This is a genomic window from Brevundimonas denitrificans (genome assembly GCF_030160755.1).
Classification (GTDB): Bacteria; Pseudomonadota; Alphaproteobacteria; order Caulobacterales; family Caulobacteraceae; genus Brevundimonas; species Brevundimonas denitrificans.
Genome location: NZ_BSOY01000002.1, coordinates 1 through 57671, shown reverse-complemented (window position 1 = coordinate 57671; position 57671 = coordinate 1). Strand labels below are relative to the sequence as shown.

Annotated in this window: 49 protein-coding genes, 1 pseudogene and 1 riboswitch; of the genes and pseudogenes, 18 read left to right on the top strand and 32 right to left on the bottom strand. The window is 64.4% G+C overall.

The window, feature by feature from the left end:
* Nucleotides 1–39: 39 nt before the first annotated feature.
* The 5 genes from QQJ79_RS01005 to QQJ79_RS00985 all read right to left on the bottom strand — a co-directional run bounded on the left by QQJ79_RS01005 (nt 40) and on the right by QQJ79_RS00985 (nt 6799).
* Nucleotides 40–261: a hypothetical protein gene (locus QQJ79_RS01005; protein ID WP_284220161.1), complete on the bottom strand. Its 222-nt coding sequence runs from the start codon at nt 259–261 to the stop codon at nt 40–42.
* A 130-nt stretch (nt 262–391) separates the two neighbouring features.
* Nucleotides 392–1588, bottom strand: coding sequence for a tetratricopeptide repeat protein (locus QQJ79_RS01000; protein ID WP_284220159.1), 1197 nt, complete (start codon nt 1586–1588; stop codon nt 392–394).
* A 44-nt stretch (nt 1589–1632) separates the two neighbouring features.
* A complete protein-coding gene (locus tag QQJ79_RS00995; protein WP_284220158.1) occupies nt 1633–3831 on the bottom strand; it encodes a GumC family protein in 2199 nt (732 codons plus the stop codon).
* A 237-nt stretch (nt 3832–4068) separates the two neighbouring features.
* Nucleotides 4069–4695, bottom strand: coding sequence for a polysaccharide biosynthesis/export family protein (locus tag QQJ79_RS00990; protein WP_284220157.1), 627 nt, complete (start codon nt 4693–4695; stop codon nt 4069–4071).
* 196 nt (nt 4696–4891) lie between these two features.
* Nucleotides 4892–6799, bottom strand: coding sequence for a polysaccharide biosynthesis protein (locus QQJ79_RS00985; protein WP_284220156.1), 1908 nt, complete (start codon nt 6797–6799; stop codon nt 4892–4894).
* A 423-nt stretch (nt 6800–7222) separates the two neighbouring features.
* On the opposite strand from QQJ79_RS00985, the gene QQJ79_RS00980 reads away from it, so the two are divergent.
* From QQJ79_RS00980 to QQJ79_RS16045, 6 genes and pseudogenes are all read left to right on the top strand, one after another.
* A complete protein-coding gene (locus QQJ79_RS00980; protein ID WP_284220154.1) occupies nt 7223–8119 on the top strand; it encodes a TylF/MycF/NovP-related O-methyltransferase in 897 nt (298 codons plus the stop codon).
* A 48-nt stretch (nt 8120–8167) separates the two neighbouring features.
* Nucleotides 8168–9127 (top strand): aldo/keto reductase, encoded by a 960-nt coding sequence (locus QQJ79_RS00975; protein ID WP_284220153.1) that lies wholly within the window; start codon nt 8168–8170, stop codon nt 9125–9127.
* A gap of 41 nt (nt 9128–9168) precedes the next feature.
* The gene (locus QQJ79_RS00970; RefSeq protein ID WP_284220151.1) at nt 9169–9918 is read left to right on the top strand and encodes a sugar transferase; all 750 of its coding nucleotides are present in this window, start codon (nt 9169–9171) and stop codon (nt 9916–9918) included.
* 88 nt (nt 9919–10006) lie between these two features.
* A complete protein-coding gene (locus tag QQJ79_RS00965; RefSeq protein ID WP_284220149.1) occupies nt 10007–10870 on the top strand; it encodes a transketolase in 864 nt (287 codons plus the stop codon).
* Nucleotides 10863–11774, top strand: a complete 912-nt coding sequence (locus QQJ79_RS00960; RefSeq protein ID WP_284220148.1) for a transketolase family protein — start codon at nt 10863–10865, stop codon at nt 11772–11774. Before QQJ79_RS00965 ends, QQJ79_RS00960 begins: the two co-directional genes overlap by 8 nt.
* A gap of 672 nt (nt 11775–12446) precedes the next feature.
* Nucleotides 12447–12605: pseudogene (locus QQJ79_RS16045) on the top strand (integrase core domain-containing protein); the annotation flags it as partial.
* Between the two features lie 180 nt (nt 12606–12785).
* Here the strand turns inward: QQJ79_RS16045 and QQJ79_RS00955 are convergent.
* Nucleotides 12786–13595: a 3-hydroxyacyl-CoA dehydrogenase family protein gene (locus QQJ79_RS00955; RefSeq protein WP_284220146.1), complete on the bottom strand. Its 810-nt coding sequence runs from the start codon at nt 13593–13595 to the stop codon at nt 12786–12788.
* Nucleotides 13596–14127: 532 nt separating this feature from the next.
* Between QQJ79_RS00955 and QQJ79_RS00950 the strand changes: the two genes are divergently transcribed.
* Together QQJ79_RS00950 and QQJ79_RS00945 are read left to right on the top strand one after the other, a co-directional pair.
* On the top strand, nt 14128–15207 hold the full coding sequence (locus QQJ79_RS00950; protein ID WP_431307558.1) for a glycosyltransferase: 1080 nt from the start codon (nt 14128–14130) through the stop codon (nt 15205–15207).
* A 421-nt stretch (nt 15208–15628) separates the two neighbouring features.
* The gene (locus tag QQJ79_RS00945) at nt 15629–16582 is read left to right on the top strand and encodes a UDP-3-O-(3-hydroxymyristoyl)glucosamine N-acyltransferase (RefSeq protein WP_284220144.1); all 954 of its coding nucleotides are present in this window, start codon (nt 15629–15631) and stop codon (nt 16580–16582) included.
* On the opposite strand, the gene QQJ79_RS00940 is transcribed toward QQJ79_RS00945, so the two are convergent.
* The 13 genes from QQJ79_RS00940 to QQJ79_RS00880 form a co-directional block, all read right to left on the bottom strand.
* On the bottom strand, nt 16559–17716 hold the full coding sequence (locus tag QQJ79_RS00940; protein ID WP_284220142.1) for a glycosyltransferase: 1158 nt from the start codon (nt 17714–17716) through the stop codon (nt 16559–16561). The genes QQJ79_RS00945 and QQJ79_RS00940 overlap by 24 nt on opposite strands.
* Nucleotides 17713–18924 (bottom strand): N-acetyl sugar amidotransferase, encoded by a 1212-nt coding sequence (locus QQJ79_RS00935; RefSeq protein ID WP_284220140.1) that lies wholly within the window; start codon nt 18922–18924, stop codon nt 17713–17715. The genes QQJ79_RS00940 and QQJ79_RS00935 overlap by 4 nt, the downstream gene beginning before the upstream one ends.
* A gap of 68 nt (nt 18925–18992) precedes the next feature.
* On the bottom strand, nt 18993–20195 hold the full coding sequence (locus QQJ79_RS00930; protein ID WP_284220138.1) for a glycosyltransferase: 1203 nt from the start codon (nt 20193–20195) through the stop codon (nt 18993–18995).
* Complete coding sequence (locus QQJ79_RS00925) at nt 20192–21367, bottom strand: N-acetyl sugar amidotransferase (RefSeq protein WP_284220137.1); 1176 nt, start codon at nt 21365–21367, stop codon at nt 20192–20194. The genes QQJ79_RS00930 and QQJ79_RS00925 overlap by 4 nt, the downstream gene beginning before the upstream one ends.
* A gap of 46 nt (nt 21368–21413) precedes the next feature.
* Nucleotides 21414–22715: a lipopolysaccharide biosynthesis protein gene (locus QQJ79_RS00920; RefSeq protein ID WP_284220135.1), complete on the bottom strand. Its 1302-nt coding sequence runs from the start codon at nt 22713–22715 to the stop codon at nt 21414–21416.
* A gap of 9 nt (nt 22716–22724) precedes the next feature.
* Complete coding sequence (locus QQJ79_RS00915) at nt 22725–23477, bottom strand: AglZ/HisF2 family acetamidino modification protein (RefSeq protein WP_284220133.1); 753 nt, start codon at nt 23475–23477, stop codon at nt 22725–22727.
* Nucleotides 23477–24097: an imidazole glycerol phosphate synthase subunit HisH gene (gene hisH / locus QQJ79_RS00910; protein WP_284220132.1), complete on the bottom strand. Its 621-nt coding sequence runs from the start codon at nt 24095–24097 to the stop codon at nt 23477–23479. The genes QQJ79_RS00915 and hisH overlap by 1 nt, the downstream gene beginning before the upstream one ends.
* Nucleotides 24094–25335 carry a hypothetical protein gene (locus tag QQJ79_RS00905; protein ID WP_284220131.1) on the bottom strand — a complete coding sequence of 414 codons (1242 nt, stop codon included), beginning with the start codon at nt 25333–25335 and terminating at the stop codon, nt 24094–24096. The genes hisH and QQJ79_RS00905 overlap by 4 nt, the downstream gene beginning before the upstream one ends.
* Before the next feature lie 151 nt (nt 25336–25486).
* Nucleotides 25487–26206: a polysaccharide deacetylase family protein gene (locus QQJ79_RS00900; protein ID WP_284220130.1), complete on the bottom strand. Its 720-nt coding sequence runs from the start codon at nt 26204–26206 to the stop codon at nt 25487–25489.
* A gap of 19 nt (nt 26207–26225) precedes the next feature.
* The gene (locus QQJ79_RS00895; protein ID WP_284220129.1) at nt 26226–27566 is read right to left on the bottom strand and encodes a nucleotide sugar dehydrogenase; all 1341 of its coding nucleotides are present in this window, start codon (nt 27564–27566) and stop codon (nt 26226–26228) included.
* Nucleotides 27567–27575: 9 nt separating this feature from the next.
* Nucleotides 27576–28706 (bottom strand): DegT/DnrJ/EryC1/StrS family aminotransferase, encoded by a 1131-nt coding sequence (locus QQJ79_RS00890; RefSeq protein ID WP_431307557.1) that lies wholly within the window; start codon nt 28704–28706, stop codon nt 27576–27578.
* A gap of 12 nt (nt 28707–28718) precedes the next feature.
* Nucleotides 28719–29567, bottom strand: a complete 849-nt coding sequence (locus QQJ79_RS00885) for a UDP-3-O-(3-hydroxymyristoyl)glucosamine N-acyltransferase (RefSeq protein ID WP_284220127.1) — start codon at nt 29565–29567, stop codon at nt 28719–28721.
* Nucleotides 29568–29608: 41 nt separating this feature from the next.
* Nucleotides 29609–30745, bottom strand: a complete 1137-nt coding sequence (locus QQJ79_RS00880) for a Gfo/Idh/MocA family protein (protein WP_284220125.1) — start codon at nt 30743–30745, stop codon at nt 29609–29611.
* A gap of 148 nt (nt 30746–30893) precedes the next feature.
* Here QQJ79_RS00880 and QQJ79_RS00875 point away from each other — a divergent pair, with 148 nt between their 5' ends.
* Nucleotides 30894–31283 carry a class-II aminoacyl-tRNA synthetase family protein gene (locus QQJ79_RS00875; RefSeq protein WP_284220123.1) on the top strand — a complete coding sequence of 130 codons (390 nt, stop codon included), beginning with the start codon at nt 30894–30896 and terminating at the stop codon, nt 31281–31283.
* Nucleotides 31284–31314: 31 nt separating this feature from the next.
* Here the strand turns inward: QQJ79_RS00875 and acs are convergent, their stop codons facing one another.
* On the bottom strand, nt 31315–33264 hold the full coding sequence (gene acs, locus QQJ79_RS00870) for an acetate--CoA ligase (RefSeq protein ID WP_284220121.1): 1950 nt from the start codon (nt 33262–33264) through the stop codon (nt 31315–31317).
* A gap of 314 nt (nt 33265–33578) precedes the next feature.
* On the opposite strand from acs, the gene QQJ79_RS00865 reads away from it, so the two are divergent.
* Nucleotides 33579–33770 carry a hypothetical protein gene (locus QQJ79_RS00865; protein WP_284220119.1) on the top strand — a complete coding sequence of 64 codons (192 nt, stop codon included), beginning with the start codon at nt 33579–33581 and terminating at the stop codon, nt 33768–33770.
* A gap of 75 nt (nt 33771–33845) precedes the next feature.
* On the opposite strand, the gene QQJ79_RS00860 is transcribed toward QQJ79_RS00865, so the two are convergent.
* Complete coding sequence (locus QQJ79_RS00860; RefSeq protein ID WP_284220117.1) at nt 33846–35504, bottom strand: MFS transporter; 1659 nt, start codon at nt 35502–35504, stop codon at nt 33846–33848.
* A 127-nt stretch (nt 35505–35631) separates the two neighbouring features.
* On the opposite strand from QQJ79_RS00860, the gene QQJ79_RS00855 reads away from it, so the two are divergent.
* Complete coding sequence (locus QQJ79_RS00855; protein WP_284220115.1) at nt 35632–35928, top strand: hypothetical protein; 297 nt, start codon at nt 35632–35634, stop codon at nt 35926–35928.
* A gap of 85 nt (nt 35929–36013) precedes the next feature.
* Here the strand turns inward: QQJ79_RS00855 and QQJ79_RS00850 are convergent, their stop codons facing one another.
* From QQJ79_RS00850 to QQJ79_RS00825, 6 genes are all read right to left on the bottom strand, one after another.
* On the bottom strand, nt 36014–36238 hold the full coding sequence (locus QQJ79_RS00850; protein WP_284220114.1) for a hypothetical protein: 225 nt from the start codon (nt 36236–36238) through the stop codon (nt 36014–36016).
* Between the two features lie 205 nt (nt 36239–36443).
* Nucleotides 36444–37538: a sugar kinase gene (locus tag QQJ79_RS00845; RefSeq protein WP_284220112.1), complete on the bottom strand. Its 1095-nt coding sequence runs from the start codon at nt 37536–37538 to the stop codon at nt 36444–36446.
* Nucleotides 37535–38815, bottom strand: coding sequence for a TRAP transporter large permease (locus QQJ79_RS00840; protein ID WP_284220111.1), 1281 nt, complete (start codon nt 38813–38815; stop codon nt 37535–37537). The genes QQJ79_RS00845 and QQJ79_RS00840 overlap by 4 nt, the downstream gene beginning before the upstream one ends.
* A 2-nt stretch (nt 38816–38817) precedes the next feature.
* Nucleotides 38818–39345, bottom strand: coding sequence for a TRAP transporter small permease (locus QQJ79_RS00835; protein WP_284220109.1), 528 nt, complete (start codon nt 39343–39345; stop codon nt 38818–38820).
* Between the two features lie 40 nt (nt 39346–39385).
* Nucleotides 39386–40378 carry a TRAP transporter substrate-binding protein gene (locus QQJ79_RS00830; protein ID WP_284220108.1) on the bottom strand — a complete coding sequence of 331 codons (993 nt, stop codon included), beginning with the start codon at nt 40376–40378 and terminating at the stop codon, nt 39386–39388.
* Nucleotides 40375–41187: a 2-keto-4-pentenoate hydratase gene (locus tag QQJ79_RS00825; RefSeq protein ID WP_284220106.1), complete on the bottom strand. Its 813-nt coding sequence runs from the start codon at nt 41185–41187 to the stop codon at nt 40375–40377. The genes QQJ79_RS00830 and QQJ79_RS00825 overlap by 4 nt, the downstream gene beginning before the upstream one ends.
* A 129-nt stretch (nt 41188–41316) precedes the next feature.
* Between QQJ79_RS00825 and QQJ79_RS00820 the strand changes: the two genes are divergently transcribed.
* From QQJ79_RS00820 to kduD, 6 genes are all read left to right on the top strand, one after another.
* Complete coding sequence (locus tag QQJ79_RS00820; RefSeq protein WP_284220104.1) at nt 41317–42684, top strand: pectate lyase family protein; 1368 nt, start codon at nt 41317–41319, stop codon at nt 42682–42684.
* A gap of 59 nt (nt 42685–42743) precedes the next feature.
* Nucleotides 42744–43787 carry a LacI family DNA-binding transcriptional regulator gene (locus QQJ79_RS00815; RefSeq protein ID WP_284220103.1) on the top strand — a complete coding sequence of 348 codons (1044 nt, stop codon included), beginning with the start codon at nt 42744–42746 and terminating at the stop codon, nt 43785–43787.
* A gap of 102 nt (nt 43788–43889) precedes the next feature.
* Entirely contained in the window at nt 43890–45395 is a 1506-nt protein-coding gene (locus QQJ79_RS00810) for an ATPase domain-containing protein (protein WP_284220101.1), read from the top strand.
* A gap of 4 nt (nt 45396–45399) precedes the next feature.
* Nucleotides 45400–47091 (top strand): response regulator, encoded by a 1692-nt coding sequence (locus tag QQJ79_RS00805; protein ID WP_284220099.1) that lies wholly within the window; start codon nt 45400–45402, stop codon nt 47089–47091.
* An 83-nt stretch (nt 47092–47174) separates the two neighbouring features.
* Nucleotides 47175–48008 carry a 5-dehydro-4-deoxy-D-glucuronate isomerase gene (kduI, locus tag QQJ79_RS00800; protein WP_284220097.1) on the top strand — a complete coding sequence of 278 codons (834 nt, stop codon included), beginning with the start codon at nt 47175–47177 and terminating at the stop codon, nt 48006–48008.
* Nucleotides 48005–48760, top strand: coding sequence for a 2-dehydro-3-deoxy-D-gluconate 5-dehydrogenase KduD (gene kduD, locus QQJ79_RS00795; RefSeq protein ID WP_284220095.1), 756 nt, complete (start codon nt 48005–48007; stop codon nt 48758–48760). The genes kduI and kduD overlap by 4 nt, the downstream gene beginning before the upstream one ends.
* Here kduD and QQJ79_RS00790 read toward each other — a convergent pair whose 3' ends face one another.
* The gene (locus QQJ79_RS00790; RefSeq protein WP_284220090.1) at nt 48761–50062 is read right to left on the bottom strand and encodes a pectate lyase; all 1302 of its coding nucleotides are present in this window, start codon (nt 50060–50062) and stop codon (nt 48761–48763) included.
* Nucleotides 50063–50281: 219 nt separating this feature from the next.
* Here QQJ79_RS00790 and QQJ79_RS00785 point away from each other — a divergent pair, with 219 nt between their 5' ends.
* A complete protein-coding gene (locus QQJ79_RS00785) occupies nt 50282–53275 on the top strand; it encodes a TonB-dependent receptor (RefSeq protein WP_284220088.1) in 2994 nt (997 codons plus the stop codon).
* A gap of 11 nt (nt 53276–53286) precedes the next feature.
* On the opposite strand, the gene QQJ79_RS00780 is transcribed toward QQJ79_RS00785, so the two are convergent.
* The 4 genes from QQJ79_RS00780 to QQJ79_RS00765 all read right to left on the bottom strand — a co-directional run.
* Nucleotides 53287–54576 (bottom strand): homoserine dehydrogenase, encoded by a 1290-nt coding sequence (locus QQJ79_RS00780; RefSeq protein WP_284220086.1) that lies wholly within the window; start codon nt 54574–54576, stop codon nt 53287–53289.
* An 11-nt stretch (nt 54577–54587) separates the two neighbouring features.
* Nucleotides 54588–55772, bottom strand: coding sequence for a cystathionine gamma-synthase (gene metB, locus QQJ79_RS00775; protein WP_284220085.1), 1185 nt, complete (start codon nt 55770–55772; stop codon nt 54588–54590).
* A complete protein-coding gene (gene metX / locus QQJ79_RS00770; protein ID WP_284220083.1) occupies nt 55769–56755 on the bottom strand; it encodes a homoserine O-succinyltransferase MetX in 987 nt (328 codons plus the stop codon). The genes metB and metX overlap by 4 nt, the downstream gene beginning before the upstream one ends.
* Before the next feature lie 103 nt (nt 56756–56858).
* Nucleotides 56859–56980: riboswitch (SAM riboswitch) on the bottom strand.
* A 66-nt stretch (nt 56981–57046) separates the two neighbouring features.
* Nucleotides 57047–57671: TolC family protein (locus QQJ79_RS00765; RefSeq protein ID WP_284220080.1), on the bottom strand; the 625-nt coding region annotated here is incomplete at its 5' end.

Genomic DNA, 57671 nt, shown 5'->3' with positions numbered 1-57671 from the left:
GTCAGTTGGTTGGAGAACGCGGCGCGACCGCAGTCCGTCTTAGTCGCTTTCACCGTCGTCGGTCGCAACCACGACCGTCGTGACCAGAACGGCCGCGCCGATCAGAAGCACGAAAATCGGCACACCGGCGAACTCGGAATTGGCTTCGGCGCTGGCGCCGACGCGGTCACCGACGCGGGTGACGGCTGAATTATTGGCGGCGGCAGCTTGGCCGGCTACGAGCAGCAAGCCCGCCGTGACGGCAGCAATGGTCTTACGCATGCGTTGATCCCCTGGATTCTATTGGTACGACGGGCGGACCCGCGAGCTATCGAGAATGTGTATAGGGGGCGAAGGTTCCAAAAGCAATACGGATTCAAGCCGAACACCCGGCTACTGAATGGTGCGGAATTCAACTGGCAGGGGAAATGACTATCCGATCGAACCAGACCGCGTTCGGGGCCCGGCTGTCGCCCGACCGGGTCTCCAGCCTCAGCCATTGCGCCGGACAGCTGGCCTGGACTTCGAACCGTCCCGACAGGTTCGTCCAGGTGTTGGCGGTTGCGTCAGGAATTGCAGTGGGAACTGAGACCTTCTCACCCCCCCCGGTGGCGCATGAGAGAGTCCATGCCAGTCGGACGCTGGGGTTCCCGGTCTCGCTCCTGACGGCGGCGGTAAGACGGTAGGCACCTGGCGTCAGGTAGGTTAGCTGCTCGGCAATCGTGCCCGTGGCATAGCCGTCGTAATCGACCCGCAGGGCCGCGTTGGACGGGTTGAGGTCATCCGCGGCGATTTCCGCTACAATCCCCGCGTTCTCATAGAGCCGCCACTGGAAGGGCGCGGGATGGTCCGCCTCGTCGAAGCCGCCATTGGTTACTGCAGTATCAATCGGAGGGCGATTCAAGCGCCGTCGGATAGTCTGTACGCTCTCAATACTCCCCGCATTCCCCAATGCGCTGTAGAATTGGTGTAACTCATCGTTGGTGAAGGGCGCGGCGCCAGCCTGAAGCAGGATCGCCAAGCTCGCGGCCACCTGGAGACCTTGCGGCGTCTCGTTCAGGCTGTTGAGGTAGGCCATGCGCCACGGGGGGCGCGCGGCGAGCAATCGGGCGACAACCGGCAGGGATCGCTGCGGATCCGCGGCGCCGGCGGCGGTGAACAGCCGGAAGACCTGGGGCTGAATGTCCTCCCGTCGCCGAACCAGCGTATCGGCGTGGGCGAAGGATGAGGCGTAGTCGCCGCGCCGAAGGCGGCGGTCGACCAGCCAGGCATGGGTGGGGTCGTCCCGCAGGCTCCAGTTTCCGGCCAGCGTCAGGATGTCGTCCGCCGCATCCTCGCGCCTTGCCCGGGCTTCGGTCAGGCCGAGGACGCGAAGCGCCCGCACGTCAAAGGGCGACCGGATGAGGGCGTCACGGCTGAGGGCCGCGGCGTTGTCGACACGCCCGGCGGTCAGCTCGGATTCCGCCGCCCGCCGCAAGACCATCGGCGATCCGGGGGCGAGGCGGACCGCGATCTCGACGGGCGCCCTCTGGATCAGGGGCTGGATCGCGATCTGCCAGCCCAGGACCATCGCGCCGACCACCAGGCCATAGGAGGCGATGTCCCCCAAGCCCGAAAGCCGGCGAGGGGCGGCGGACGTGTCCGCCCGGTCCCTCAACCCCGCTTGCCCTTCTTGCCGCCCTTGGCTTCAGGTTCGGCGCCGTAATGGTAGTCGTAGGCGTAATCGTAGCCGCCATAGGAGGTCGATTTGGCGCTGAATTTCGTCAGCACCGCACCGAGCAGGTTGGCCCGGCCCACCTGGATGCGCCGAAGGGCTCCGCGCGCCTGACCCCGGCGGGTGCCGCGGGATTCCAGCACGAAGAGGACGCCGCTGACAGCGGCCGCCAGCATCGGGGCGTCCGCGAAGCCCAGCACCGGCGGACCATCGACGATCACGTGGTCGAAATTGTTGCGCGTCTCGGTCAGGAACTGGCGCAGTCGGTCACCGCCCCAGAGTTCGGCCGGGTTGGGCGGCAGGGGGCCGCAGGGGATGAAGAACAGATTCTCCTGGCGGGTGTGCTGCACGACCCCAGCCAGATCCGCCGAGCCGGAGAGCAGGTTGCTCATGCCGCGCTCGTTCTCCACGCCCACCACGCGGTGCATGGACGGATTGCGCAGGTCGCCATCGACCAGCAGGACCCGTTTGCCGACGCGGGCGAGGTTGAGCGCGACGGCATAGGCGGTGGTTGACTTGCCTTCGGCCGGACGGGCGCTGGAGACCAGCAGACTGCTGGGCGCGCCGTCGGGGGTCGAGAACTGCAGCGCCGTTCGAAGCGAATAGTAGGCCTCCGAGAACCCGGATCGGATGTCGGAAAGCGCGCTGGCGGTGGTCTCTCCCTTCTCGAGCAGGGGAACAACCCCGAGCACCGCGATGCCCAGCTTCTTCTCGACATCGTCGGGTGTCGCCAGAGTCTCGTCGAGCGCTTCCAGAACAAGGGCCGCCAGACCGCCGAGGCCGAGGCCGAGCAGGGCCGCAAACACCATGTTCAACAGCAGATTGGGCTTCGACGGCGAGTCCGGCGGGGTGGCGAGATCGACGATCGAGATGTTGTTGGCGGTGACGCCGCCCGTGACGCCGACCTCCTTGTAGCGTTGCAGCAGACCTTCGTAGAGGGTGCGGGTCGTATCCAGTTCGCGCTGGAGGATGTTGTACTGGATCGACCGGTCTCTCAGGTCGAGGACGTCGCCCGTCAGCCCGTTCACCTGGGCCTGAAGCGAGCGCTCCTGGCTGGCGGCGATTTCATACTGGCTGCGGATGGAGCTGCGGATATTGCCGGCGATGGTTTGAATCTGGCCCTCAGCTTCCTCGATCTGGGCCCGCAGACGGACCATTTCCGGGTAGTCCGGCTGATAGATGCTGAGCTTTTGCTGGTACTCCGCATCCAGGACCGCCCGCTGTTCCGTCAGTCTCTGGATGGACGGGTTCTGAAGGACTTCAGGCAGGGTCATCAGCTCGGTCGTCCGGGCGGAACGCCAGCGTTCCTCAGCGGCGACGCGTTCGGCGCGGGTACGGGCGAGGGCGCTGTTGAGCGCGACCAGATTGTTGGACGTCAAGGACTCGGTCGCGCCGCCCGCCGCAGCGCCTTCGCTGGGCTCGCCGACGTTGATGATCTGATTGTTGGCGGCGTAGGCGACCAGCTGCCGTTCCGCGGACTCCAGCCGTTCCTTGGTCTGGGCGATCCGCTCCTCAAGAAATTGCCGGGCATATGCCGAGCTTTCGAACTTCCGGTCCAGGTTGGACTGGATGAAATTCTCGGCGAAACCGTTGGCGATGCGCGCGGCGACGACGGGGTTGGGGTTGTCATAGCCGACCGCGACCAGCCTCGAGCCGCGAACGGGGGAGACGCTAAGGTTGGCCTGGAGGGCGTCAAGGGCTGCGGCCTTGCGGCGCGCGGCCTGGGAGGCGGCAGTGCCTCCGGCTTCAGGCGCCTCGATACCCATCGCTTCAAGGGCGGCGTTGGAACTCGCCAGCCCGAGGCTCTCGATCACGCGTTCCGCGAGCGACCGGCTACGCAACAGGCCGTACTGGGTCTGGAAGAATTCCTCGCCCTGCATCATGTTTTCTCTGGGAGCGACATCTTCGGAGTCGAGGACTCGCGCCGCCTCCCGGTCGATCTGGAGAGTCGCCTGCGCCGTGTAGATCGGCGTCATGAGCAGCGTGAGGGTCGCGCCGACGACAAGGGCGCCGAGGAAGCAACCGATGATCAGGAAACGATATTTGAGCGCCAGCCGCCAATAGGTGGCGAGATCGACAAGCGGGAGTTCCTCCGACTTGTCCGCCCAACCGCTTCCGCGGGCAGCGTCCGAAGACAATTCCCGAGGGCTGGTCGCCCCCTTCTCAGGCCAGGGTCCCTGATCTCCAGAGAAAGAATTGTCACCCAACATCAGTGCTGTCCATCACAAGTTGCGGCCTAACCGCATGATTTTCGGGTAGCGCGTATCGCACCCGTGATTGCGTACCATAAAATCGCCGGTACCGGCTCTCTCGGCCGGAGCGGAGCGAATCCGGAAAGATCGCGCCCCGTCCCATACGAAGAGTCTACGAAGGCGTCAGAAGTACGCGAAGGCTGCGAAGGCTGGAAGAGCTCCCACGACCTCCCGAAGAGCGGAACTGAGACGCGAGGTGTCCACGACGATCACGTCGTCGCCAAGGACCTGCGGATCAGACGCTCGACCCTGACGGATCGCGGCCAGGTCGAAAACGGCGACCGAACGCCTTCCGTCAATGTTCCTGAAAACGGCCACCTTGGTCAGATCGGCGACCCGGGTGGGGCCTTCCGCCATCGCTACGGCCTGGAGCAGGGATGTCGATCCGCGCATCTCGTAAACGCCGGGCTTGGTGACAGCGCCGTCAACCGTGATCTTCTGGCTCGCCGCCTCGGTTACGGTGACGGTCACCTGAGGATCCCGCAGGTACTGAGCCGCCAGGCGCCCGGCGATGTCGGTCGACATCTCGCCCGCGGTCCGGCCGGCGCCGCGCACCGCGCCAATCAACGGCAGGTTGATATTGCCTGAGGTGTCGACCACCAGCTCCTCAAAGGACAGATCCGCGACCTGAAACACCCGGACGTCGAGTTTGTCGCCCACGCCGATACGATATTCGTTCGTCGGCGCGGCGACCTCCCGGACGGTCTGGAGATCGACCGGCTGGGCCGCCGTCATTTCGTTGATATCCATGCGGGGCCCCGCACAGCCTGCCAGAACGGCGGCCGTCGCGAGGGCGGCAAGGACTTTAAATCTTCGGAACATTTAGTCTCGCCTGAAGGATTGGTGGCCGGTTGCCTATCATGTTGGAAGGGCAGATAAAAGCATTAGGGACCGCCCGACTCCCCTTGGATTTTCGTGCGGGCCTTGGAACCTGCCTGAGCCTTGGTCAGGCAGGACGGGTCAATCGCCTCACCTTGCCTTCGCCCGGATCGCGGAGCTTCATCAAAAGATTGAAGAGCATCAGCCGTATACCGGCGTCGTCCTTTTCTCTCGCCTTGGCCTCAAGCTGTCGCAACTCGCTGTCTGACAGGCGCACGTGGGCGTTGTCGTCGACGACCTCCAGCAGACCGGGTTCGCACTCTCTCGCCGTCTCCGTGGTGTCGAACAGCGCTTCGGTCATCTTCTCGCCGGGACGCAGGCCGGTGACCTTGATTTCGATGTCCACGCCCGGCGTCTTGCCGTGAAGCTCAATCAGTCTCCGGGCCAGTTCGATGATCTTCACCGGCTTGCCCATGTCGAGCACCAGGACGCCCTCGACGTCATCGACGTCCGACTTGGCCGTGGCGTGCAGCACCAACTGGACGGCTTCCGGGATCGTCATAAAGTAGCGCTCGATGTCCGGATGGGTCAGCGTCACCGGCCCGCCGCGGGCGATCTGGGTCAGGAAGGTCGGCACGACGGATCCCGCCGATCCGAGAACATTTCCGAACCGGACCACATTGATGCGCGGACCGCCGACCCGTCGGCGCTGGCAGACGGTTCGTTCAGCGAGGCGCTTCGTCGCCCCCATGACGTTGGGAGGATCGACGGCCTTGTCCGTCGAGATGAACACGAAGTTGCGGGCGCCGGCCGCTACCGCGGCGTCAGCCACATTGGCGCTGCCGATGACGTTGGTGAGGACGCTGTCGCCGGGGTGGGACTCCATCAGCGGGACGTGTTTGAGGGCCGCTGCGTGGAAGACGATCTCCGGTCGTTCGTCGATCATGATCGAGCGAATGCGGTCGGCGTCCCGGACATTGCCCAGGCGCGGTGCGCGCGAAAGGGTCGGGAAGGCGTCCGAGATCTCCTGCTCAATGCCAAACAGGCCAGACTCAGAGTGGTCCAGCATCGCGAGGTGCGCGCAGGAAAGGGCCGCCACCTGACGGCAGATTTCCGAGCCGATGCTGCCGCCGGCGCCGGTCACCAGAACGCGCTTGCCCGCGATAAGGCGGCGCACCCGTTCATGGTCAAGCACCACCGGCGGGCGGGACAACAGCTCGTTAAAGTCGAGTTCGCGGAATGACAGCACCCCCAACGGAGCGTCGAGGTCAGTCACACGGTTCATGCGCAAAAGCCGCACGCCGCGTTGGCGAAGCCGCGCCAGCAGCTCGGCGTCGAGGTCTGCCGGCGCCAGCGCCCCGTCAAGGAACAGCACCGACCGCTCACCTTCGCCGCGTGAAAAGTCTTCAAGGAGACGGTCCGCATCGTCCACGCTGCCGAGGGCGCGGACGCCCCGGACTTCGTGGCGGACGTCGCCGGCGTGGGCCGCGATCACGCCGACCGGGTGATATTTCGGCGCGCTTTCACGATTGAGCTCCCGAAGAAACGAATCCGTGGATTCGAGGCTTCCGATCAGCATGAGCGGATGGTGCGGGATGTGGGCGCGTCCGAGGAACGGGGCGAAGACGTCGGTCAGGGTCTTCTCGTGAGCGGCCCGGCGCAGCATGAGCAGCCCGCCGAAAATACCGATGTCCAGCATCCATGTCAGGAACAGCGCCGAACGGGGCAGGGCGGCCCCGCGGTCGAGCACGAAAACGGCGAGCAACAGCACGAGCACGATCAGCGTGGCGCTGCGGGCCACCACGAAGATGTCCCTCAGGGACGTGAACCGCCAGGATCTGCGCCAGCTGCGGGTCGCCACATCGTAGCCCAGACCCGAGACGGCGAAGACCGTGAGGTAGGGCCAGATCACCCGGACCGCCTCGCCCAGCACGACAAGATTGATGTCGCGGAATGACACCATGCTGTAGGCAAGCATGAGCGCGAGCACGCGGACGGCTGACCTTGCGGTCAGCTTGGCAACAATAACCGGCATCACAACTCACCTCCAGCGGCCGCGGCCCACGACTGGCCCCGCGGCTGCCGCTCCGCGCAAGACGACGGACGCATCCCTCACGACACAGGGCGTCTTATGCAACCTGTAGCGATCCCAGACAAGGTGGTTGATGCGTTGGCGATGAGCTTGCCGGCCGCCCGGTTGATCGATTGAAAGTCCGCCGCAAGACGCGATCGGAGAATGACCGGCAACGAATATCGCCCAGGGCGACTGCGATGCCCGTTGACCTTGGACGATCTCTGCCCTGTGAAGGTTTAGTGAAAGATACCCGACCCCGGAGTGTGTCTTTTCTTCCTCTATTTTCACCCAAACGGTCGAGGGGCCCAACTTGAACGTTCAGGCCCAAAATTTTGATGACCAGCGGCTGTAGACCTGCGGTATGGCCTATTGTAGGAGAGCCCCATGACAATGAATCAAGCCTCTGACGGCCATTTCCCGGTCGCACCCGTTCCTCAGCGCTCGTTTGGCGTCGTGATGAAGGCAGTCTTCCTGAAGCCTGTTCTGAAGCTGCTGGAAGCCGTCCTGCCGGCGCGCACGTTCGACAAGTTCTACGCTTCCACCTTCCCCATCTATAAGGAAGTCGTCAGGACCGGCTACTGGGTCGGCAATTTCCTGACCCTGAAGTTCCTGAATGCGGAGCAGTGGGCGCGGGTGAAGCGGGTTCACGCGGTGATGCCGTATTCGCTGGTGGGCGCCGGTGGGCTTGAAGCCACTGACCGGGCAGCCCAGAGCGTCAACGCCGCCGGCGTCGAAGGCGATTTCGCCGAGCTCGGCGTCGCAAGAGGCGGCTGCGCCAGCCTGTTGGGCATGTCTGCGTTCGCCGCCGGCGCACCGCCGCGCAAACTCTGGTTGTTCGACTCCTATGAGGGGCTGCCCGAGCCGGGCGAACGTGATTTCGTCGCCAACGGCGACACCGGGGACCATGTCCGCCCCCTTCCCAAAGGCTCCTGCTTCGGCGCCCTGGAAGAAGTTCGGGCCGTGACGCTGGGCAAGTTCAAACTGCCCGAAGACCGGATCGAATATGTGAAGGGCTGGTTCGAGAACACCGTCCCGGCCTCACGTGACGAGATCAAGAAGCTGGCGATCTTGCGCATCGATGGCGACTGGTACGAGTCCACGAAGGTCTGCCTGGAAGGCCTGTTCGAAAAAGTTCAGCCGGGCGGCGTCGTGATCATCGACGACTATGACAGCTGCATCGGAGCGAAACGCGCGGTTGATGAGTTCGTGGCTGCAAACGGCCTGAATGTTACATTGTGTTCGGACGGCCGCGGCGGCCGCTGGTTCCGCAAGGCGGCCTGACCCTGCCTCCCGCGCCTTCCGGCGTGGGGATAACAACCGTGGTGGCCGATGGAATATGTTCGCTTGGGCGGCGGCCTTGAAGTATCGCGCTTCGGGTTCGGTGGATGTCCGCTGGGTGGCCACGGTTGGGGCGACACAGACGAGCAACGGTTGAAGGCCGCGATCAACGCGGCATTCGACGCGGGCGTCACCCTGTTCGACACGGCTGACATCTACGGCCTGGGAAAATCCGAGGCCTTGCTTGGCGAGGTTCTCGAAGCCCGGCGCGATGAGGTGGTGTTCGCCACGAAATTCGGGGTTCGCCGCAACGGCGAGACCACCTTCCATGACAACAGCGCCGCCTGGGTGCGGTCATCCGTCGAGGGCAGCCTGAAACGGCTCCGGACCGACCGGATCGATCTTTATCAGCTTCACTATTGGGATCAGACGACGCCCCTTCCGGACATCGTGGACACGCTCCAGGATCTGATGCGCCAGGGGAAGATCCGGGCCTTCGGCGTGACCAATCTGGACCCGCGGGAGATCTCCTCTGATCCTGTCGAGGGCCTGGTCTCCTTCTCGATGGAATACAATCTCATCCACCGGGAGCGTTGCGCGGAAATCAGGGCGATCGAGGCGGGGGGATTGACCTTCCTGTCCTGGGGGAGCCTCGCCCAGGGAGCCCTGTCGGGAAAATATTCGGCGGACACGACGTTCGATCCCAACGACAGGCGTTCGCGCGACGCCTATTCCGCGTTTCACGGCGAGGGCAAGGCTCGTCGCGAAGAAGCGGTCGCCCTGCTCCGGACCCTTGCGCCGAAATACCCCGGCCGCACCGTGGCGCAGCTCGCCGTCAGGTGGATTCTCGACACTCATCCCACCAGCGTGACTCTGATCGGCATGAAGTCTCCCGAACAGGTCAGCGACATGAGCGGCGCCTTCGACTGGTCGCTGTCGGCTGAAGACCTGATGCAGTTGTCGGCACTGGGCAGCGCGGCGCGAAACCCGGCGTCAACCGGTTCAGCATGACGGCCCGGGGATCTGACCTTGGCTCGACCGCCCGCGCCTCCATGGCGGCCAAGCGACTGCTCGACGTGACGGTCGCTTCCGGGCTGCTGCTTCTGGGCAGTCCGGTGATTGCGATCGCGGCCCTGCTCGTCTGGATGCACGACGGGCGGCACCCGATCTACCGGCAGGTGCGGGTCGGAAGGGATGGGATCCCTTTCCAGCTCTTCAAGCTCCGCTCGATGTCCGCGGCGGCCCCGGGCAGCACCAGCGACACGACGGGTCACAACGACCCCAGGATAACCCCCGTCGGCGCCGTTCTCCGCAAGACCAAGATTGATGAACTGCCCCAGCTCTGGAACGTCCTTCGAGGCGAAATGTCGTTGGTCGGTCCCCGCCCACAGGTGCCTCGCGAGGTCGCCCTGTACACCGATGTCGAACGCGGACTGCTGGCCGTACGACCGGGCGTGACGGACTATGCCTCGATCGTCTATTCGGACCTTGGCGACATCGTCGCCACCGCCGCCGACCCCGACATCGCCTACAGCCAGCTGGTCCGGCCCGGCAAAAGCAGGCTGGGGCTGTTCTATGCCGCCAAACCGTCGGTTGTTGCCGACCTCGCCATCGTGGCCCTGACCGCGGCGGCGTTGATACATGGCCCGGTCGCCAGAAGGGGGGTCGCCGCCCTGCTGAAGCTCCAGGGCGCCGAGCCGTCCCTGGTCGAAGTCGCCGCCCGCCGGAAGAAGCTGACGCCGACGCCGCCTCCGGGAGCCGACGCCATCGTAACCTCACGGGAAGCGCAGACCGCGAAATGAGACGCGCGAAGATTCCCTCTGGTGGGCGGGCGAGCCGTCCCCGATACCTCACCGGCAGGAACCCTGCAAAGAGCCAAGGTCTGTGTAGATGACGCTATACCAACACAACGATACGCGGGCGTTGGCTATCCGGCTGAGAAAACATGCGCTGCGCATGACCAGCCGGGCGAAGAGCTCACATGTCGGGTCCGCCTTCTCGATGGCCGATATCATCGCGGTTCTTTACGGCGGGGCGCTGAATGTGGATCCGGCCCGTCCGGAGTGGGATCAGCGGGACCGGTTCATCCTGAGCAAGGGCCATGCGGGGTCCTGCCTTTACGCCGCCCTGATGGAGCGCGGCTTCTTCTCCGAAGAGGTGCTGGACACCTACTACGGGAACGGCTCAATCCTTTCGGGCCACGTCTCCCACAAGGGCGTCCCGGGGGTGGAGTTCTCGACCGGATCGCTCGGCCACGGCCTGGGCGTCGCAACGGGCATGGCGTTGGCGGGCAAGATGAAAGGCGCCGATCATCGCGTCGTCTGCGTCCTGAGCGATGGAGAGTGTGACGAGGGGTCGAACTGGGAGGCCTTCCTGTTCGCCGCCCACCACAAGCTCGACAACCTGGTCGCCATCATCGACTACAACAAGATTCAGAGCCTGGCGTCCGTGGCGGAGACCCTGGCCCTCGAACCGCTGGCGGACAAGTTGCGGGCAATGAACTGGGCGGTAAGCGAGGTCGATGGCCACGACCACGCCGCCATGACAGCCCTGTTCGGGCGCCTGCCCCTTGAGGTTGGGCGACCCAGCATGATCATCGCCCACACGACCAAGGGCAAGGGCGTCTCCTTCATGGAGGACACCGTCCTCTGGCACTATCGAACCGCGCAGGGCGACGAGTTCGAGGCCGCGATGGCGGAACTGGATGCTATCGAAATCGCCCTGACGACCGACCGGAGCCATAACGATGCGTGACGCTTTCATCCGGGCCCTGACCGAGCTGGCGGCCGTTGACGAGCGTATCGTTCTGGTGACGGGCGATCTGGGCTTCGGGGTTCTGCAGGACTTCGCCGCGCGCTTCCCCAACCGTTACATCAACGCGGGCGTGGCCGAACAGAACATGACCGCGATCGCGTGCGGCATGGCCCTGGAAGGCTTCCAGGTCTACACCTACTCCATCGGCAATTTCCCGACCCTGCGGTGCCTCGAGCAGATCCGCAACGACGTCTGCTACCACGACGCGGACGTGAAGATCGTGTCGGTCGGCGGCGGATTTTCCTATGGTCAGCTGGGCATGTCTCACTTCGCAACCGAGGATCTGGCGATCATGCGGGCGCTGCCCAATATGATCGTTGTGGCTCCCAGCGATCCCTGGGAGGCGGCGGAGCTGACCCGGCAGGTGTCGGCCCGCCGCGGTCCGACCTATCTGCGGCTGGACAAGAGCGCGGCGGGACTGCCCGAGACATCGGTGACCCTCGGCCAGTCGCGCAAGGTTCGCGATGGCGATGATGTATGCCTCATCGCGACGGGCGGGATTGTCGAGGAAGCGGTACGGGCCGCAGACCTGCTGGCCGAAAATGGAATTTCGGCGGCGGTTCATGCGGTTGCGACCGTGAAGCCGCTCGATCCCGCACTGGTCGCGGCCGCCGGGGCGGCGAGGGCGGTCGTGGTGGTGGAGGAGCACACCATCATCGGCGGGCTCGGCGGCGCGATCGCGGAAGCCTGCATGAGCGCCGGCGTAGCGCCCAAACGCTTTCTCCGGATTGGTCTGGACGACATCTATCCCACCGTCGTCGGTGATCAGCGCTACCTGCGCAAGGTTTACGAACTGGACGCCCCGGCTATCGCGCGCCGGACACGAGAGCTGCTGGGCGCCTAGGCGCAGAGTCCATAGTGACTCGGCTGGATTGAACCGGAAGTGTTCCGACTCATCAGCCCCAGCCTTGGACATGAGCTTCCTCCCGGATGTGACCCTGCAAATCTTCTGCCGTTCCGAGACGTTGACCTGCTGCCTTTCTGATCCCTCGGTTTGAGTGAGCGTCACTCGAACACAAGAAAACGGACATCAAGAAGAGCAGGTTCAGCGAGGCGCGGATCACAGGCATTCTGCGGGACTAGGACGCTGCTGGCGACGGCGGAGATCTCCGGCGGCACGAGAACAGCGACGAGACCTCCATCGCTGGAAGACCAAAACAGCGGGATGAGAGTCTCGGACGCCCAGACGCTGAAGACGCCGGAGGACGAGAGCCGACGGCTAAAAATACTGCGGGCGGAGTCGCTGCTGGATCTGCGGCCGTTGAAGTATCTCTTGGGAAAAAAACTGAGCGGGCCCGCTGGTCGCGGGGACGCCGCGCTGCGCCCGTCGACACCCCCATCAGTGGTCGGCGCATGGCGCGAGAGCTGGATGCGCTGATCGCTCGGCAAGGCGAGCCGGCCCTGGTCGTTAGCGACAACGGCTCAGAGATAACGTCGAGAACCCAGCTGGTATGGGCCAACCGGACCGGCGTCGGCTGGCGATACAGCGACCCTCGCGAGCCCAAACGGCTTCGTCGAATACTTCAACGGCAAGCTCCGCGACGAGGGCTTGAACGAGGAGGAGTTTACGACCTTGGCGGAAGCCTGGGCCGTCGTTGGCCGGTTGCGGCACGACCACACCGCGTCCGACCGCACTCCGCCCACGGCGGCCTCGCGCCGGAGACCGTGCGGCTGAACCAAGCGGCTGGCCGGCTGCGCGACGTTTATGGCTGCGCCGCCCGGCCGCTCCCACCGAGGCCCAGGAGCAGCTGTGCAACCTGTGGCCTCCCATTATGACCGCGGGACCAAGAGGAGCAGGTCAACGTCGTATGCGTTCTCCAGCGGCTTCTGCCTCAAGCCGGTGCGGTGCATACTTTCAGGTCGAATAGTGAGCGGCAGGATAGAGACCCCGGCGCGCCTTCTTTCCCGTCGCGCCCTCAACCACTAAGGATCTGAGGCGGTGCGGCACTTCCAGCCCCAAAGCATCGCCGATGGCGACACAGACATCCAGTCCTATGTAATCCAGCAGGGTGATCGGACCCATGGGATGCCCTGCTCCCAACTGCATGCAGGCGTCGATCGTCTCCGGAGCCAAGCCGGTGCGGTCCAAATACTCCACCGCGTTAAAGAGAAAAGGAAATAGCAGTCCGTTTACGACGAATCCCGGAACGGCGGGCGTCTCGACAGCCTCCTTGTCTAACGCAATACAAAGCTCGTGAACGCGTCGACGGGTGTCGGTAGTGGCCTTGGCTGGGAAAGCGACCTCGACCAAGCGCATTTTGGGCACGGGGTTAAAGACGTGCAAGCCGGAGAAGCATTCGGGCCGCCCCGATGCCGCGGCAAGAGACTCGATACACAGCGAAGAGGTCGTCGAGGTGATCACGGCGTCGGTTCTCGCCAGTTTTCCAAGCCTTCCAAGAATTTCGCTTTTCAGTGCAAGATCTTCGGCGATGGCCTCCACAAGGAACGACGCATGTGACATCTCGGCAAGGTCGGTGGTGACCTGGACATTCGCCGCGACATGGCTATCGCCCAAGCGTTCGCACACCTTGGCGATCACCACGCGAGCCCGATCGGCAGAGTCTTCGGACCGGGCCCACAGCACATGCCCACCGGTACGGGCTGCGCATGCCGCCAGACCAGTGGCGATCACGCCGCTTCCCGCGATTCCCAAGGTTTCGGTCACGACTACTCCTTTTGCCTGCGCCGGCGCACGATAGCGCGGCGTCCCTCCATACCCAGTCCGCCCGGCTGGCCGGACGCCTCTTGTCTCTAACAGGCTGTTGAAACAATAGGCCAAGCGTCAGGCGACAAAGCAGTCGCCTCCATCTTGGACATTTTTTCTACCCTGGGGACACCCTTGGCCCGGCAGAATTTGTTCTTCTCCACCCCGCCGTCCCAGATTCGCGTCACCCATGACGAATGGCGGCGTCCACATATCAGATATAGCTGGTATGAGGACGACCGGATGGGCTATCCGCCTTCTCCAAGTCCTGTTTAATGAAACGTGTCGCGGATGCCTACATAGAATGCTTCACAAGAAAAATGATCTGCGAGTTTGGGTCACAACGACGGGCGAGATGGTGCCTATTGACTCGTCTGTCAAGTTGGGGCGCTCTTCTTCTCTCGCCCTAATGTTGGCCCAGAGAGGCCACTCAGTTACCTGTTGGACATCCAGCTTTAGTCATGCCCGGAAAGTCCATCTGGACAGGACGCTTTTGCCGGATTTCGTCGAAGGCGTCAGTTTCCGCTACCTTACCGGGAGGCCTTACCGGAAAAACATTTCTCTGGATCGGGTTTTGAACCATCGCGAGGAGGCCCGCAGTTTCCTGAATGCGGCGCTGAACGCGCCGCGCCCGGATGTCATCGTGTGTTGTTTGCCGACGCTGGATCTCGCCGAGGCCGCAACGGGGTTGGGAAAGCTATGGGGGATACCGGTCCTGGTCGATATCAGGGATATGTGGCCGGAAATATTCGCGGCATCAATTCCAGGTCCGGCCAGGTTTTTGGCCCCGCTGGTCTTTGGTCCGTTTTATCAGCAGTTGCGCCACGCGGCTTCTAACGCCACCGGAATTGTCGGCGTTTCGCAAGGCCTGGTCGACTACGCCCTGTCATTCTCAGGGAGGCAAGCCGGACCTTTGGACGCTGTGTTCCCGCTGGCCTTCCACGCCCCAGAACCGACGTCAGATCAGACCAATATGGCAGCGGCGTTCTGGGAGGCCAAAGGGGTTGGATTGAGGGACGGGCGTCTCGTGGCCTGTTATGCCGGTGCGCTTACGCGCCGCGCGTGTCGCGACCTGCTCAGGATTGCCAAGCTTTTCAATGAATCGGCAAGCCTTCGAGAACGCTGGAAGCTTGTGATATGTGGCGGAGGAGAGCTGGAGCCTGACCTTCGCGCAATGAGCAGCGACTCCGTGGAGCTGTATGGCTGGGTCAATCAATTCGAGGTAGGCGCGCTTCTTGAGCGGGCTCAGGTTGGGATCATACCCTATCCGAGCGCACCGGACTTCCTGAGCGTCTGCCCCAACAAGTTTGGGGCCTACCTCAACAGCGGCCTGCCGGTGGTGTCCCACCTCGACGGCGAAGTTGGACGCCACATCCGCGAGGCGGATTGCGGTTGGATATACGAGACCGACGAGGACTTCATCAACGCCCTAGCGGACGTCGAGGCAGATTCGAAGGCGCAGGCGATGCGTCGGGTTCGTGCCAGACAACTGTTCCAGCGAGAATTTCAGTCGGAAGAGGTGTACCGCGCGTTTGCCGCGCACGTCGAAATCGCGGCGGCACATCGGCCATGAGACGAGGCAGGCCAGTTCGAGTCCGGCCCGGCCCAAGGGCTTCCGCACACGCTGCGCGGACAGGCCCTCATCATGGGGTTATCGCCCGGTGATTTCGATTAGTCGTCCGGCGTTAACAGTCCAGCTTTGGAGAAAGCCATGTTTGGCGCCGCTACCATCCTGAACTTCCGGATAGCGATGAGCAGCAAGTCATTCGGCTGTCCAGCGGGCTGGGCAGCGGGGGCTCCGGAAATACTTTCGTCTCTTTCAAAATGCTTGAACACTGCAACCCTTTCCGCTCATGCTCCCAAGCGGGGATTTCCTTTCAAGAGCGCCGAATCATCAATGGTTCGGAAAGCGATGAAATCGCCAGTCACAAATCTCACGCCAATCTGCTTTGGCAGCAGAGCTGCAGTCCGCAACACGAAAGAGAGATCGCACGATGAGCATCACAGCCGGAACGATAGCTCGTGAATTGGGCGTGTTGGTCTCGGAGATCGTTGGGGACCCGGACCGCCTGGTGACGCGGGTCGCCGGTGTTAAGGCCGCCGCGCCCGGACGCCTCCTGTTCATCAAGCCGAATCTTGAGGGAATCGACGCCGTTCTGCCGACCGAAAAGCGTGAGGGAACTATCCTGATTTGCTCCTTCGAACACGCGGAACATCTCGGGCAGGGGGATTTCACAATCATCGTCGCTGAGAATCCGAGACTAGCCTTTCTTCGATCCGTGGAGGCGTTTTTCAAGAACGAAGCGCCGCCGCCTGGAATTCATCCGACTGCTGTCGTCGACAGTACAGCCAAGATAGGCGCCGACGTGTCGGTTGGGGCTCACTGCTTTGTTGGACCAAATTGCCAAGTCGGGGAAAATTGTGTGCTTCATGCCAATGTCACTCTGGTGCGTGATGTTGTTCTTGGGCGTCGGGTCATTATCAACTCCGGCACCGTCGTCGGTGCGGATGGTTTCGGTTATGAGCGGAACGCAGCCGGTATGCTTGAGAAATTTCCTCATCTCGGCGGCGTGCTCATTGAGGATGATGTCGAAATTGGATCCAATACGAGCATCGACCGAGGCACCTTGGATGATACGATCATTCGGGCGTTCGCGCGCATCGACAATCAGGTCCATATTGCCCACAACGTAACCGTCGGCCGTCACTGCGCGATCATTGCCCAAGCCATGGTCGGAGGCAGCGTTTCCATCGCGGACTACAGCTGGCTGGCGCCATCGGCGACGGTGATGAATCAGGTGAAGATCGGCGAACGCGCCACCGTAGGACTGGGCGCCGTGGTGACCAAGGACGTTCGCGACCAGATGACGGTCATGGGCTCTCCGGCCGAACCCATCGAGGACTTTCGTGCTCTCAGGGCGGCGCTAAAGCGTCTGGTCAACCCTTGATGGGGGGCTGTTAGACAACTCAAGAAAGATCGAAAGCAACACCTGGCGCTCAGTTTCCCAACTGGGAGGAAATCGCTTCCTTTCAGGCCGTGCCATGATCGACTCACGAGTAAGACTTCTGACCAGCGTTTCAAGTTCGAGAGCGCATGCAGGAATAGTCCAGCCTCTCGCGTGATTCTCGACATAAATCCGCTGTTCGGGGATATCGGAGACGATTAGCGCCAGGCCGGCTAAAGAATACTCGAAAATCTTGTTTCCCAAGCCGTAATGGTAGCTCAGGGACTTCCCGTTGGCGATTGACACACCAACGTCAGCGGAAGACGAATATGACGCCACAATTTCGGGCGACACGGGCTTCAAGACGTGGATGTTGGCGTGTTTCCCGGCTTCTTCTTTCATCCATTCTTCCCACGGACCGTCGCCAAGAAAGACAGCGTGCTTATTTGTAGGGAGTTTTTTGAATGCTTCTATCATGAGGTCGATCCCTCGACCTGGCCCGAATCGTCCCAAGTAGAGGAATATTAGATCGTCTTCACCCAAGCCCAGATCACGTCGCATCTGTCCTGGAGGGGCGAGCCTGCGGTCTGTCGATGGCGTATTCCTTAATGTCGTAATTCGAGCAAAAGGATATCGACTTTTATACCAGTCTTTAATCGAGTCATTGACGACAACAGTGTGATCTGCGAATCGAATGAAAAGCCATTCCATTACTTGAGCTATTAAACGAATGGGTCGACTCCAACCTTCTCGTTGAGTCTCAAGTTCATGAGCGTCATACAGAAGTGGAGTCCGCCAATGTCGCGAAAGCAACACGGCGATGGGGAGAGATGCGAGGCTGTGGGCGACGACCAGAGAAACGTCCTTGGGGGCCAGATCGCGTTGGCATGCCCGCCACCACCTCGGCAGCGCCAGGGCACGCAGCAAGCGCGGGCTTCCAGGCCGCGGCGGCTCCGTGCCGATTCTCAAAATGGTCTGATTGGGTGCAATCTCTTCCCTGTCGGGATGCCCGACTGCCTTGTGGCCCACATAGAGAACGTTGTCGGCGTGCCCGGCCTGGATCGCAGTGGTTCCGGCGCGCCATGCGCGGGATTCGCCACGCCACGCTGCAAAGTATAGATGAACGTGCGTTTTCATAGCTGAGGGTATCTGGCTCTCAGTTCCCGCAACTGTGACCAGCGAAACTCTCCCTTCGCCAATTTGCGAGCCAATTGGACTGAGAAACGATTGTGATCAAACAGCATTGCGGCATTCGGAAAATCTGTATGATTGCGTGGGGGCGCCCTCATGAGGGTTGAAAGCTCTTCAACGGAAAATCCAAGCTTCTTGGCCACGAACTCCAGCTCTTCCAGTTCGTCCTCCGGGGTGTAGAGCGGCTGACGCATCAAGTCGTTTGCAGTCTCGCGCGGCATTTCCCCGGTAAGCATCAAAGCGGAGTAATGAGCTATCCGTTTATCTATGGAAAACTTCTGTGGTAAATATAGTTCTTGATAAAATCGTGTGAACCGGTTCTCGCCATGTTTTCGCGGATATGGGCGCCAATCAAACCGCTCTTTTAGTTCCTCGATGGCATCCGCCTTACTGTATGACATATAGTTCAGTATCGGAAAGGATTTTATACCAGATATGAACAGGTACCAAAACAGCTGGTGTGGGTGCATGTACGGATAGGTCCGCAATCGAACATTTCCGTATTTATTATGTATAGCGAGAAGATTCTTCCCATCTCTTTTGTCGTACGCCCAAGTATTTGGCATAGTGGACTCGGTTGCGACATTGCCACCGTGTATAACGTACTTAATTCCACGCTTGTGCGCGGTCCGGTATATGATGGTATTGATAGCGTGATCGCTCACGCATTCGAGATCGAGAACCGATGCCTTGATGTAGGCGCGCTGCAGGTCCCTCATCTCTTCCCAGTCCACAACGTGAGTGATCAGGTCGATTTTCAGGGTCTTCACGATCCGCTCGATGTTGCCGACCGCTGTATCGGTATTCCAGCCGTTGTCCAGGTGAATGGCGAGAGGGCGCAGGCCCAGTTCGATGACGCGCGCTGCCACGATGCTGCTGTCCACGCCACCTGAGAGACCGATAATGCAATCGTAGTCACGGCCCCGGCCAGTGGCTTTGATCTTGTCCGCCCAGACTTCCAGTCGCCGCCGTCCCTCGTCGCCGCGGAAGACCTCGTTCTCAAGGCGCCACAGGGAGTTCCGGGCTAGGTCGCATACGCCTTCCTCGTCAAACGTAAGGCCGGGAATTGTTTCGTCATAGAGCGTCAGGGCGCACGTGCGGAGGTTCCGCTTCGGGTACACATCACCCCGTTCACCCGGTTGGTCGAGGACCATCTGCTTCCGTTCCACTCTGTTGGTTGACCTCGGTCCGCGAAGTGCGGGCCGCTAATCGCTCTCGTCCATCAGGATCGATAGACGGTTTCATATACCCGTGCATCCGCTTCCCACACGGCGTTCGAGGCGAACTCTCTGGCCCGCTCCCGGTAAACAGTGTGGCGTGTTCGCGTGAGCTCGAGGATCTTGGACCTGATCTCGTCATAGGGAACCGACCACCCGATGCCTCCTGCTTCGAGAATCTCTGACAAATGTTGGAGGTTGTCGCTGACGAGTACTGGCAGGCCGGCATGCACATATTCGAAAAACTTGTTTGGAAGTGAGTGCCGATAACTTAGGGGGGCATTGTCGACGACTATAAGACCGATATCTGCTCCACTGGTGTAAGAGATGATCCACTCCCGGGGCACGGCCGGTTGATGATGAATATTCGAATGGCGGCTGACGAACTCATCGACTTCCAACTGGTCCGTTCCTTCCCCATAGCCCATCAGAACGAGATGACACAGTTCCGGCTCCAGTCCGGAGAATATCTCCAACAGCCGGTCAGTACCTCGAGCCCTTCCAAAAAGACCTTGGTAGATGAATACAGTCGCGTCGTCAGAAATATTGAAACGATGCCGAAAATCGCCAGATGATACTTTTCTTAATTCGAGCGCGTCCCGTTCAGGCACATTCCGAACGACGTGGACATTGGCGAGGCCATATCGGTCACGATACCATTCCGCGATCGGCTCACAGACGACCACGACTTGGCTGGCGGCCTTAATGAAGGCGCGTTCCATCATCCCGTGCAGCTTTTGCATCACGGTTCCCAGCCCCGCCCGGCGTGCCTCCAACTCATGTGGCACGTAGACCAGGCGGCTTCCACTCAGTCGGGCGGCCGTCCAGGCAAGGGGAAGCAGCATGAGGTTGTGGCAGCTCACATGGCTTGGTCTGAGCTGCCGGGCGCGACGAACAGCAAGGGAATAGAACTGCAGCATGCTTATCGCCGCAACCACCTTGCGAAGGATAGGGAGTCGACGCAGAATTTCGGCGTCACCGTACCGTCTGATCAGAACGGTCAGGCGTTCGATTTCAAGGCCGTAGCTGGTTACCTCGCTGCGCTTCAGGTCCTTGGCCCACAATCCGACCACCACAACGCGGTCGAAGATGCCTTGCTCCAAGGTGTAGCGGGCCTCTTTGAAGAGTCGGGTCTCGCTCTCGACGCTCGACAAGAAAACATGCAGGTTCAGCCGTCCCTTGACCGCATTCTCCTGGGTTCCGGTCATGAGCGAGGCTTGATTTTTCGGTACGCCTTGGCCACCAGGCGCGCAACAGCGCGAATACGGTTGTACAGGCTCTCGCTATTCGGAAAATCGGTGTACAGGGACGGCCGTTCCGCCATCACCTTGTCGTAGTCCTTCCTGCTCAAGCCAAGCTTCTTGACCCAATAACTCCGGTCCTCCTCGAGCTCGACCGGGTCGTACAGGGGGTTCTGCATTTCTGCTCGCGCCTCCTGCTTGGTCATCTGTCCGGACACGATCAAGCTCGACAGGTGAGCCAATCTCTTATCGTAGCCGAACTTGGTCGGAAGATAGTGAGCCTGAAAGAACTTGGTGAATATGGACTCGTAGTGCTTGCCGCCGTAGTCGCGCCAGCCCAGTTCACTCTTCAGCAGTTCCTTAGCCGCGTCCTTGTTGTAGTCGATGTACTCCAGCGGGCGATGGGTGCGCATGCGCCGAATGAACGGATTCACGACTAGACGGTCCCAGTTCGTCTGCATCGGATAGCGCTTCAACCGCACGGTCCCGAAACGCGCGTGTATTCCTTTGATAGAAACGGGGTCCGACGCGTCGTAGCCCCATGCGCTCGGCAAAATGGACTCGGTCTGCATATTGCCGCCGTTCAGGATGTCGCGAATACCGTACTTCCGCGCTTCCTGCATTAGCGACGCGATGTAGGCATGGTCTTGGGGCACATCAAGGTTCGCGATGCCGGATAGGAAGAAGGCCCGCTGCAGGTCCCGGATTTCCTCCCAGTCGATCACAAGCGTATGCAGGTCGAGCCCGAGCCGCTGGACGATGTTCTGAATATTGTTGACTGCGAGTTCGGAGTTCCAGCCGGCGTCCACGTGCACGACGAGTGGCCGAAGACCCAGCTTCTTGACAGCCAGCCAGGCGAGATAAGAGCTGTCCACGCCGCCCGAGAGGCCCATGATGCAGTCGTAAGGTTTGCCTTTGCCCTGTCGCTTCAGGTGAGCGACCATTGCATCCAGCTTGGCCTGTCGCTGGGAGGGATCTCCTGCCCGCGCCATATAGACGTCGTAATCCCGGCAATGGTTGCACACGCCCTCATCGTCGAAGGTGATCTTCGGATCTGACGTGTCCATCAGGCATCGGTGGCACTCCCGATAGGGGTGCTGGTGCAGAATGTCCGTAAACGGATTATTGAAATGGCTCATGGATTGACTTCATGCGGTTCGGAAAATCAGGCGACGAGGGGCGCTGTCAACCCGGGGCTGTGACGCGGGAGGCGTCGATTTGACTGTAGGCGAATTGGCGAGACACCAGCAGACAGAAGACGTACCACGCCCCGACGCCAATGCTGTAGGCCCACAGCACTTCGTATAACGAAACGCCGGGTTTGAGCAAAGGCGGAACCAGGAACGTTGTCAGACTGATCGCCATCAGGCCTGTCTGCCAAAGGAAATCGAGTTTCTGATGGCCGCGGATGATCCAGACATAGCTCAGCGGCGAAGAAACAAATCTGACGATCAGCAATAACCCGATGGCCTGTATCAACGCGCCTGACTGGTTCCATTGGCTGCCAAATATGATCGGAAACACATAGGGAACGATCAGAATGATCGGAACCAGAAACGCGACCGCCGCTACCCCCATCAAAAGGAAGAACCGATTGAATGTTTGACGGCAATGACCGTGTTCGTTGAACTCTTGAGCCGCTTGTTGACGGAATATGTCCTGAGCGCTGGTGGCGATGAAGGTGAGGGGGAAGTTCACCATTCGACTGGCCAGTGAAAACTGACCGAGTTGCGCGACCCCGAACAGCCGCCCGATGATCAGTTCGGGCAGAAATCCGCAGACGCTATTCACCAGATTGGCCGGCACGGTCCAGAGCGGCAGGGTCCGGTGCTTTTTGAAGCGGTACAAACCTGAGCGGAGGCCAAATTCCGGTCTTAACCGCTTCAGGTCCCCAAGGAATGGAGCCACGAGCAGCATCACGGCGAGTCCGTATCCGCAGAGGTTGGCGAGGATGAAACCAATGGCGCCGGGATTCATGACGCCAATGCCGATCTGGAGTCCCGCGGTCGATACCCCCAGCACAATCCTGTTTCGCGCCAGTAGGTGGAACTGCTTGGACCGGATCGCCCAAGTGTAGAGACAGGTGAAGATGCCCGAGAGCAGCGCGGTCAGCGGCAGCCAAGGCAGGTAGGGGAGGACCGCCTCGCCGAACATCGCCGCCATCGCCACGTGCGGAACGCCAAATACCAAGCCGATGAGCACCGCACAGAAGATGATGGTGACAGTCATCGCGAGCAGCGTGGCGTGGGCAGCATCTACTTCCTCGACTTCCAGCAGGGCAGCGTTCGTCAGCGCTAAGGCCGAGATTCCCGCCAGGATGGACGAGAGCGCAAAAAACACGGCATAAATGCCGAATTCCGCTGGCGTATAGAGCCTTGCTATGATCGGAGCGCTCAGGAGCGGAAGGAGTTGAACCAATGCCGAACTGCCGACAAATGAGGCATGCCCAAGGTTGAAGGCCGACAGCAGATTTCGGACGAAGGTCATGGGTACCCGTCAGAATCCGTCACGTTCGGCCGACGATGGGTAGGTAATAAGCACAGCGCGGTGCTTGCCCTGGAACACGAACAGCGCTCCGGCGGCGGCGGCGGATGCGCCGGCGTCGATGACCGCAGACTTCAGGTCGTCTATGGAGGACGCCCCTCCCGCGGCGATCACGGGAACGGATACGGCGGCGGCTATACGGCGCACGAGATCGAGGTCATACCCGATCATTTCCCCGTCGCGGTCGATGGCGTTGATCATGATTTCGCCGACTCCACGGCGTTCAAGCTCACGCGCCCAGTCTTCAGGCGAACTCGCGACCTTTTCCTGCCCGCCATGGATCATGACCTGTTCCCGGCCGGTCCAGCTACGCTTGACGTCGATGGAGCCGACAATGGTGGAACTGCCGAAATGTTCGGTGAGGTGGGGAATGAGGGCAGGGTCGGTCCAGCCCGCCGAGTTGATGATGATCTTCTCGATCCCGATCGCCAGGATTTCCCGAACCATCTCGCTCGACTTGATCCCGCCGCCATAAGCAAGGGGCATGAAACACTCGCCTGCGATGTTCTTGAGAGTCTCGAGGTCGGGATCGCCACCAGACCGCGCCGCCTCGATGCTGAGGAAGGCCAGTTCATCGACTTCCTTCTCATTGAAGATGCGGACCGCGTTGATTGGATCGCCGATGTACACGTCGTCGCGGAACTTGCGGGTCTTGTAGAGGCCAGCGTTCTTAAGAAGCAGAACCGGTATGATGCGGGAGCGCATTAGGCAGGAAGCTCCGAGAAATTCCTGAGGAAGCGCATCCCGAAGCTATGGCTTTTCTCGGGATGAAACTGAACGCAGTGAAGGTTATCCCGGCTCAACCCGCAGGCGAAGTCGAAGCCATAGGTCGATGTCACCGAGGCCAACTCGGGCTTGTCAGGCTTCATGTAATAGGAGTGAACGAAATAGAATCGCGGCGAGGCTTCGTAGCCCTGCATCAGAGGATAGCCTTCCCGGCACTGCACCTCCCGCCAGCCCATATTGGGCAGTGGCCATTTTCCGGGAATATCATTGAACGTCATCCTGCACGTTTCCGCCTCGAACCAGCCAAGGCCCGATTCCACTCCCTCTTCGCTGGATCTCGTCATTAACTGGGCGCCTAGGCAAATGCCCAAGACTGGTACGCGATCCTCCAGTGCGCGCTCCTGTAAGAGATCGACAAGCCCTGACTCCCGGAGTTGCCGCGCGCCTGTGTCGAAGGCGCCGACGCCCGGCAGGATCAGCTTGGCCGCAGACCTTATCGCGTCGGGGTCTGAACTGATCGTCGCCGGCGCGCCGATCTTGCGCAACATGTTCTTGATGGAGCCGAGATTCCCGATCCCGTAGTCGACGATGACGATCATCTGGCCTCTCCCGCCGCCTTGGGTATGGGCATCTTGCACATGAATCCCAACATGAACCAGAAAACCGACCAGGTCATGAATGTGTACGCTGTTCCGAGGGCCAAGATGGCGCTCATGAACATCAACTGCTGAACGTCGGGCTGGCTCAGACGGCGCACCGGAAACCTGCGCGAGTAGGACAGGAACAGCACGACGCACAAAAGGGCCGTGCCCACCAACCCCGTGTGCGTGAGGAACGACAGCAGGCTGTGCGGGTAATTTCCTATCCCTGAACCGGCCATCACCTCAGCGGAAAAGTGACCGAAGACCGGCCCCACGGCAAATTGTCTGCCGAAGTCGCTCATCAACTCCAGCCGTCCGTCGAGCGACGAAAGTCCACCACCGCCAAGAAGAACAGCAAAGCGGGTACTTTCGAGGGTCTGCGTGAACAGGTCGCTTTTAAGATAAATAATGGCAACAAAAGACAAAGATGCAAAGGCAATTATCTTGTATTTTAATGTCAATTTCGACAAAGCCGCCCAAAAATAAACGAGCAGACCGACCATCCAGAACCCGACAATTGATGTCGACTGCATCCGGGCAACCGCCGTGACAGCCAAAGTGCCTATGACCAGCAGCCCAACCACGACGGGAATGGGGACTTTACCTCCCCATATTACTTGGGTAAATATCATCAATATCAGCAATATCAGAATAAGATTATTAGCGACAGATTGGTAAGACAGGCTAAATACCGGATAACTTAAGTAGGTCGCGGAAAAAAGCGTTAGGATTATCCCGACGATCACGGTGATTGATAAGAACAAGCGTTTTTGTAGTCGCGCCTGAGGAGAAGCTATGGGCAAGTGAATGTAACTTGCGGCAGCGGCTGTCCCGACGCCAAGAAGCAGCCAGTTCAGAATTCCGTATCGGGAGAGAAACATGGCTAGAAGGGAAGTATCGATCGCCGTGTTCGCGACGACAGTTGCGATATAGGATATCAAAAGCACGCAAAGCAGGAGTACATCGGCCATTAACCTCCTGCTTATAACGGCACGCGCGATCAGCGCGGCCCCGATGGCATGGCAAATTGCAAATCCGGCCAGATCAAGACGTGTGCCAGTCAGGCCGAACGTGTCGATAGCCATGGAGCGACAGAGCTGAATTAGAAGAACAAATACGAAGACAACAGACAAGATACCGTATAGTGAAAAACCGCCGTTTGATCGTCCATTTCCATAATATTGGTCGATCTTCATTTCTGGCATCCTCGTTGGCACCCGGAACCGGTCGGGTGCCGCGCTATCTCAATCCCGAACGGCGCCTGGGCCGAATTATGGTCAAGTCTAGAGGACAGAGTTTTACACCCTGGATCAACCACATCGTTCGTCGACGGAAAATACCGCCTCATCAATAGGCCACGTTGTGAACGGAGAGGGCCTTGCTGAATGATCTGCAGTTGGCCTCGATGTGAGTGAGGAATCTTTCAATCCGATCACTCACATATCCGTCGAGCTGCGCCTGGGATTCCGCCTCTCCTCGAACCCACCAGATCGGATGGGTCAGGAGGTGAATCGTGGTTCTGTTCGCGAACGCTTGGCTGTCAAGCGGACTGCCAAATCGCCATCTTCCTTGGGAGTCGGAGCAATAGAAGACATCTTTTGAATATCGACTTTGATAGGTGTGAGCGATACCCGCTATCTCGCCCTCATGAGACAAGATGGCCTCGTTCGGTCGATGTATACTAATGATATCAACCGGTACACCAAACGCGTCCCGGAAGACGGCAACCTCTCTTAACAACCCCTGCTCCATGTCGTCATAGATCACTGGATCGAAGTGTAGGCTTATCTTGTGTCCCAAGGCTGCAATTTCACGTATCCTGTGTGAGTTGTAGGACGACAGGGGGTTATAGGAGTCGCTGGACAACATGAAGTAGTATGTTGCCGCCACTCCCATTTGCGCTTCAATCTTGGCCATGCGGAGCGCGTACTCCGTGTCGAAATCGATATCATGTCGCAAATAGATAGTCGTCTCCGGAGAGGGGGCACCAGCAGACATCGTAGCGAACCGGTATCCCGCTTCCGCGATCTCGGAAATGAATTTCGCGTACTCGGGAAAAGCGCCCATATTCAGTTATCCTCCAGTTTCACGCTTTGATGACGTTTGGATGTTCTTCTCGGTATTTTCCGCGCGTATCGACCACAAGGTTCGAATGCTTCAGAATTGTGGCGTAGTCGAAGTCCGAGTGGTCCGTTAGAAGTATGGCGGCATCATAGGATTCCAGCACTTCCGGCGTGGGATCTATGGAGGAGAGTTCAAATTTGTGCTCACGCATCCTGGGAAAGATCGGCACGTTGGGATCAGAATATTCCACAATCGCTCCGCGGTCGCGCAGCAGCTCCATGACCAGCACGGAAGGCGATTCCCGCATATCATCGACGTCCCGCTTGTAGGCGATCCCCAGAGCGAGGATGCGGCTCCCCTTCAGCGATTTCTGACGATCATTCAGCGCGTCGGCGATCTTCGCCACCACCCATTGAGGCATGTCGCGGTTGATCTCGCCGGCCAACTCGATGAAGTGGGTCGACACGCCGTATTCCTTGGCCTTCCAGGTCAGGTAGAAGGGGTCGATCGGGATGCAGTGCCCGCCGAGGCCCGGCCCCGGGTAGTAGGCGGTGAAGCCGAACGGCTTGGTCTTGGCGGCGTCGATCACCTCGAAGATGTCGATATCCATCTTGTCAGCGATGATCTTCATCTCGTTGACCAGGCCGATGTTGACTGCGCGGTGGATGTTCTCGAGCAGCTTGGTCAGTTCGGCCGCCTGGGTCGAGGAGACCGGCACAATCTTGTCCACAGCCACGCTGTAGAGGCGTTCTCCGACTTGTCGGCAGGCGGCCGTGGAGCCGCCGACGACTTTCGGGATGGAATGGGTGCTGAAATTCGGGTTGCCGGGGTCTTCCCGCTCGGGCGAATAGACGAGGAAGAAATCGTCGCCGATCGTGAACCCTCGTCCATCGATGAAGGGACGCAGGACTTCCTCGGTGGTGCCCGGCCAGGTCGTGCTTTCCAGCGACAGCATCTGGCCCGCGCGCAGATGCGGCGTGATCGCCTTCATGGTCTCGACAATGTAGGAGAGGTCCGGCTCGCGGTGCCGGCTCAGCGGGGTCGGGACACAGATGATGATGGCCTCGACCTCGCCGATGCGCGAGAAGTCGGACGTCGCCTCAAAGCCGCCTGCCGCCATCGCAGCAATGTCTTTGGAGGGGATGTGCTTGATCGGACTCTCGCCGGCGTTCAGGTCCGCAATGCGCTGGTCGTCGATATCGAAGCCGAGGACGGGATAGCCGACCTCATGAAAGCGCAGCGCCAGGGGAATGCCCACATAGCCCAGGCCGAGGATGCCGATGCGCGCCTTGCGCTGCTCCACCAGGTCCATGAATTTGGCTACGGCCGGTGCGGGGGACTGCGACGTCGAATGTTCGTTCACGGCTGATGCTCAAACGTTGGGGGTTATGGCGGAGATGAGGGCGGACGACACCTGATCGACCTCCTCGTCTGACAGATAGGGGTGCATGGGCAGGCTGAGGACCAACTGGGACAACTGCTCGGCGACCGGCAGGGAGCCCTCTCCGGCGCCGTATTCCAGGTAGGCGGACTGGAGGTGCATCGGGCGGGGGTAATAGACGTTGGACGGGACGCCCGCGGCCTTGAGGCGAGCCTGGACACCATCACGGTCGGCGACCTTGACGGTGTACTGGGCCCAGGCGAAGCGATCGTCGCCCTCGGCGGCCTGCGGCGTGGCGACGTGACCCTTCAGGCGCTCGGTGTAACGCTGTGCGACCGCGTGCCGCTTTTCGAGTTCATCGCCGAACGCCGCCAGCTTGGGCAGCAGAATGGCGGCCTGAAGCGTGTCGAGGCGGCTGTTCACCCCGACGCGGACCACGTCGTACTTCTCAGCGCCCTTGCCGTGCAGGCAGATGGAGCGGATCACGTCGGCGATCCGGTCATCGTCGGTGAAGACCGCGCCGCCATCGCCGTAGCAACCCAGGGGCTTGGCGGGGAAAAAGCTCGTGGTGGTGATGTCGGCGATGCCCGAGCCGACGCGACGGCCCTTGAAGCTGGCGCCGAACCCTTGCGCGGCGTCGGAGATAAGGGCGAGGCCGTGCCTGTTGGCCAGGTCCCGGGCGCGGTCGTAGTCCACGGGCAGTCCGAACAGATCGACGGTCATCAGGGCGGCGGGGCGCAGCACGCCTTCCTTCTGCGTCCGCTCGATGGCCGCTTCGGCGCTGTCGAAGTCGATGTTGAAGGTGTCGGGGTCCGAATCCACGAACACAGGGCGGGCGCCCAGGAGCAGGATCACCTCGGCCGTCGCCGTATAGGTGAAGCTGGGAACAAAGACCGCGTCGCCGGCGCCGATGCCCAACGCCATCAGGGCGAGCTGCAGGGCGTCTGTGCCATTGGCGCAGGTCACAACCCGTTTCGCGCCGCTGAACGCACCCAGCGCGGTCTCAAGCTCCCGGACCTCCGGGCCCTGGATGAACGCCTGCGCGTCGAGGACGCCCTGGATGCGCGCGTCAATCTCTGGCTTGAGCAGGGCGTACTGGGTCTTCAGGTCGATGAACTGCATGGAAATTCCGGATTAGCGAACAGAGCGGAGATGGGTCAGGAACCGATCATGGGGGATGGCGAAATTGCCGCTGACCGTGGCGCCGGCGGGCACATCGCGCGTCACGACGGCGCCGATGCTGACCTTGGCCTTTTCGCCGATGCGGGCCCCGTTGATGATGACCGAGGATGGTCCGATATAGGCCTCGTCCCCAATCTCGACGCGGCCGAGAATATTGACCAGGGCGCAGATCTGGACCCGACGTCCGATCTGAACGTCGTGGGCGATATAGACCAGGTTGTCGACCACCGTCTCCTCGCCAAGGGTGGTCTCGCCGCCAAACAACGCGCGGGCCACGCAGACGTTCGCCAGCAACTCGACGTACGGCCGCAGCCGGACACCGCCGAGCTGGGGGATGATGCGCTGGCGCCCGCCAATGATTCCGGTGTTGAAGCCGGGAACACCCAGACTGACCCCGGGATGGAGCACGCAATCATCTTCCACGACGACGCCGGGGGCGATCGACACGTGAGAGCCGATGCGCACCCGTGCGCCGATCTCCACGCCATGGTCAGCGATCCGGGCGGAAGGGTCGATGACGGCGCTGGGGTCGATCCGGTTGGGACGGGCGCGCAGTTCGGCCTCGCGCTTCTCCGCGAGGCGGGCGTGCAGTTCGGCGTGAGCCGTATCCGGCTTCTCGGCGATCGCCACCGCAAACCGGGGGTCGAGGCCTGCGGCGATATCGCGCGTGGTGATGACGGCGGCGACCCGCGGGTTGGCGTTGACCTCGTCCAGATATTTCGCCGAGCGCAGAGGCACGCACAGTCCGTCAAGGAGCGTGGACAGCTTGCCGGTGAGCACAAACGGCCCGTCGCGCAGCACGTCCAGTCCGGCGAGGCCCTGAAATTCGCTTAGTTGATGACTCATGAGCCGCCCATCGCCGCCGCGTCGGCGCGACGGAGCAGTCGCAGGACGGGAATGGCTTCCTCCGGTCCCGTACGGGTCTCTTCCTCGCCCCGCGCAGCCGCCAGGAAGGTTCTCAATTCAGCCTCCAGCGGCTCTTCAGCAGGCCAGGCGACCGGCTCGCCCTCGCTCTTCACGAAGCGCGGTCCGGCTCCCGTCACGTCCACATAGTCCCGATAGATGACAAGCTTGCGGTCGCGCTCGGACGCTGTGTCCTCGAAGACCAGGGCGCCCTTGGTTCCGAGCACCGTCAGCTTGTGCTCCTTGTAGGGCGAGATCCAGGAGACGTTGACCTGGGCGGTAAGGCCGCCGGTAAAGCGAAGCTGAACGAAATACTGGTCGGGAATCGACGGGTTCACCACCCGGACGGGCAAGGCTGAAACCTGATCCGGTTCCGCACCGGCCAGGCCGAGAATCATGGAGAAGTCGTGCGGCGCCATGCTCCAGAGCGCATTTTCCTCGGTACGGATCGCGCCCGGGTTCAACCGGTGAGATGTAATATGCCGCAGTTCGCCGATCTCACCGGCGGCGACGAGTTTCTTCAGCGTCACAAAGGCGGGGTGATACTGCAGCAGGTGGCCGACCATAAGCGTCAGGCCGCGCTCCTTCGCCAGCACAGCCAGCGCCTCCGCGTCCTCCAGCTCAAGCGCCAGGGGCTTTTCGACAAACACCGGCTTGCCGGACTCCAGCGCCCGGCGCGCCAGCCAGGCGTGATCCACCGCCGGGGCGGCGATGACCACCGCGTCGATCCCGTCGGCGAAGGCGGCGTCCAGATCACTGACTATACGCACGCCCAGCTCTTCGGCATACGGCGTGAGCGCCACGACGGCCGGATCCACGATCACCTCCAGGGCGCCGAGCCGCGCCAGGACGCGCGCGAGGTTGCGCCCCCAGCGGCCACAACCGATGAGCGCCACGCGGACGCTTTTGCCTGTTTGTTCGACCATGTTGGCGCTGCAACTCTTGATAATGAAATCCCGGAGACGGGCTTGATCGTTCGCCGTCTCCTTCCCCGCCGCGCCACCTAGATGATTTTGCAGGAGAAAGGTAGGGTCGGCGGCGGAAAAGTTGTGCGCTGCCCTTCCCTGTATGAACAATCGCGCAACATGGGAATCGGGCGGCCGCGGCGAGGCGCAAAGAGGGACCGCGCTCTCGTATGCCCATCCGCTCTGTTGATGCAGGAGCGGCGGAGCCCCCTACCGGCGGAGGGGGTCAGAGGGTCGGCTCTTCGGCAGCGCCGAACATGTGGCGCGCGAGCTCGACTACTATTTCGACTGGTTTCTGGATCTCTTGCGCGAATGGGACGTCGGCTTTCGCGCGACGACCGCGAACGATCCGTTTTTCGCATCGTCTTCGGACGGTAAGCGCCTGTTCCAGACCGCCTTCGCACTCAAGCGCGAAGTCCGGTTGCGCGTCCCCGGCGACGAACGCTGGATATCGGTCGCCTCCTTCAACAATCATTCCGCCAGTCTGGTCAACGCGTTCTCGATCACCGGCGCCGGGGGGCCGGGGCTCGTTTCAGGGTGCGTCGGGTTCGGGTACGAGCGGCTGCTTTACGGCCTCTACTGCGCGTTCGGCCTTGATCCCGCCACCTGGCCGAAGCCGTTTCATCCCAAGGGGTCGCTCGCCCGTTGAAAGACGTATCCGCGTCAGCGCCACGGAGATCTCAGCGCGGCTTTGAGGCTCCCTTCACCAACTCCTCCACCACCCCCGGGTCCGCCAGCGTCGATGTATCGCCCAGCGCATCGATCTCCCCCTCGGCGATCTTGCGCAGGATCCGCCGCATGATCTTGCCCGAACGGGTCTTGGGCAGGCCCGGCGCCCAGTGGATCACGTCGGGGGCGGCGATCGGGCCGATCTCCTTGCGGACGTGGATCACCAGGGCCCGTTTCAGGTCGTCGTGCGGTTCGACCCCGGCGTTCAGGGTGACATAGGCGTAGATGCCCTGGCCCTTGATGTCGTGGGGGAAGCCGACCACGGCCGCCTCGGCCACGGCGCCGTGCAGGACCAGGGCGCTCTCGACCTCGGCCGTGCCCATGCGGTGGCCGGAGACGTTGATGACGTCGTCGACCCGGCCGGTGATCCAGTAGTAGCCGTCCTCGTCGCGGCGGCAGCCGTCGCCGGTGAAATATCTGCCCGGATAGGCGCTGAAATAGGTGTCGAAGAAGCGCTGGTGGTCGCCCCATACGGTGCGCATCTGGCCCGGCCAGCTGTCAGTGATGCACAGGTTGCCGCTGGCCGCGCCCTCCAGCACCACGCCGTCGGCGTCGACCAGCTGCAGCTCGACGCCGGGCAGGGGTTTGGTCGCCGAGCCCGGTTTGAGGTCCGTGGCGCCGGGCAGGGGCGACACCAGAATCCCGCCGGTCTCGGTCTGCCACCAGGTGTCGACGATCGGACAGCGGCCCTCGCCGACGATCTCATGATACCAGCGCCAGGCTTCGGGATTGATCGGCTCGCCGACGCTGCCCAGCAGACGCAGGCTCTTGCGGCTGGTCGCCTTCACCGGCCCGTCGCCCTCGCGCATCAGGGCCCGCAGCGCCGTGGGGGCGGTGTAGAAGATCTCGACCTGGTGCTTGTCGATGACCTGCCAGAAGCGGCTGTAGTCGGGATAGTTGGGCACGCCCTCGAACATCAGGGTCGTCGCGCCATTCGCCAGCGGGCCATAGACGCAATAGCTGTGGCCGGTGACCCAGCCGACGTCGGCCGTGCACCAGAACACCTCGCCGGGGCGGTAGTCGAACACCAGCTCATGCGTCCAGGCGGCCCAGAACAGATAGCCGCCCGTGGTGTGCAGCACCCCCTTGGGCTTTCCCGTCGAGCCCGAGGTGTAGAGGATGAACAGTGGATCCTCGGCGTTCATCGGCTCGCACGGGCAGTCCGCGCTGACGCCGTGTTTGGCCTCGCCGTAACGGACGTCGCGGCCGGCTGTGATCGGGATGTCGGCGTTGGTGTGGGAGATGATCAGCACCGTCTCGACGACGCCGGCGCCCGGCCGTTCCAGGGCGGCGTCGACATTGGCCTTGAGCGGCACGCGCTTGCCGCCGCGCAGGCCTTCGTCGGCGGTGATCACGATCTTCGAGCCGCAGTCCTCGATCCGGCCCGCCAGGCTGTCGGGCGAAAAGCCGCCGAAGACGACGGAGTGGACGGCGCCGATGCGGGCGCAGGCCAGCATGGCCACGGCCGCCGCCGGGATCATCGGCAGATAGAGGGTGACGCGGTCGCCCTTCACCACGCCGAGGCCCTTCAGGACATTCGCCATGCGGCAGACTTCGGCGTGGAGCTCGCGATAGGTCAGGCCGCCGGACTGGGTCGGTTCATCCCCTTCCCAGATGATCGCCGTCTCATCGCTGCGTTCGGCCAGATGCCGGTCGAGGCAGTTCCACGCGACGTTGAGCACGCCGTCGCCGAACCAGCGGATGCGGAAATCGGCCTTGTCGAAGGACACGTCCTTGATCGAGGTGGGCGCGGTCATCCAGTCGAGGCGGCGGGCCTGCCCGGCCCAGAAGACGTCGGGGGTTTCGCGGGCGGCGATGCGGGCGGCTTCGTATTCCGACTTCGTCATTCGCGCGCGCTGCGCCCATGCCGGGGGGACGGGATAGAGGTCCGGGTCGCTCATGGAGACGTCCTTCATCTGTGACGAAGCAGACTCGGTCAGCGAGGCGCCAAGGAAGCCGGGGTGTCTGCCATCCGACGGCATGCATACCGCGCGGGCGGTGGATGCAAATCCAAAATCGTAGTCTGGAGGGGTGACAGGGAAATCCGTGTACGCTCGCTCGCCGGCGCCAGGCGCCCTGACCGGCCGCGTGCTGGCGACGGAGAGACGAATCGCCATCACTCCATCTCTCTGATAGAAGCGCCGGCCGGCGTGTTCCGGGCATTTGGAGCCAGCTGATGGCGCGAGACCCTTTCAAGATAAAACGCGCGGACCCGTTGCTCGTACAGATCGTCATCGGCGTCCTGCTGCTTCTGGTCGTCGGGTTGCTGGCCACCTATGTGCTGCGGCCGGGACGCAGTCCGGCCGAGGACGCTCGAACGGCGGCTGCCATTGGCAGTATGGACGAGGCCCAGGTCGAGGCGGATGAGCGCCGCGAGGAAAAGCGCAGCGCCGCCGCCCTGCTTTAATCAGGAGAGGCCGTCAGCGCGCCCGGACTTCCGGGATCGTGTTAGTCGCGCTGCGACCGATCCTCTGCTGGCGCCTCAGTCATGGATGTCCACGTCCTTGCGGTCGCGGATGAACAGGAAGCCGACTACCACGGTGACCAGGGCCACCACCACCGGATACCACAGGCCGTAGTAGATATTGCCCGTGGCCGCGACCATGGCGAAGGCCGTGGTGGGCAGGAAGCCGCCGAACCAGCCGTTTCCGATGTGATAGGGCAGGGACATCGAGGTGTAGCGGATATTGGTCGGGAACATCTCGACCAGGGCCGCCGCGATCGGGCCGTAGACCATGGTCACATACATCACGAGCAGGAACAGGATGGCGACGACCAGCGGCTTGTTGACCAGGGCGCTGTCAGCCCTGGCGGGATAGCCGGCGGCGGCCAGGGCGGCGCCGAGGCCGGCCTCCCATTCTGTCTTGCGGGCGGCGAAGTCGGGGCGGGAGAGCGCCGCGCCGTCGAAACTGGTCACGACCACATCGCCGATACGGACTTCGGCTGTCGATCCCGCCGGGGCGGCGATGTTGGCGTAGGTCACCCCGGCCTTGGCCAGCCAGGACTTGGCCAGATCGCAGGAACTGTCGAACACGGTCTTGCCGATCGGGTCGAACTGCAGGGCGCAGTCGGCGGGATCGGCGTACACGCTTACAGGTGCGGTGGCCGTGGCCGCCGCCAGTTGTGGGTTGGCCGCGCCGGTCAGGGCGTGGAACAGCGGGAAATAGGTCAGGGCGGCCAGCAGGCAGCCGACGAGAATGATCGGCTTGCGGCCGACCTTGTCTGACAGCCAGCCCCAGAAGACGAAGAAGGGCGTGGCCAGCAGCAGGGCCACGGCGATCAGGATATTGGCCAGCGGGCCGTCGACCTTCAGCGTCTTCTCGAGGAAGAACAGGGCGTAGAACTGGCCGGTGTACCAGACCACCGCCTGGCCCGCCGTCAGGCCGACCAGGGCCAGCAGCACCAGTTTGAGGTTGGGCCATTTCGCGAAACTGTCCTTGAGCGGCGTCCTCGAACCCTTGCCCTCGGCCTTCATGCGGGCGAAGGCCGGGCTCTCGGCCAGTTTGAGCCGGATCCATAGCGACACGCCGAGCAGCAGGATCGAGACGAGGAAGGGAATGCGCCAGCCCCAGTCCTTGAAGGCGTCCTCGCCGACCGCGGTGCGCACGCCCAGGATGACCAGCAGACTCAGCATCAGCCCGGCGGTCGCGGTGATCTGGATGAAGGAGGTGTAGAAGCCGCGCTTTCCGGGTGGCGCATGTTCGGCGACGTAGGTCGCGGCCCCGCCGTACTCCCCGCCGAGCGCGAGGCCCTGGACCAGCCGCATGGCGATCAGGATCGCCGGCGCGGCCACGCCGATGGCGGCGTAGGACGGCAGCAGGCCGACGACGAAGGTCGACAGTCCCATCAGCAGCATGGTCACCAGGAAGGTGTTCTTGCGCCCCCACAGGTCGCCCAGCCGGCCGAAGAAGACGGCCCCGAACGGCCGGACCGCGAAGCCCGCGGCGAAGGCCATCAGGGCGAAGATGTAGCCGGTGGTCTCGTTGACGCCGGAGAAGAACTGGACGGTGATGATCGCCGCCAGCGAACCGTACAGATAGAAATCATACCATTCGATCACCGTCCCCACCGAGGAGGCGAGGATGACGAGCCGGTCGTTGCGATCGACGGTGTGCTCCTCGGCGGCGGCGCTGTCGGTCATACGGTCCCTCCCGGCTCGTGTCGGAGGGAGCCTAGACCGGGAAACCGGAAAGCGCATCCGGTCGACGGCGCGTCGTTGACTCTCGTTCTCTTCTGTCTCTCGCTGCGGACCAGCAAGAGGGGATGGAATGGCGGACAACGACCTCTACCGACGCCGGCTTGTGGAACGGCTCGAACGCGAGAAGGCGGATGCGCACCAGGACATCGCCCGGGCGCAGGCGGATGAAGCACGGGCTCGCGCGAGGGTCGCAGAGAAGGCGGCGGCCATTGAACGGGTGCTTGCCGCCCGGGAGCCGCAGGCCGACGAATGCAAGCGATGCCGGTTCGAGTTCGGCCGGACTTCGGTTCTCAGGCCCGTGCCGTCGAAGTCAAAGGTCGCCCGCTTCCAGTGTTCGCTCTGCGGAGACGAGGAAGAGCGGGCCTGAGTCCGGCCGCGCGGCGGGGCGCAAAGCAAAGCCCCCGCCGCTTGCGCGACGGGGGCGATATTTGTGACCAGAACGGTCGAAAGGCTTAGTCGCTCTCGCTGTCGTCATCGGTGGCGACGACGATCAGGGTGATCAGCGCGGCGCCGCCGAGGAGCAGCACAGCGATCGGCACGCCGGCGAACTCGCTCGAGGCGCCGGCTTCAGCGCCGATACGGTCGCCGACGCGGACGGTCGCGCTGTTGTTCTGGGCGGCGGCCTGACCTGCGACGAGCAGGAGGCCGGCTGTGATGGCTGCAATGGTTTTCTTCATCAGTCAGTCTCCGGGGTTGAGTGGCACTTAATGAATGCACATAGCCGAGGTTGCATACAGAAATGTGAATGAACAGCCCCGCTTGTCAATTTGTCCACGATTCAATCCCGGTGGTTGCGCCGCCGCTGTAGTCAAAAATGCGTATGCGGACTGAATCGGCGTGGTTTCAGAGGGATGCTCCCGACAACCGGAAGTCATGGACAGACTAACGGATCGCCGCCGCCCCGCGTCCGTCGGCGAGGGCGGCGACCTCATCCCGGGACGTCATGGCGTTGTCGCCGGGGGTGGTCATGGCCAGCGCCCCGTGGGCCGCGCCATAGTCGACCGCTGTCCGGGATCCGAGGCCGTTCAGGAAGGCGTACGCCATGCCCGAGACGAAGCCGTCGCCGCCGCCCACGCGGTCGAGAACCGCGATCTCGCGCACCGCCGTGGCATAGCGTTTTCCGCCTGCCCAGAGGACAGCGCCCCAGCGGTTGATCGAGGCCGAGATCGGGTCGCGGAGGGTGGCGGCGAAAATCCTGACATTGGGCAGGTCGGCGGCCGCGCGGGCGACCAGGGCGTCGAACGGCGCGGCGTCGGTCGGGTCCGCGCGCGGGGCGTGACCGCTGATGCCGAGGCAGGACTCATATGCATATTCGTCGCCGATCAACACATCGACCAGGCCGGCGATCTCCCGGTTGACCCGACGGGCGGCGTCGGGGTCCGGATGGCTGGACCACAGGCTGGCGCGGTAGTTGAGGTCGTAGCTGACCACGACCCCGTGGCGTTTGGCGGCGCGGATGGCGGCGAGCGTCGTCGCGGCCGTGCTTTCCGACAGGGCGGCGAAGATGCCGCCGGTGTGGAGCCAGCGCACGCCCTCTCCGCCGAACAGGGCGTCCCAGTCGACCTCATCCGGCCGCATCTGTGAGGCGGCGGAATTGGCCCGGTCCGAGGCTCCGAGGGCGCCGCGCACGCCGAACCCGCGCTCGGTGAAATTCAATCCCATCCGGGTGTTGCGGCCTACGCCGTCAGCCTCGCGCCACAGGATGTGGGACGTATCGACGCCGCCCTGCAGGATCAGGTCCTCGGCGAGGGCGCCCATCTCGTTGCGCGGCAGGGCCGTGACGACCGAGGTGCGCAGGCCGAAGGTTTTCCGCAGGCCGCGCGCGACATTGTATTCGCCGCCGCCCTCCCAGACCTGGAAGGACCGGGCCGTGCGGATCCGGCCCTCGCCCGGGTCGAGACGAAGCATGACCTCGCCCAGGGCGACGCAGTCCCAGCGGCAGTCTTCGGCCGGGCGAACGGCCAGCGGGTCTGTCATTTCATCAGCGAGGGCAGCCACAGCGAAAGCGCCGGGACGAAGGTGACCAGCATCAGCACCCCGGTGCAAGCGAGATAGAAGGGCCAGATCGAGCGCAGGCTGTGGGTCATCGGCACGCGGGCGATGGCGCTGCCGACGAACAGCACCGATCCGACCGGCGGAGTGATCAGGCCGATGCCGCAGTTGAGCAGCAGGATGACGCCGAACTGCACCGGGTCCACGCCATAGGCCTTGGCCACAGGCAGGAAGATCGGCGTGCAGATGATGATCAGCGGCGCCATGTCCATGAAGGTGCCGAGCACCAGCAGGATGACGTTGATCAGCAGCAGGATCAGGATCGGGTTGTCGGTCAGGGTCTGCAGCAGATCGACCATCATGGTCGGCACCTGCATATAGGCCATCAGCCAGCCGAAGGCGCCGGCGCAGCCGATGATGAACAGCACGGCGCCCGAGGTTCGCGCCGCGCCGGTGCAGGCGGCCTTGAAGGCGGTCCAGCTCATGTGGCGATAGACGATGCCGGTCACGACGGTGGCGTAGACCACGGCGATGGAGGCGCTCTCGACCGCGGTGAAGACGCCCCCCCGGATGCCGCCGAAGATGATGCCGACCAGCAGCAGGCCGGGGATGGCCGCGACCAGCCGGGTCAGCACGGTCCCGAAGCCCGGGAAGGGTTCGGCGGCATAGCCGCGGCGCCGCGCCAGGACATAGGCGGTGACCATCAGGGACATGGCCAGCAGGCCGGCCGGAAGGATGCCCGCCGCGAACAGGTCGGAGATCGACACTCCGCCCCCGGCCGAGGCCGAATACAGGATCATATTGTGTGAGGGCGGCACCAGCAGGGCCACCAGCGCCGCCGAGATGGTGACGTTGACGGCGTAGTCGCTGTCATAGCCGCGCTTCTGCATCTGGGGGATCATGGTGCCGCCGATGGCCGAGACGTCGGCGATGGCGCTGCCCGAGACGCCGCCGAACAGGGTCGAGCCGACGACCGTGACCTGGCCCAGGCCGCCGCGGATATGGCCCACCATGGAGGAGGCGAGGGCGATCATCCGGTCGGACAGGCCGCCCTTCATCATCAACTCGCCGGTGAAGATGAACAGGGGAATGGCCAGCAGGGCGACCGAGGTGATGTCGGATCCCATCTGCTGGAACACCACGATCGGCGGCAGGGCCAGGTACAGCACTGTGGCCAGGGTCGCAGCCAGCAGGGAGAAGGCGACCGGCACGCCGATGGCCAGAAGAATGGCCAGAAGGCCGAAAAGGATGATGTATTCCATGATCAGTCCTCCGCCCCGGAGGCGTCTTTGGGGGCGTCGGCCACGGGCGCGTGATAGTCGCCGGTCAGAAGGCGTTCGAGCGCGAAGATCAGGATCAGGCCCCCGCCCACGCACAGGGCCGCGAACTTCAGGCCTGATGGCAGGGGCGCGCCCGCCATGGGCACCGGCCAGTCGTCGATCATCAGGGTTCCGCCCAGCACCATCAGTCCTGCGCCCGCGGCGGCGGCGATCAGGCGGGAGACCGACTTCATCAGCCACTGCACCGGCGTCGGCATGGCGTGCTGCAGAGACTGGAAAGCGAAATGGCTTTCGCGCCGTACGGCCACCGAGGCCCCGAACATGACGGCGAAACTCATCAGCAGAAGGGCCAGGGGCTCGGTCCAGCCGGGGCTGTCGTTCAGCACATAGCGGGCGAAGACCTGCCAGGCCTGGATCAGGGCCATGAGCACCAGGGCGATCCCGGCCAGGGCCATGGCGAGCAGCGCCAGACTGTCGAGCGCACGGGCGAAGCCGCGTCGAGGTTCAGACATCTTCGGGCCCTCCCTGAGCGCCGATGGTTTGCGCGGCCGTTCAGGCGACCGCTGCGATCCGTTCGTGGAGCGCGCGCAGGCGCGGCTCGGCGAGATATTTGTCCAGCACCGGCCGGACGGTGGCGGCGAAGGCGGCCTTGTCGACCTCGGACACCTGGGTTCCCGCTGCGATGACGGTGGCGCGGGCCCTGGCCTCGCGTTCGTCCCACAGGGCCCGCATGACCGGCACCGAGCGGCGGGCGACGTCGCGGACCAGGTCCTGGTCGGCGGCGCTCAGCCGCTCGAGGCTGGCCTTGGACATCAGCAGGGCGTCCGGCGAGAAGGAGTGTTCCGTCTGGCTCCAGAAGCGGGCGACCTCGAACTGGCGGCTCGACTGATAGCTGGGCCAGTTGTTTTCCGCCCCGTCGATCAGATGGGTCTGCAGCGAGGAGAAGACGGCGCCGAAGGTCAGGGGTGTGGGATTGGCGCCCATGGCCCGGATGGAGTCGAGGAAGATGTCCGACTGCGGCGCGCGCATCTTCAGGCCGCGCATCTGCCCCGGTTCGCTGACCGGATGGCGGACATTGTAGAAGCAGCGCGGGGCGGCGTCGTAATAGGCCAGGCCGACCAGACCCCGGCCCTCGAAGACATTGAGCAGCTCCGTGCCGATGGCGCCGTCGACCACGGCCCGCACATGGGCGACCGAGCGGTAGACATAGGGCAGGGCCAGCAGCCGGGTCTCGGGGAAGGCGTTGTTCAGGGCGGCTACGGCGACGCGGCAGATGTCGACCGCCTGGAAACGGGTCAGGCCGATGGAGTCATCCTCATTGCCCAGTTGTCCCGCCGGGAACTGGCGTACGCCGAGGCGGCCGTCGGTGAGGCGACCCAGCTCGTCGCCCATCCATTTGACCGCGGTGACGGTCGGATAGTCGGCTGGGTGGACGTCGACGGCGTTGAAGATGGTCCGGCCATTGGCGGCCGGGCGCGGCGCGCAGGCGGCGAGGCCGAGGCCGGACAGGCCCGCGAGACCGAGCGTGCGACGGGTCAGGCTCATGCGATGGCTCCTGTCGCCGGGACCGCGAGACAGTCGATACGCCCGTCGGGCCCAAAATCTGCGGAGGCGGACTGACCGGCGAAGATATCGTGCACCCCGGTGGCGGCGCCCGTCGAGACCAGCTGTCCCGCCTCCAGCCGCCGACCCCGCCGGTGCAGCAGGTTCAGCAGGAAGGCCAGGGAATCGAGCGGTCCGCCGGGAATGGCCGTCGCGCCGCCGCGCCCGACGACGACGTCGTTGATGCTCATGGTGCAGGTCAGGCTGGACAGGCGCTCGCGCCAGCCGACGATCTCGCCGCCCAGAATCAGGCCGGCGTTGTTGCCGAAGTCCGACGCCGTGACGGCCGGACCGTGGTCGTTGATGCCCGCGAAGGGACTGCCCGCGATCTCGACGCCGGCGAAGATCCGGGACACCAGCGGAGCCACCGTATCGACGGTCCAGTCGCCCCGATCCGGGGCGGTCTCGCCCGTTTCGAGCACATATTCCGCCTCGACCGCCGCGAAGCCGCCCTCGATCACGCCGAACCGGGTCGGGGTGTGCGCGGCCGTCCAGACGTTGCGCGAAAAGATCGGCCCGGCCAGCCGCCCGGCGCCGAAGCGCGCATCGTGCGGGGCGTTGATCCGGCCCAGTTTCCAACCCGCGATCCGGTCCGGCCAGGCGGCGATCGCCTCATCCTGGATGGCGTAGGCGGCCTCGAGCGATTCAGGCTGCAGGCCCGGATAGGCCTCGAGCGCACGCCCGCTGCGGCGCGCGCCGACAAAGGCCCGCGCGATCGGCGAAGTCGCTGAATTATCGTGTGCGTGGCTCACGCCGCCTCCCTGTTGCGGCAGACATTGCGCAGGAAGGAAACCGGTGTCAATTTGAATCCGGCGAAGCCTTTCCGGCGCCGCCCCGGCTCAAGGTCGCGACGACAGGCGACCGTGCGATAGGATGGAATCATGACCCTGCTCCGCCTCGCCGCCCTCGCGGCCGCCCTCATTCTCCCCGCCGGGCCCGCCTCGCCCGCACTGGCGCAGGAGGTCGCGCCGGTCGTGGCCGACGCCCCGCTGCCGGCCTTTCCCGGCGCCCTGGGCTGGGCGGCGCAGACGCCGGGCGGGCGGGGCGGGCGAATCATCCGGGTCACCAATCTGGACGCCGCGGGCCCTGGCTCATTGCGTGAAGCCATTGAGGCCGAGGGCCCCCGGATCGTGGTGTTCGAGGTGGGCGGGGTCATCGACCTGGGCCGCCAGACGCTGCGCCTGCGCAACCCCTTCATCACCATCGCAGGCCAGACGGCGCCCTCGCCGGGCGTCACCATCATCCGCGGCGGCATGGACATCACCGCCCATGACGTCGTGGTCCAGCACATCCGCATCCGGCCGGGTTCGGCCGGCGGCGAGTGGATGAGCGGCTGGGACGAGGACGGCATCTCCACTATCGGCGCGTACAACGTCATCATCGACCACTGCAGCCTGACCTGGGCGACCGACGAGAACCTGTCGGCCTCGGGACCGCGCTTCACCGGGTCGACGCCGCAGGAATGGCGCCAGGGCACCAGCCACAACATCACCTTCTCGAACAATCTGAACGGCGAGAGCCTGGCCTATTCGACCCATTCCAAGGGCGAGCACTCCAAGGGATCGCTGATCCACGACAATGTCACCGGCCTGCTGATCGTCGGCAATCTGTACGCCCACAACTATGAGCGCAGCCCCCTGTTCAAGGGCGGGGTGCACGGGGTGATCGTCAACAACCTGATCTACAATCCGGGGCCGCGGGCCATCCACTACAACCTCGCGCCCGAGGAATGGGGGACCGTTCCATTCGAGGTCGGCAAGATGACGGTGATCGGCAACGTCCTGCGCGCCGGCCCGTCGACGCCGAGCGAGCATCTGGCCTTCATGATGATCGGCGGGGCCGGCGACGTGGAATACTACGGCCGCGACAACATCGCCGTGGACCAGGTCGGGGAGCCGATCCGGATGTTCGGGCGGTACACCACCAGCCCGGCCCGGATCATCCAGGTGCGCCGCCCGCCGGTGTGGTGGGAAGGGCTGACGCCGATGGCGGCCGAGGACGTCCAGCGCGCCGTGCTGTCCCGGGTCGGCGCGCGGCCCTGGGACCGTGACATGCGCGATGTGCTGCTGATCGCCGAGGTGGCCGAGGGGCGCGGCGAGATCATCGATCACGAGCGCGAGGTCGGCGGCTATCCGGCCGTCGTTGAGGCCACGCGCAAGCCGTTCAATCCCGACGACTGGGACCTGCGTTTCATGACGCCGTTGCGCGAAGAGGTGCTGGATCGCCCGGCCGTGCGGCGCGGGACGTGACCGCTGACAGCGCCTGCGGCAACGGCTAAGGACAGCGTTCGACCAGAGAGACCTCCTCAGTGAACAAATCCGGACGGACCGGCGGCAAGCCCGCCACGATCAACGACATCGCCCGGCTGGCCGGGGTGTCGAAGAAGACCGTCTCGCGGGTCATCAACAACTCGCCCTTCGTCAAGGAAGAGACGCGCAAGCGGGTCGAGGCGGTCATTGCCGAAAACGGCTTCACCCCGGATCCGCAGGCGCGGGGGCTGGCCTTCCGGCGGTCGTTCCTGGTCGGGATGATCTATGACAATCCCAGCCCGAACTATGTCGTCAACATGCAGCAGGGCGTGCTGGATGCGGTGCGCGGCTCGGGCCTGGAACTGGTCGTCCATCCCTGCAACCGGGGCACGGACACATTCCTGAACGAGGTGCGGGCCTTCATCGTGCGGCAGAAGCTGTTCGGCGTGGTCATGCCGCCGTCGGTGTCCGAGGATGACAGGGTGGTGGCCATCCTGAAGGAGGCGGACTGTCCCTATGTCCGGATCGCCTCGGTCTCGCTGGACGAGCCGGCCTGTATGGTGGTGACCCACGACAGCCGGGGGGCGGCCCAGGCGGCGCGGCATCTGGCCGAGCTGGGGCATCGCCGCGTGGCCTTCATCTCGGGCCCGGACAGCTTCCGGTCTTCGCACGAGCGGGGGAGGGGGTTCAGCGAGGGGCTGGCCGAGCACGGGCTGGTCCTCGATGACCGCTATGTGCGCCAGGGCGCCTACACCTTCGAATCCGGGGTCGAGGCAGCTGCGAGCCTGCTGGCCATGACGGAACCGCCGACCGCGATCTTCGCCGGCAACGACGAGATGGCCATCGGCGTCATGAAGGCGGCGCGCGACGCCGGTCTGGACGTGCCGCGCGACCTGTCGATCGTCGGCTTCGACGACCTGCCGATGGCGTCGCGCGTCTGGCCCAACCTGACCACCGTCCGCCTGCCGATCCGCGACATGGGCCGGATGGCGGCCGAGAAGCTGACGGCCGGATTGCGCGGCCTCGATCCCGCCACCCTGGTCCAGCCGGAGGTCGACCCCTCGCTGGTGGTGAGGGATTCCACGGCGGCGCCCGGGCGCTGATCCCGGCCCGCGGCGGCGCCGAAGCGCTGCTTTCAGGGAGCCAATTCCGGCAAAGCTCGTTGTTCCTCGGCTCACCTCCCCGAGCGACTGCTGAGAAGGCCCATGCCCGCCACGTCCACTTCCGCCTCGCTCCGTGTCTCCACGGGCGTTCCTGAGCTGGACACGATCCTCGGGGGAGGATTGACGGCCAATCGCTCCTATCTGCTGGAAGGCACGCCCGGCAGCGGCAAGACGACGATCGCCCTGCAGTTCCTGCTGGAGGGTGCGCGCGCCGGCGAGCCCGGACTCTACATCACCCTCTCGGAGACGGCCGCGGAGTTGCGCGAAGTCGGTCGCAGCCATGGCTGGGCGCTGGACGGGATCGAGCTGTTCGAACTGGTCAGCGAGGACGGTCTGGACCCGGACAGCGAGCAGTCGATCCTCGACCCGTCGGAGGTGGAACTGGGCGAGACCATCGCGGGCGTGATGGAGTGCGTGGACCGGCTCAGGCCCTCGCGCGTGGTGTTCGACAGCCTGTCGGAGATGCGCCTGCTGGCCCAGGACTCGCTGCGCTACCGGCGGCAGATCCTCGCGCTGAAACAGTATTTCTCGACCCGCCAGTGCACCGTCCTGCTTCTGGACGACCGCAGCTCCGACCCCGGCGACCTGCAACTGCACAGTATCGCGCACGGCGTGATCACGCTGGAACAGGCGGCCCAGGAATATGGCTCCGAGCGGCGGCGGCTGCGCGTGGTGAAGATGCGCGGCGTGAAGTATCGCGGCGGCTTCCACGATTTCGCGATCGAGACGGGCGGGGTCGCGGTGTTTCCGCGGCTCGTGGCGGCCGACCACCATGCGGAGTTTACGGACGCCCTCGTTTCCACGGGGATTGATCATCTGGACGAGATGCTGGGCGGCGGCCTTTCGCCCGGAACCAACACGCTTCTGAACGGGCCGTCTGGCGTGGGCAAGACCACGACGGCGGTCTGCTGCGGGCTTGAAGCGATCAAACGCGGAGAGAAGGCCGCCTACTATCTGTTCGACGAGGGCATGGCGACGATGCTCGCCCGATCGAAGGCCATGGGAATGGACCTTCAGCCCCATGTCGACAGCGGCATGCTGCAGGTGTTCCAGATCGACCCGGCCGAACTGTCTCCCGGCGAGTTCGCAAGCTGGATCCGGCGGGCCGTCGAGCAGGACGGCGTCGGCTTCATCGCCATCGACAGCCTCAACGCCTTCCTGCAGGCCATGCCCGGCGAGAAATACCTGCTTCTGCAGATGCATGAGATGCTCAGCTATCTGAACCAGCAGGGCGTGATCACGGTGCTGATTCTCGGTCAGCACGGCATCGTCGGCGATGTCCGCTCCGAGATCGACCTCAGCTATCTGTCCGACACCATCGTGCTGTTCCGGTATTTCGAGTCGCGCGGCAATGTGCTGAAGGCGATCTCGGTCGCCAAGAGCCGGACCACCGAGCACCAGTCCAGCATCCGGGAATTCCGCCTCGCGCGGGGCGGCATCCGGATCGGCGATCCGCTGAAGGATTTCGAGGGCGTCCTGACGGGCCTGCCGAACTATCGGGGCTCGACGCCCCTGATGGCCGCGGATCCCGCCGCCGGCGGGGAGTGAGCGAGTGGAATCGCGCATCCTGCTGCTGGCCGTCAAGGGCCGGGACGCGGCGGTCATCGAACAGCTTCTCGCGCGGGCGGGCCACGAGAGCCTGATCTGCGGCGACTGCGTCGAACTGGCGCGCGAAGGACGGCGCGGAGCGGCCATCGCGGTGGTGACCGAAGAGTCCCTGCTGGAATCCGACACGACCGCGCTGGACGACTGGCTGGGCGAGCAGCCTTCATGGTCCGACTTCCCCTTCATTCTGCTGGCCACCAAACGGGCCGGGCGGCGACCGCAGGATGCGCTGAGAATCCTCGAGCAGCTCGGCAATGTCGTCGTGCTGGAGCGGCCGGTGCACAGCGAAACCCTGGCCAGCGCCGTCAACTCGGCCATGCGCGGACGCAGCCGTCAGTATGAGGCCCGCCGTCGCCTTGAGGACCTTCAGGCGGCGGAAGAGCGGCTGACCAACCTCAACGGCTCGCTTGAGACGCGGATTGCCGAACGCACCGAGGAACTGTCCTCGGCCAACAACCAGTTGATGCAGGAAATTGCCGAGCGCGAGCGAGCCCAGGCCGCGCTGGCGCAGTCGCAGAAGATGGAGGCGGTGGGGCAGCTGACGGGCGGCATCGCGCACGACTTCAACAATCTCCTCACCGTGATCTTCGGCAATCTGGAGCTGATCCAGCGTCGCACCGACGATGAGAAGACCGCCCGACTGGCGGATTTCGCGCGTCAGGCCGCGGACCGGGCGGCCAAGCTGACCCACCAGCTGCTGGCGTTTTCGCGGACGCAGAATCTGAACCTGAAGGCGGTCGATCTGAACAGTCTCGTGACAGGCATGCATGATCTGCTGGGCCGCACGATCGGTCCGATGGTGCGGATCGAGATGGTCCTGGACGCGGCGAGCCCCTGGGCCCTGGCGGACGCCAACCAGCTGGAACTCGCGATCCTGAATCTGTCGATCAATGCGCGGGACGCCATGGCGGACGGCGGGGTCCTGACAATCGCCACCAGCGGCCGGACCGCGGAAGGCGGGGATCTGGCGCCGGGCGACTATGCGGTGATCAGTGTCCGCGACTCCGGAACAGGCATTCCACCCCATCTGCTGTCCAAGGTGTTCGACCCCTTTTTCACCACCAAGCCGATCGGCAAGGGCACCGGCCTCGGCCTGAGCCAGGTCTATGGCATCGCCCAGCAATCGGGCGGCACGGTGCGGCTGGCGAGCGTCGAAGGGCAGGGCTCGACGCTGGAAATCTGGTTGCCCGCAGCCGAAGCGACCGTCCCGGCTCCGGAGGAAGTGTCCAGGATGGCGGTCGACGCGGATGGGCCGAACCAGCGGATTCTGGTGGTCGATGACGACGAGGCCGTGCGGCGCTTCATCGTCGATTGCCTGCAATCGCTCGGCTACAATGTCGATGAAGCGGCCGAGGGTGAATCGGCCCTGCGCATGCTGCGCAAGGAACGGCCGGATCTTATGATCGTGGACTACGCCATGCCCGGGATGACCGGGGTCGACGTCGTCATTCAGGCCCGGACGACCGTGCCCGGTCTGCCGATCATTCTCGCGACCGGTTATGCGGACATGGAGGCCGTCGACCGGGTGATGCCGCTGGAGGACCTGTTGCGCAAACCCTTCCGGCTGTCGGAACTGGCGACGGCCGTCCGGAAGGCGCTGGATCGGGAGACCCGCCTGGAGCAGGCTGCCCACGGCTGATCCGGCTGACCGCGCGCGACTTGCGGCCAGACATGACACCGGTTACCTAGACGGCGCGCTATGACCCCGCCAAGGTGATCCCCATGTACTGCAAGACCTATCACGCCACCCATCCGGACATGATGGACGGGGTCACCAACGATCAGCTGCGCGAGCGCTATCTGATCGACGGCCTGTTCGAGGGGGGGCGCATCCGTCTGAACTACACCCACTACGAACGCTTCGTGATCGGCGGCGTGGAGCCGGAGGGGATGACGGTGAGACTGCCCGACCAGACCGAGCCGGCCTCGGCCGCGGGGCATCCTTTCCTCGAGCGGCGCGAACTGGGCGTGGTCAATGTCGGCGGCGTGACCGGCACGGTCACGGTGGACGGCAAGGCCTATACGCTGGAGGCCAACGACGGCCTCTACGTCGCCATGGGTTCGAAGGAAGTGACCTTCTCCGGCGCCACCCGCTTCTACCTCGCCTCGACGCCGGCTCACGTGCGCTACGAGACGAAGCACATCTCGCTCAGCCAGGCGGTGCCGCTGGAGCGGGGCGCGCTGGAGACGTCGAACGAGCGCACCATCTATCAGTACATCGTTCCGGCCACCTGCCAGTCGTGCCAGCTGCTGCTGGGACTGACGATCCTCAAGACCGGATCGGTGTGGAACACCATGCCGCCGCACCTGCACGACCGGCGGTCGGAGGTCTATTTCTACTTTGGTCTCGGCGAGAACGACCGCGTCTTCCACTTCATGGGCGAGCCGGACGCCCAGCGGCATATCGTGGTCGCCGACGGCGAGGCGGTGGTGTCGCCGCCGTGGTCGATCCATATGGGCTCGGGCACCTCGAACTACACCTTCATCTGGGCCATGGGCGGCGAGAACCTGGACTATACGGACATGACCGTCCTCGACATCTGCCAGCTGAAATGAGCGGCTTCGACCTCACCGGGCGGACCGCCATGGTCACCGGCGCCAACACCGGACTCGGCCAGGCCATCGCCGTCGGACTGGCGCAGGCCGGGGCGGACATCGTCGCCGTCGGCCGGTCGGCGCCGACCGGGACCGCGGCCATGGTGGCGGAGGCGGGTCGGGCCCTGCACGCCATCCCCGCGGACCTGTCCACGATCGCCCCCATCGCCGATGTGGTGGCCCAGGCCGTCGCGGCCGTCGGGGCCATCGACATCCTCGTCAACAACGCCGGCATCATCCGTCGCAACGACAGCCTCGACTTCACCGAAGAGGACTGGGACGCGGTGATCGACACCAATCTGAAGACCGCCTTCTTCCTCAGCCAAGCCGTGGCCCGGACGTGGGCGGGCGCGGGACGGGGCGGCAAGATCATCAACATCTGTTCGATGCTGAGCTTCCAGGGCGGGATCCGGGTGCCGTCGTATACGGCGTCCAAGAGCGGACTGGCGGGCCTGACGCGACTGCTGGCCTGCGAATGGGCGTCGAAGGGCATCAACGTCAACGCCATAGCGCCGGGCTATTTCTCGACCAACAACACCGAGGCCCTGCGCGCCGACGAGACCCGCAACCGCGACATCCTCGCCCGCATCCCGGCGGGGCGTTGGGGCGATCCGTCGGACATCAGCGGCGCGGCGGTGTTCCTGGCGTCGGACGCCGCCGCCTATGTCCACGGCACGGTGCTGGCGGTCGACGGCGGCTGGCTGGCGCGCTGATCAGAGGCTGTTCAGCCAGGCCTCGAGATGGGTGAAACCGTCGCCGTCGCGGTCGGCTGTTCCGTCGGCGGGATCCGCCGGATCGAGGCCGTGGGCCGTCTCCCAGTCGTCGGGCATGCCGTCGCCGTCGCTGTCGATCCACGGTGAACCCGCCTCCAGTTCCGGCCAGCCGCCGACCTGGGACTGGCTGTCGATGATGCGCGAAGTGCGGGCGCGAACGCCCTCGATAATCCGGGCGTCCACGGCGTCGCGGACCCGGCCGGCGCCGACCCGGTCCAGAACGCGGGCCTCGGCCTCCATCGCCGTTTCAGTTGCAGCATCCGCCCAGTCCGGCCGGGCCGCCAACCGGTAGTCCGGGCGGTCCGAATCCTTCACCAGACTCCAGGGGTCGGCCGGGAGGAGGCCGTCCATGGCATTGCCCTCGAACCAGGCGCGGGCCCGTGGGTTCGATTCCTCGAAGGCCCAGCGTCCGACCGAGTCCGGCCCGGGGATGTAGGCGTTGCCGATGAAGGCGTAGGCCGACAGGCTGTCCGTGTCGGCGTTATAGCCGGCGTGTTCGCCGCTCCAGTCGTAGAAGACATTGGAGCGGAACTCGAACCGGGGCCCTTCGGGATCGACCGATGGCGGATTGTAGTTACCCGGCCGGGGCATCCGCGCCCGGTGCGCGGCCCACAGATTGTGGTGGAAGGTCATGCGCGCGCCATGCCCGCCGCGCACCAGCGAGCCGTAGCCGTGATCGCCCTTGGCGTGGCCCGAGGCGTTCAGCGATTCCGCGATCAGGGACCACTGCACGGTGACGTCATAGATGCCGCGCCCGGGCGGACTGTAGCGGCTGCCGACCGACAGGGTCTCGTCGACCGACCAGGAGGCGGAGATGTGATCGAGGATGATCCGGCGGCCGCGTTCGACCGAGACGGCGTCGGCCTCCACCCCGCTCTCGTCGCCGAGACGCGAGCGGATATGGCGGATGACCACATCGTCTGCAGCCACGACCAGCGGGTGGTCTCGCAGGGTGATTCCGCCGCCAGGCGCGGTCTGGCCGGCGATCGTGATGCGGCCGCGTCGGACGGTCAGGGGCGAGGCCAGGCGGATCACGCCGCCGATGTCGAAGATCACCGTACGCGGGCCGTCAGCCTCGACCGCCGCCCGCAGGCTGCCCGGCCCCGCATCGCCCAGATGGGTGACGCGCAGCACCCGCCCGCCGCGTCCGCCGAGAGCGAAGCGGCCCGCGCCCTCGGCGCCGGGAAAGGCGATAACCCCGTCCAGGGTCTGTGCGGAGGCGGGGTGTGCTCCCGACGACACGCAAATCGCGGTTACCGCAACGCTGGTGACAAGGAGGCGCCGAAGCGGGGTTGCGAAAACATGGATCATCGGGTTAGGCTCGTGATTGCTACCGGTGTCAGAACCCATTCCACGCGAAGATGACACCGGTGTCAAACGATTGGGCCAAAGACGCCGGGTCGCAAAAACACATAGACCGGGGCCACCTCGGCGTTCTGTATGCCCATTGGGAGGGAGCATATGTTGCAAGCCATTCAGCCGGGGATGACCCGCACTCTTCGTCGTAGCCTGTTCGCCGGAGCGTCCGGCCTGGCCGTCGCCCTGTCGCTCGGCCTGGGCGCCGGAGCCGCCGCGGCCCAGACCGCGCCGCCGCAGCAAGACCCGTCCGAGATCGACGAAATCATCGTCACCGGCTTCCGCGCCAGTCTGACGGCCGGCCTCGACGCCAAGCGGCGCGACGCCAACGTCATCGACGTCATCGTCGCCGAGGATATCGCCGACTTCCCCGACCTGAACCTGGCCGAGTCGATCCAGCGCGTCCCGGGCGTCGCGATCGACCGTGACGCCGGCGAGGGCCGTTCGATCACAGTCCGCGGCCTCGGCTCCGACTTCACCCGCACCCGCATCAACGGCATGGAAGCCCAGGCCACCGCCGGCGGCACCGACTCGTCAGGCGGCGCCAACCGCGGTCGCGGCTTCGACTTCAACGTCTTCGCCTCGGAGCTGTTCAGCCGCATCACCGTGCGCAAGACCGCCGCCGCCGAGACTGAAGAGGGCTCGCTGGGCGCCACGGTCGACCTGCAGGCGACCCGGCCGTTCGACTACGACGGCTTCACAATGGCCGCCTCGTTCCAGGGCGGCTACAACGACCTGTCTGAATCCTGGAGCCCGCGGACGGCTTTCCTGATCAGCGACACCTTCGGGGAAAACGATCAGTTCGGCGCGCTGGTCTCGGTGGCCTACAGCGAGCGTGACTCGCTCGAGGAAGGCTTCAGCTCGGTGCGCTGGGCCCCCGCCGCCGCGCCGGGCGCCACCAACAGCGGCGGCTTCTGCTCGCCGGTCGGCGTCGCGCCCCAGAACCCCGGCAACAGCGGATCGACCGGCTCGTCGGCGGCCAACTGCGCCACCGGCGTGGCCCGTCCGGCGAATACCGCCGCCAACATCGCCGCCTACAACACGGCCAACCAGGCCAATGTCTTCATCCCGCGCCTGCCGCGCTATGGCCGCCTGAGCCATACCCAGGAACGTCTGGGCGTCACCGGCGCCTTCCAGTGGCGGCCCGCGGACAGCACCACCTTCTCGCTGGACGTTCTCTATTCCAAACTGGACGCGACCCGTCAGGAAGACTTCCTCGAGTCCCTGTCGTTCAGCCGCAACGCGGCGGCCGGCGGGCAGACCCAGATCCACGTCCGCGAGGCCGTGGTCGAGAACGGCATGCTGGTCTACGGCCTGTTCGACAACGTCGACGTCCGGTCGGAAAGCCGCTTCGACGTCCTGTCGACCGAGTTCCTGCAGTGGAGCCTGACGGCCGAGCACGACTTCAGCGACCGTCTGCGCGGCAGCTGGTACTATGGCCGGGCCGAGTCGAATTTCGACAATCCGATCCAGACGACCGTTACGCTCGATCGCTCTAACATCGCCGGCTATTCGTGGGACTTCCGCGGCAACCCCGACGCCCCGGTGATCAACTACGGCTTTGACGTCACCAGCCCGGCCGGTTGGGAATGGCGGCCGTCGACCTCCGGCGTACCGCGGTCGGAAATCCGCCTGCGGCCGAACGGCGTGGACACGCTGTTCGAGTCCATGCAGGCGGACATCGAATACGACGCCCAGGACTGGCTGACGATCAAGGCCGGCATCAACTGGAAGAGCTACGAGTCCAGCTCTTTCGACATGCGCCGCACGGACGAAACGGTGGTCCCGGTGTTGCCCGCTGGCACGACCGTGGCGAACATCTCGAACCTGCTGACCGGATTCGGGGTCAATCTGGTTCCGGCCGGGACTTCCACCAGCTGGTTGCGCCCCGACCTCGACGCCATCGCCTCGCTGTTCAACATCTACTGCAACTGCGACACCGGCGTACCCGGCGGCGACTTCCGTCTGACGAGCATCACCAACGGCAACGCCCGCGGCGGCAACCGCACGATCCAGGAAGAAGACGCCGCCGCCTACATCCAGGCCGACTTCAACACCCTGCTGTGGGACATGCCTTTCCGCGGCAACGTCGGCGTCCGTCAGGTCCAGACCGTGCTCAACGCGGAGGGCTACAGCTCGACGGGCGGCGGCACGCTCGTGACCGGTGAAAACGAGTACATGGACACCCTGCCGTCCATGAACCTGTCGCTGGAGCCGATCGAGGACCTGATCGTTCGCTTCGGCGTCGCCAAGGTCATGGCCCGGCCCCAGATCGGCAACACCCTGGCCGGCACCAACTATCTGGTGCCCACGACCTCGCTGGCGGCGACCGGTCCGAACTTCACCGCCACGATCGGCAATGTGAAGCTCGAGCCCTTCCGGGCGACCACCTACGACCTCAGCGTCGAATGGTATTTCGCGCCGGAAAGCCTGCTGTCCTTTGCCTATTTCTACAAGGACATCGACACCTACATCCAGATCCTGCGCCAGGACCTGCCCTATGCCAGCCTGACGACCCTGAACCCGTCCGCCTTCGCGCCCGGGTTCTGCACGGGCGCCTGTTCGGCCAGTACGATCTTCCAGCTGACCGCCGCGGTGAACACCGAGGGCGGGCCGCTGAAGGGCTTCGAAATCAGCTACCAGCAGCCGTTCCGCTTCCTGCCGGGGCCGCTGTCGAACCTCGGCGTCCAGCTGAACTACACCCACGTCGAGTCCGAGATCGACTACTGCGCCAACGCCCTGTGCACGGTGTTCCAGACCGAAGACCTGATCAACCTGTCCCCGGCCTCCTGGAACGCCACCCTGTACTATGAGGACGACGCCTTCTCGGCCCGCGTCTCGGCCGCCTCGCGTGACGGCTACATCCAGAACGTCCCAGGCCGGAACGGCAATGCGATCGAAGGCAAGATGGAGACGCTCAATATCGACGCCTCCGCCGCCTGGCAGATCAGCGAACAGGTCGAGCTGACCTTCGAAGCCCTGAACCTGACCGATGAGGAGAACCACCAGTTCGTCGGCGACGGCCTCGATCGCGAAAGCACCTCTGTCTATCACCACACCGGCCGGCAGTATTTCGTCGGCGCCCGCTACCGCTTCTGATCGTCTCCTGATCAAGGCGACTCCAGCGCCGCCGGTTCCCGGGAACCGGCGGCGTTTTCTTTGGCGTTCGCGCGCAGTTCGGCGAGGTCGGTCAGATCGGCCCAGACGCTTTCGGCGGTCGGCGCCCGCCCGGCGCCTCGACCGCGCGCGGTGAAGACCCGGCCGTCTCCCGTCGTGACCCGCAGGGCGTTCCATTCGTCCGCCAGATCGACGAACAGCGGGTCGCCATCGACGGCGCGAAGGGCGACAGAGACCTCGCCGGTGCGGACGTCCAGCCGGGCCAGTTGACGCACCCGACCGGCGGGAAGGACGGAGTCACTGGCCAGTGTCTGGCGCGTGACGCCATCGGCCGCCAGCCGCCCCCGCAGCGCCTCATGGCCGAGGATGGCCAGTTTGGCGGCGGCGTCCAGACCGGTCAGGTCGGCTGAGGGGTCCGCCTCGGCGAAGCCGGCGTCACGCGCCGCGATCAGCGCCTCCCCGAACGGCCGGCCTTCGGCGAGGCGGTTGAGGATGAAGTTGCAGGTGCCGTTGAGCACGGCCTCGATCCTCACCACCGTCCCGTAGGCTCTCGCTCTTCGGACGGTTTCGATCAGCGCCGCGCCGCCGCCGACGCTGGCGGAGTAGAGCAGGCGCGCCTCGCCCGCCGCGGCCAGCTCGATGAGGGCGGGGAGATCGGCGCCGACCGCCTGCTTGTTGGCGCTCACCACATCCACGCCGCGCGTCAGGGCCGCCCGGATCAGGGCCAGACCGGTGGAGGCGTCCGAGATCGCCTCGATGAGAATGTCCGGCTCACGCGCCAGCAGGGCCGCCGGGTCCGATACGGCCAGACCAGCGGGTATGGGGGTGTCGCGGGCCCTGGTCGGGTCGCGCACCAGAACGCCGACGACCTCGAACCGGGCATCGGCCAGCAGGCGCGGCAGGACTCCCCCGCCGACCACGCCACAGCCGGCCAGGGCCACGCGCAGCGCCCGCGCCGGCCTTGACCGCGTGCGCCCGGGAACCGCCTCGGGTCCGGCGACGATGGTCACTCCGGCGCCCAGCACGGCCTCCCCCTGGGCAGGCCGTGTCGTCTCCACGCCGATCGCGTCCAGAGCCCGCGCGAGGCTCCCGACGGCGTCGCGGCCGCCACAGGCGACGGCGACGACCCGGCGGCCTCTGCGCACCTCGCGGTAGACGGCGGAAGCCGCTTCGCCGGGATCGGCGCCGTCCAGCTGCAGCAAGGCGACGGGTTCGTCCGTGTACGGAACTGTGGGGGAGACGGCCGATGAAGGGCCGGGCAGGGGAAGTGGCAGGGCGGTCATGGCTGTGTCCCTCACGCGGCTTCGGCGGCGAGCGGGAGCGGCACGGAACGGAGCGCCGCCGACAGATCGGCCAGCAGATCGTCCGCATGCTCCAGTCCGATGGACAGGCGCAGAAGGCCGTCGGTGATTCCCGCCGTCCGCCGCGCCTCGGGCGTCATGGCGGCATGGGTCATGAGGGCCGGGTGGGCGATCAGGCTTTCGACCCCGCCGAGGGACTCGGCCAGGGTGAAGACCTCGAGCTCATCGACCAAGGCGCGCACGGCGGCGATGTCGTGCAGTTCGAAACTGAGCATGGCGCCGAAGCCCGCCTGCTGGCCCGCGGCGATCGCATGGCCCGGATGGGAGGCCAGACCGGGATAGTGGACCGCGCGGACCGCCGGCTGGGCGGCCAGCCATTCGGCCACCCGCTGCGCTGTCGCCTGCTGCCGTTCAATGCGGGCGAACAGGGTGCGCACCCCGCGCAGGGTCAGCCAGGCGTCGAACGGAGAACCCGTGACGCCGAGACAGTTGGCCCACCAGGTCAGCTGCTCAAGATCGGCCGGATCCTTCGCCACCACGCAGCCGCCGACCACGTCGGAATGGCCGTTGATGTATTTGGTGGTCGAATGGATCACGAGGTCCGCGCCGAGGGCGAGCGGCTGCTGCAGGGCCGGTGACAGGAAGGTGTTGTCCACCGCCGCCTTGCAGCCGACGGCATGGGCGCGGGCGCAGATGTCGGCCACGTCCACCACCCGCATCAGCGGGTTGGACGGCGTCTCGATCAGGATCAGTTTCGGCTTCAGGGCGAAGGCGGCGTCGAGGGCGTCGCTGTCATTCTGGTCTACGAACTGAACGTCGAAATGCCCACGCTTCGCCCGGGCGCACAGCAGGCGATGGGTGCCGCCGTACAGGTCGTGCGGGGCGATCAGCAGGTCGCCGGGCTCAAGGGAGAACAGGGCCAGGTCGACCGCCGCCATGCCGGTCGCCGTCACGACAGCGCCGCAGCCGCCTTCGAGTTTCGCCAGCGTTTCGCCCAGCACATCGCGGGTCGGATTGCCCGACCGGGTGTAGTCGTAGCGCCGCTTTCCATCGAGGCCGTCGAAGCTGTAGTTCGAGGACAGATAGAGCGGCGGCATCACCGCGCCGTGCGCCGGGTCGCTGTTCACGCCGTGACGCGCGGCGGTCGTACAGGGGTGGGCTTGAGCAGGGGCGGTCATGCGGCGATCTCGCTGGGCTGGAGGGCGGTGAGGGGATTGAGGACGTCGTGCAGGACGCGGCCGACCAGCTCGCGCTCCTTCAGGAAGGCGTCGTGGCCGAAGATGGAGGGCGCCTCGACCAGGCGGCGCAGGTTGGGGGCTCCGGCGGCCAGTTCGCGGTTGTCCGCGATCGGCACCAGGGTGTCGGAGCTGAAGCCGACGACGGTCAGAGGGCAGCGCACAAGGCGCGGATCGACGCTGTGCCGGTCCAGCGAGTCCGACAGGCTGATCCAGCGATCGGCGCTGGTCGCGCCGGCGTAGGCCGAACCCTTGGCGATCAGGTAGTCGCAGACGGGGAAGGGTTCGCCAGCCCCGGCGGGCGCGGTCTGGCTGAAGCGCAGGTCGAACTCATCGGCGGTGCGATAGGTGGTCATAGCCAGCTGGCGGGCGAGGGCCACGCCCTCCGCCTCGCGGCCGCAGTCGCGGGCGAAGGCCAGCAGCCGGCGTTGGACCCCGCGCACGGCGGTGGCCGCGGGATGGGCGCGGTGGGCCGCGGAGATGACGGCCAGCTCTCCAATCCGTTCCGGGAACAGCGCTGCGAAGGCCAGGCCGATGCAGCCGCCGTAGGAGGCGCCGACAAAGGCGTCGATGCGCTGTGCACCGAGGGCGTCGAGCAGCAGGGCCAGCAGGCGCGCCTGGTCGGCCGTGGTGATGGTGACGCCGGCCTCCCCGCCACCCGGCAGCAGGTCGAAGGCCAGGACGCGAAGGCGGTTCAGATCCACGGGCCCGCCGGCCTTGACCACCGACGGCCACCAGCGCGTCGCGAACCGGCCGCTGGAGATGCCGCCGGCGACGACGACCAGCGGCGCATGCTCGGGGCCGGACAGGCGGCCGACCACCTCCGTCGCGGTCAGACGCTGGCCGGACTCCAGCCGGAAGTCGTCGGGAATGGCCGCGTGGACGTCCCGCCCGGCGGTCTCTTCAGGAATTTCAATGGACGCCACGGCCCGCTCCGCTCTCGCTCAGCGAAACCGGTGGGGCGAACCAATTCGTGCGTGACAGACCCGTGAAGTCAGCCGGTCCCCGGACGTAGGGGGGCCGTCGCTTCACTCATCTCTCGCGGCTTCCGGGGAGGCCTCGCAGGAGTTGGCACCATCTCCGGGACTGGGAAGTCCCGGAAGGTTGCCCCGGCATCAAAGGGCCTATCCCTCCGCCGGTCTTGATGAGTGCCCTTACGGTGGCGAACACTTCCCGCGACGTCAATCCCTCTTGTTGCAGTGCGAAACCGGAGGCCGTCAGCCCGCGTTCCAGCCGCCCGCAAGCGCCTTGAAAAGGGCGATCTGGTAGGTGGTGACCAGCGCATCCGAGGCCGCCAGCTGGGCGTCCGCGCCGGCCAGGGTGCGCTCGGCGTCGAGCACCGACAGGAAGCTGTCGGCGCCGGCGTCAAAGCGCAGGCGTGACAGCCGGGCGGCGGTCGCGGCCTGGTCCCGCGCGGCCTGCAGCGCCGTCCGGCGGTCCAGTTCGTTGGCGTAGGCGGCGAGGGCCGTCTCGGTCTCCTGCAAGGCGAGCAGCACCGTCTGGTCGAAGGTCGCCAGAGCCGCCTCGGTCAGGGCATCGGCCCGTTCGACGCGGGCGCGGCTGACGCCCGGATTGGTGAAGGACCAGCTGATCAGCGGGCCGAGGCTGAAGCGGAAATTGTCGCCCTCGCCGAGGTCGGCGATGTCCAGGGCGGTGACGCCGGCCGAGCCGCCCAGGGTGATGGTCGGATAGAGGTTGGCGACCGCGACATTCACCCGCGCGGCGGCCGCCGCGAGCTGGCGTTCGGCCTGACGTACATCGGGGCGCCGGGCCAGCAGGGCGGCGCCGTCGCCGACGGGGATGGGCCGCGACAGCTGGGGCGGACGGACGCAGGCGCGGGCC

What these genes read in the sequence shown, in the direction of transcription:
- QQJ79_RS00985 (WP_284220156.1), bottom strand. Translation starts at nt 6,799, where the DNA reads ATGCCGGTTATTGTTGCCAAGCTGACCGCAAGGTCAGCCGTCCGCGTG.
- QQJ79_RS00780 (WP_284220086.1), bottom strand. Translation starts at nt 54,576, where the DNA reads ATGACCGCCCTGCCACTTCCCCTGCCCGGCCCTTCATCGGCCGTCTCC.
- kduD (WP_284220095.1), top strand. Translation starts at nt 48,005, where the DNA reads ATGAGCGGCTTCGACCTCACCGGGCGGACCGCCATGGTCACCGGCGCC.
- QQJ79_RS01005 (WP_284220161.1), bottom strand. Translation starts at nt 261, where the DNA reads ATGCGTAAGACCATTGCTGCCGTCACGGCGGGCTTGCTGCTCGTAGCC.
- QQJ79_RS00860 (WP_284220117.1), bottom strand. Translation starts at nt 35,504, where the DNA reads ATGACCGACAGCGCCGCCGCCGAGGAGCACACCGTCGATCGCAACGAC.
- QQJ79_RS00855 (WP_284220115.1), top strand. Translation starts at nt 35,632, where the DNA reads ATGGCGGACAACGACCTCTACCGACGCCGGCTTGTGGAACGGCTCGAA.
- QQJ79_RS00810 (WP_284220101.1), top strand. Translation starts at nt 43,890, where the DNA reads ATGCCCGCCACGTCCACTTCCGCCTCGCTCCGTGTCTCCACGGGCGTT.
- QQJ79_RS00915 (WP_284220133.1), bottom strand. Translation starts at nt 23,477, where the DNA reads ATGCGCTCCCGCATCATACCGGTTCTGCTTCTTAAGAACGCTGGCCTC.
- QQJ79_RS00840 (WP_284220111.1), bottom strand. Translation starts at nt 38,815, where the DNA reads ATGGAATACATCATCCTTTTCGGCCTTCTGGCCATTCTTCTGGCCATC.
- QQJ79_RS00980 (WP_284220154.1), top strand. Translation starts at nt 7,223, where the DNA reads ATGACAATGAATCAAGCCTCTGACGGCCATTTCCCGGTCGCACCCGTT.
- QQJ79_RS00845 (WP_284220112.1), bottom strand. Translation starts at nt 37,538, where the DNA reads ATGACAGACCCGCTGGCCGTTCGCCCGGCCGAAGACTGCCGCTGGGAC.
- hisH (WP_284220132.1), bottom strand. Translation starts at nt 24,097, where the DNA reads ATGATCGTCATCGTCGACTACGGGATCGGGAATCTCGGCTCCATCAAG.
- QQJ79_RS00965 (WP_284220149.1), top strand. Translation starts at nt 10,007, where the DNA reads ATGACGCTATACCAACACAACGATACGCGGGCGTTGGCTATCCGGCTG.
- QQJ79_RS00920 (WP_284220135.1), bottom strand. Translation starts at nt 22,715, where the DNA reads ATGACCTTCGTCCGAAATCTGCTGTCGGCCTTCAACCTTGGGCATGCC.
- QQJ79_RS00835 (WP_284220109.1), bottom strand. Translation starts at nt 39,345, where the DNA reads ATGTCTGAACCTCGACGCGGCTTCGCCCGTGCGCTCGACAGTCTGGCG.
- QQJ79_RS00945 (WP_284220144.1), top strand. Translation starts at nt 15,629, where the DNA reads ATGAGCATCACAGCCGGAACGATAGCTCGTGAATTGGGCGTGTTGGTC.
- QQJ79_RS00935 (WP_284220140.1), bottom strand. Translation starts at nt 18,924, where the DNA reads ATGGTCCTCGACCAACCGGGTGAACGGGGTGATGTGTACCCGAAGCGG.
- QQJ79_RS00905 (WP_284220131.1), bottom strand. Translation starts at nt 25,335, where the DNA reads ATGAAGATCGACCAATATTATGGAAATGGACGATCAAACGGCGGTTTT.
- QQJ79_RS00960 (WP_284220148.1), top strand. Translation starts at nt 10,863, where the DNA reads ATGCGTGACGCTTTCATCCGGGCCCTGACCGAGCTGGCGGCCGTTGAC.
- metB (WP_284220085.1), bottom strand. Translation starts at nt 55,772, where the DNA reads ATGACCGCCCCTGCTCAAGCCCACCCCTGTACGACCGCCGCGCGTCAC.
- QQJ79_RS00830 (WP_284220108.1), bottom strand. Translation starts at nt 40,378, where the DNA reads ATGAGCCTGACCCGTCGCACGCTCGGTCTCGCGGGCCTGTCCGGCCTC.
- QQJ79_RS00925 (WP_284220137.1), bottom strand. Translation starts at nt 21,367, where the DNA reads ATGAGCCATTTCAATAATCCGTTTACGGACATTCTGCACCAGCACCCC.
- QQJ79_RS00850 (WP_284220114.1), bottom strand. Translation starts at nt 36,238, where the DNA reads ATGAAGAAAACCATTGCAGCCATCACAGCCGGCCTCCTGCTCGTCGCA.
- QQJ79_RS00890 (WP_431307557.1), bottom strand. Translation starts at nt 28,706, where the DNA reads ATGCAGTTCATCGACCTGAAGACCCAGTACGCCCTGCTCAAGCCAGAG.
- QQJ79_RS00900 (WP_284220130.1), bottom strand. Translation starts at nt 26,206, where the DNA reads ATGGGCGCTTTTCCCGAGTACGCGAAATTCATTTCCGAGATCGCGGAA.
- QQJ79_RS00930 (WP_284220138.1), bottom strand. Translation starts at nt 20,195, where the DNA reads ATGACCGGAACCCAGGAGAATGCGGTCAAGGGACGGCTGAACCTGCAT.
- QQJ79_RS00975 (WP_284220153.1), top strand. Translation starts at nt 8,168, where the DNA reads ATGGAATATGTTCGCTTGGGCGGCGGCCTTGAAGTATCGCGCTTCGGG.
- QQJ79_RS00820 (WP_284220104.1), top strand. Translation starts at nt 41,317, where the DNA reads ATGACCCTGCTCCGCCTCGCCGCCCTCGCGGCCGCCCTCATTCTCCCC.
- QQJ79_RS00785 (WP_284220088.1), top strand. Translation starts at nt 50,282, where the DNA reads ATGTTGCAAGCCATTCAGCCGGGGATGACCCGCACTCTTCGTCGTAGC.
- QQJ79_RS00970 (WP_284220151.1), top strand. Translation starts at nt 9,169, where the DNA reads ATGGCGGCCAAGCGACTGCTCGACGTGACGGTCGCTTCCGGGCTGCTG.
- QQJ79_RS00940 (WP_284220142.1), bottom strand. Translation starts at nt 17,716, where the DNA reads ATGAAAACGCACGTTCATCTATACTTTGCAGCGTGGCGTGGCGAATCC.
- kduI (WP_284220097.1), top strand. Translation starts at nt 47,175, where the DNA reads ATGTACTGCAAGACCTATCACGCCACCCATCCGGACATGATGGACGGG.
- acs (WP_284220121.1), bottom strand. Translation starts at nt 33,264, where the DNA reads ATGAGCGACCCGGACCTCTATCCCGTCCCCCCGGCATGGGCGCAGCGC.
- QQJ79_RS00990 (WP_284220157.1), bottom strand. Translation starts at nt 4,695, where the DNA reads ATGGATATCAACGAAATGACGGCGGCCCAGCCGGTCGATCTCCAGACC.